This window comes from Shinella sp. SUS2, assembly GCF_001262505.1.
Classification (GTDB): domain Bacteria; phylum Pseudomonadota; class Alphaproteobacteria; order Rhizobiales; family Rhizobiaceae; genus Shinella.
On sequence record NZ_KQ410738.1, the window covers coordinates 57,059 to 112,830 of the forward strand.

Below are 55,772 nucleotides of genomic sequence, written 5' to 3' on the forward strand. Positions count from 1 at the left end.
GGTCATTGTGTTCTTGATCATGTACCAGTCTCCGCAGGAAGACGCCCTAATGCCATGATGCAGACCGGAAAGACAAGGGTTTGCAGCGGCGCGAAACCGCGCAGGGGGCTCAAGGTTTTCGCATGACCTGCCGAGAACCGTGTGTCCGCTATACCGCCGGTGGGTGGCGGGCCTCCTGCGAGGCGGAGGGAAAGATTACAATCCGGTCATGATCCGCGGACCACCTCGATGCCGCATGAAAAATCATAAGCATTTGAGCAGAAACAACTCTTTACGGAAATCCGCAACGCGCACGCCTCGATCCGGGCGATAGTTTGGCAAAATCGCCGTCCGGAACTTTATTTAATTGTAACATGACCCTCACCACCTGCCGGGCCTATAGATGATGCCGGGCTGGATGCCGCCGGCGGATGAAAAGCCGCGACGCGACGGCACCGGACAGCCTGATCGGAAAGACACCCGGACCACGAAGACGAGACCGGCCGCCCTGCACCTGCGGCCCGGTTTCGTGCGCTCCGGCGCCGGCCCTGCGGGCACCGGAGCGCTGAACAAAGGACGACAATCATGACCAGGATCATCGAAAGACACCGCGTTGCAGCGCTTCTCGGCGTTGCTCTTCTCGTGCTGCCGATCGCCGCTTCCAGCCTCGTTGGCACCCGGCCGGCCCAGGCCGCCGCCGCCCAAGGCTCTGGCACGGCCCTCGCGCAAGGCTCCTTCGCCGCGATCGTTTCAGCCGACAAGCCCGCCGTCGTCACCATCACCACGACATTGAAGGCGGAGAACGCCTCCGCCGACGGCATCTCCCCCTTCGGCGGCACTTCGCCCTTCGATCAGCAGTTCCGCGACTTCTTCGGTGAACGGCAAATGCCGATGCCGGAGCAGCGGCCGAGCGGCAAGGCCGAGGCACTCGGCTCCGGCTTCATCCTGACGGGCGACGGCTACATCGTCACCAACAATCACGTCATCGACAAGGCGAGCACGATCAGGGTGACGCTGGACGATGGCACGGAACTGCCCGCAAAACTTGTCGGCGCCGACCCGAAATCCGACCTTGCCGTGCTGAAGATCGACAGCGGCAAGTCGCTCGCCACGATCGCCTGGGGAGAATCGGACAAGCTGCGCGCCGGCGACCCGATCCTTGCCATCGGCAATCCTTTCGGCATCGGCACGACCGTGACGGCCGGCATCGTCTCGGCCCGTGGCCGCTACCTGCACAGCGGACCCTATGACGACTTCATCCAGATCGACGCGCCGATCAACCACGGCAATTCCGGCGGCCCGCTCGTCGGGGCCGACGGCACGGTCGTCGGCATCAACACGGCGATCTATTCGCCGAACGGCGGCAGCGTCGGCGTCGGCTTCGCCATTCCGTCCGATCAGGCGCAGCGGGTGGTCGCAAGACTGATGAAGGACGGTTCGATTGAGCACGGTTTCATCGGCGTGCAGATCCAGCCGGTGACTTCGGATGTCGCCGATGCGATTGGCCTTGCAAAACCCGCAGGCGCGCTGGTGGCGAAGGTCGATGAAGGCACCCCGGCTGCCGCAGCCGGCATCCGGTCCGGCGACGTCATCACCATGCTCGACGGCAAGGCGGTGAACTCGCCACGCGAACTCTCGCGCATCGTTGCCGACCTTGCACCGGGCACGAAGGAAGGCGTCACCGTCTGGCGCGACGGCAGCGACAAAAACCTGTCTATCACCATCGGCAGCAATGACGACGGCGATCGCCAGGTCCTCGCCGATGCCGGCGGCAAATCGGGCGAAACCGCCCAGCGCGTGCCGACGATCGGTGTCCAGCTCGGCGACCTCACCGCCGACATGCGCCAGTCGCTCGGCCTGCCGAAGGGCGAAAGCGGCGCGGTTGTGGAAGGCGTGAACCCCGACAAGCCTGCCGCCGAGATGGGCCTCCAGCCCGGCGACGTCATCCTCTCGGTGAACCAGAAGCCCGTCACCTCGGCACGCGAGGCGAAGGCCGCCGTCGCCGAAGCTGGCAAGGCGGGCCGCAAGGCCGTTCTACTGCTGGTGCAGCGCCAGGACGAGCAAAGCTTCGTCACCGTTCCCTTCGCTGCGGGTTGACGCGGCAAAGTCTCCGCTGGCGCCGTCCGGCTCCGTGCCGGGCGGCGCCGGCCCGTCATGCGACTTCAATGGCGGGCGCCTACCAAGGCTGCCCGCCACGATGCATGAATAGCTGGCGGGCCCGGTTCAGGCCAGCGATGCCTGGCGCGTCTCCGCATCGATCAGCAGGGCGGCGACCGCGGCGGCGACCAGAAGGCCGGCGAAAATGCCAATGGCAAGACCGAAGCTTTGTTCCACGACCAGTCCCGTCAGGGACGGCGCCAGAAGGCCGCCGAGACGGGCCACCGCACCCGCCGTGCCCATGCCTGTCGCCCGCGAGGCTGTCGGGTAGAGTTCAGGGGTAAAGGCATAGAGTGCACCCCAGGTGCCGAGCAAGGCAAAGCTCATGAGCATCAGGGAGGCGCCGATCAGCGTGCCCGTGCCGGCCACGACGAACAGCAGGCATCCCAGCGCCGAGAGCAGGCAGAAGCCCGTCAGCGTCGGCCGCCGGCCCCATTTTTCCACACCATAGGCGGCCAGCGCATAACCGGGGATCTGCGCCAGCGCGAGAAAGACGAGGAAGCCGTAACCGCGGACGAAGCCGAAGCCCTCGCCTGCAAGCCTCGGCGGCAGCCAGGTGAAGACGCCGTAGTAGGAGACGGAGACCAGGAACCAGATTATCAGGATCATCAGGCTGCGCTGGCGCAGATCCGCACCGAAGATGCCGGACCGCCCGGTGCTGGGAAGCGATACCAGCGACGCATCCGCCGCCAGTGGCGTCTTGCCGTTGGCGACGAGGATCCCGTCGAGAACGGCCTTCGCCTCCCGTATCTTCCCGAGGCGCAGGAGATAGAGCGGTGATTCCGGCACCAGAAAGCGCAGGCCGATACCCAGCAGCGCCGGGATTGCCGTCGCTGCGAAGATATAGCGCCAGCCGTCAGCCATGCCCGCAAGGCTGACGGCCCAGGCGACAAGCGCGACAAGGAGCGTGCCGATCGCCCAGAACCCCTCGAGCATGACCAGCCAGCGGCCGCGGTTTCGCGCCGGCAGGAACTCCGCCATCATCGCATAATCGACCGGCAGCGTGCCGCCCACAGCAACCCCGGTGAGGAAACGCAGAACGAGCAGGATGGTGAAATCGGGTGCGAAGACGGAGAGCGTGCCGAAGAGAGCATCGCAGGCGACCGTGACGATCAGAACCCGCCGACGGCCGATGCGGTCCGCAAGCCGGCCGAAACCGGCGGCACCGAGAAGCATGCCGAAGAAGAAAAGCGTGCCGGTCTGCAAGGCCTGCGGAACGGTGAGATCGAAGGTGGCGGCAATGGAGGCGGCCGTGAAGCCGACTGCGAGGACCTGCATCGCATCGGCAGTCCAGACCAGCCCGAAGATCGCCAGAAGCCGCCGCTGGTAGGCGCCGGCGCCGGCGCGGTCGAGTACGTCGTCCACGGTGATGGTGGTCATTCGGCCGCTCTCCGCATGTGCAGTCCCCTTGCGATGGTAGCGGCACCTTAGTCGCACGCCCGGATCTGCGAAATTGCTTGCGGGCAGAAATCCACCGGGAAGACAGACGGTAGGCAGCATAATTGAATAGCATTGACTAATTGATTAGTATTGACTATTTTATTCTCATGATCCAGGCAGAAACCATCACCACCGTCATGCGCGCCCTTGCCGACCCCACCCGCAGGGCCGTGTTCGAGCGCATCGTCCATTCCGATGAGATTACGGTCGTCGAACTGACGCGCAGCAGCACTGTCACGCAGGGCGCCATTTCCCAGCATCTCAAGGCGCTGAAAAAGGCCGGCCTCGTCAGCGAGCGCCCGGAGGGCCGAAATGTCTATTACCGCGCCGAGCCCGGTGGACTGGAGCCCTTGGCGGACTGGATGAGCCACTACGGCGTCTTCTGGCGCGAACGCTTCACCAATCTGAGAACCCTGCTGAAGGAAATCGACCCATGAACCAGACCGCCAATCCGGACATGCAGGTCATCGTGCTCGACGAAGTCTTCCCGCATGCGCCCGATGTCATCTGGAAAGCGCTGACCAGCGGCGACCTGATCGGCCGCTGGCTGATGGCCCCGCAGGGTTTTGCGCCCGTGATCGGCAACCGTTTCACCTTTCAGACGGTCGCCGCCGGTGCCTGGGACGGCACCATCCATTGCGAAATCCTGGAGGTCGTGCCGAATGAGCGGCTCTCCTATGCCTGGCGGGGCGGCGACGAGCACAACGAGGGCTATGGCTCGAAACTGGAAACCGTCGTCACCTTCAGCCTGATCGCGGCCGAGGCGGGCACACGCCTTCGCCTCACCCATTCCGGCTTCCAGCTTCCGAAAAACGACACCGCCTATCGCAACATGAGCGAAGGCTGGAAGAAGGTGGTGAGAAAACTCGACGCTGTCGTCACCGAAGTCGCCACCGCAGAGCAACAGCATTGAGAGAACGGGAGAACGCCATGCCCATGTCCTATACGGGCGGCTGCGCTTGCGGTGCGGTCCGCTATGAAATCTCGGGCGAACCGGCTGTCATGGTCGATTGCCAGTGCCGACAGTGCCAGCGCGACAGCGGCACCGGCCATCAATCGCACCTGACCTTTGTCGCGGCCGAGGTGAAGGTCACCGGCGAGACCTCCCATTGGCAGACGGTCGGGGATGGCGGAACCGTCAAGCGCCGCGGCTTCTGTCCCACCTGCGGCGCGCCCGTCTACCTGCGCTTTCCCGACATGCCCGATGTCTTCATCGTCACACCGGCGAGCCTCGACGACCCCGGCCACTACCGGCCGCAACTCGTCTCCTGGACCGCTGCAGGCCACGCCTGGGACCATCTCGACCCGGCTTTGCCCAAATTCGACCGGATGCCGCCGGCGTAAAAACCCCCACGGATACCGCAGCTAGCGGCGGGCACGGTCCGGAGCTTGAAATCGCTTGCGACAGATGGCATATTTCAAGCGACATATGACGTGGAGAAGAGGTATGGCCGTCGCGGCAAAGGCAATTCCGGCAGCAGCCGGTGGCGAATTGCAGAAAATCGAAGCCCTGCTCGGCGGCTCGCGCATCCTGTCGCGCCGCCTGACCAATGCGCTCGACGCCCATGAACTGCTGCTGCATGGCTTGCCCGCCTCGGCACTCGATCACCTTGTCGGCAGCCTCGTCTTCATCGGCAAGAACGAGTCGCTCGAAAAGGCCGTGGGCATGAGCCTGCGCACCTGGCAGCGGCGGAAGGACACGCCCTCCAAGCCACTCAGCCTGGAACAGAGCGGACGGACGTGGAAATTCGCCGAGATCTTGGCAAAGGCGACCGATATCTTCGGATCGCAGGCGGAAGCCGAGCAATGGCTGGAGCGGCCGGCCATCGGGCTTGACCAGCGTCGTCCCATCGACCTTCTCGGCACGCCTGCCGGCGTGGAGCTCGTCGAGGACCATCTCGACCGTCTGGAATACGGCGTCTACGCATGACCTTTCTGCCCATTGCGCTCGGCGGGAGCGAGCTGGTCGCCTGGCGGCTCGATCAGGCCATCCATGCGCCGAGCTGGGACAGCGGCGAAGGCGCCTACCGCGTCGGCGGCCGCTGGAACAGCAAGGGCACACGCGCTGTCTATTGCTCGCTCGATCCTGCCACGGCCATTCTCGAAGTGGCGGTCCACAAGGGGTTTCGGGCACTCGACACCGTCGCGCACCGCATGACGGCCGCCGTCATCGCCGATATCGGCGATGTCCACATCATCGACCCGGAAACGGTGCCCAACCCCAACTGGCTACGCCCCGGCATTCCCGGCGCAGGTCAACAGGCCTTCGGCGATGATCTCCTCCGACGGCACCGCTTCGTTGCCATTCCAAGCGCGGTCTCGCCGCACAGCTGGAACCTGATCTTTCTCGCCGGTGCTGCCCCCGGCACATACACCCTGAAATTCCAGGAAGGCTTTGCCCTCGACACGAGACTGCATCCATCGACAGCGTGAAGCCGATTTCAGGAGGCTGGGGAACCATGAACACACCCGCGGAAGAGCCGAAGCCGACGGCCGTCAGGGCAACGCGCCTGACGATCCTCTGCCGTGGTGCGACCGCGGCCAACCAGCAATCCCGCTTTTTCTCCGATGCTCCGCTCTTGCCCAAGGAGCGGGTTCGATTGAGCAACCGGGCCCAAAACCTCGGCCGGTTCACCTCCGTGCTGCACGCACCCGAACATTCTGCGGCCGAAACAGCCGCCGCCTTCTCTCCAGGCGCAGCAGCATGCCTCGCGCTCCGGGATGTCGATTACGGACGGTGGAACGGCCGGACGGTGGCGGAGGTAGCGGAAGAATCATCGCAGGATCTGCAGTGCTGGATGTCTGATCCATCCTCCGCTCCGCATGGCGGTGAAACCCTGCAGGCAGTGCAGGACCGGGCCGTGGCCTGGCTGAACCACCTTCCTGCAGAAGGCGGGCATATGCTCGCCGTGACCCATGCCATTGTCCTGAAACTGCTCTTCCTGCATGTGGTCGGCGCCCCGCTGACCTCGATCTGGCGCATCGACGTCGAGCCGCTCGGACTGCTGGCTCTGACCAGCGATGGAAGACGCTGGGCGCTCAGAAGCTTCGGCGCGGAGCTGCCGGACGGGTCGCCGCAGACCGGCTGACCCGCCCGGGCTGGTGTTCAGCCGTCAGGCGCGATCGGCGCGATAGGCGACGCAGTCGATCTCGACCCGGCAATCGACCATCATGCGCGACTGGACGCAGGCGCGCGCCGGCGGGTTCTTGCCGAAATATTCGGCATAGACGCCGTTGAAGCTCCAGAAATCGCGCGGATCGTCGAGCCAGACACCGATGCGCACGATATCCTCCAGGCCGTAGCCGGCCTCGTCGAGAATGGCGATCATATTCTCGATGGCCTTGCGGCTTTCTGCGACGATGCCGCCGGAGACGATCTCCCCCTTCTCCATCGGCACCTGGCCGGAGACATAGAGCCAGCCGGCAGCTTCGGTGGCGCGGGCGAAGGGCAGCGGCTGGCCGCCAGCACCGGTTTCTCCGGCACCGTAACGTTTGATCGTCATGGGATGTGTTTCCTTGTCAGTTGAAGCTGGAGGTTTTCAGGAATTCGGCGAGCCGCTCGGTCTTCGGGCGCACGAACATCTCCCTCGGGTCGCCCTCTTCGCAGATGACGCCCTGGTTCATGAAGATGACCCGCGAGGAGACCTCGAAGGCAAAGCGCATCTCATGGGTGACGAGCAGCATGGTCATGCCGTCGGCCGCAAGACCCTTGATGACCTGCAGCACCTCGCCGACCAGTTCCGGGTCGAGCGCGGAGGTCACCTCGTCGAACAGCATCAGGCGCGGCGACATGGCGATAGCGCGGGCGATGGCGACGCGCTGCTGCTGGCCGCCGGAAAGCTGCCCGGGATAGTGGTTCGTGCGGGCGGCAAGGCCGACCCGGTCGAGCCATTTCTCGGCGATGGCGCGAGCCTCGGGCTTGGCCATCTTCTTCACCTTGACGAGACCGAGCATGACGTTTTCGGCAGCAGTCATGTGGGGAAAGAGATTGAACTGCTGGAAGGCCATGCCGGTCAGCGCGCGCTGGCGGGCGATCTCCTTCTCGCTCTTGCGCCGACGCTTGGCGCCCTCGGCGTGATAGCCGATCTCCTCGCCGTCGAGGCGGATCGTACCGCCCTGGAATTCCTCCAGCATGTTGATACAGCGCAGCATGGTCGTCTTGCCGGAGCCGGACGAGCCGATGATGGAAATGACCTCGCCCTCCTCCACGGCACAGTCGACGCTCTTCAGCACTTCGTTCTGGCCGTAGGTCTTGCGCAGGCCCTTGATGTCGAGATTGGTCTTGGCCATCGGGGTCTCCTCAGGACGGCAGGGCGGTCTTGCGCTCGACATACTTGCCGAGGCGCTCGATGCCGAAATTGACGATGAAATAGAGGGCGCCGGCCAGGAAATAGAACTGGAGGCTCATGAAGTTGCGCGAGATGATCTCCTGCGTGCGCAGGAGAAGTTCCGCAACGCCGATGACGGACAGCAGCGTCGAGGCCTTCACCATCTCGGCCGCCGTGTTGACCCAGGCCGGCAGGCACTGGCGCAGGGCCTGCGGCCAGAGCACCGAGGTGAAGGTCTGGCCGAAGGTGAGGCCGATCGCCTTGGCCGCCTCGGTCTGCCCCTTCGGAATGGCCTGAAGCGCGCCGCGCACGATCTCGCCGATATGGGACGAGCAGAAGACGGCAAGGGCCAGGACGCCGGCCGAGAAGGGACCGAGATCCACGCCGGCGGCAGCGGAGACGTAGTAGCTCGCCAGAACGAGCACCAGCACCGGCGTGCCGCGGATGATATCCGTATAGGCGCGCACGATGAAGCGCAACACGCGCCCTCCATAGACGAGCGCAAGGCCGACGAGCACGCCGAACAGGGAGCCGGCAACGATGGCGAGCAGGGAAATGGAGACCGTGGTGGCAAGGCCCGTCATGATGACGTAGCGCGCGATCCAGAGCTGTTCGAGAAAGGCAAAGGAGGTCATCCGGGTCTACCTCGGCAGGGCCAGCCGGCGCTCGACCAGGCGGAGCAATGCGGCAATGAGGAAACAGGTGGCGACATAGAGGGCCGAGGTCACCATCCAGGTCTCGATAACGCGGAAGCTCTCGACATTGATCTTGCGCGCCGCGAAGGTCAGCTCCGGCACGGCGATCGCCGCGGCAAGCGAAGTATCCTTGAAGAGCGAGATGACCGTGGAGGAGAGCGAGGGCAGCACGTTGCGCAGCATCAGCGGCGCGATGATCGAGCTGCGAATCTGCATGGACGTGAGGCCGATGGCAAGCCCCGCCTCTGTCAGCCCGCGCGGAATGGACAGGAGCCCGGCACGAAAGACTTCGGCAAGATAGGCGCCGGAATAGAGCGAAAGCACCAGCACGAAGCTTTCGATCTTGCCCAGCCGGAAGCCCATCTGCGGCAGCGCGAAATAGGCGAAGAGCACCAGCACGAGGATCGGCAGGTTGCGGATGATCGTGACGTAGAGCCGCGCCGGCGCACTGACGAACCGGCTCTTCGACGTCAGCGCGAAGGCGACGGCAAGGCCGATGGCCGCACCGATGAGGATGGAGGTGACGGCAAGGCCGAGGCTCAGGGCAAGGCCGCTAAGCAGGAGATCGAAGCTGCGCCAGACGGCGGCAAAGTTCAGCGTGTAACCCATGGCAGGCTATCCCGATTCGGGGAGCGGGGCAGGCCCCGCTCCCCTGACAATCACTTGAATTCGACCGGGAAGCCGATCTGCGGAGGCGCCAGTTCCTTGCCGAACCAGGTCTTGTAGGACGTGGCGTAGAAATCGAACTCGACGCCGGTCATGGCCTCATGCAGGGCCGTGTTGACGAAGTTCAGCCAGTCCTGGTCGCCACGCTTGACGCCGCAGGCATAGGTCTGCGGGTTCCAGCCGTAGCCGGCATCCTTGTAGCGGCCGGGATTCTGCGTCATGTACCAGGCAAGCGACGACTGGTCGGTGGCGACCGCATCGGAACGTCCGGATTCCAGCGCCTGGTAGATCAGATCGACGGACTCGTACTGGTCGACCGTCGCCTCGGGCAGTGCGGCATGCACCATCGCCTCGGCATAGACGTTCTGCAGAACCGAGATGGTGACGGAGGAACCCGCCGCCTTCAGCGCCGCATAGTCGGCATGCTTGCCGTCCGCCTTCAGCATCAAGCCGACGCCTTCGCGATAATAGGGAATGGTGAAGGCGATCTGCTGGGCGCGCTCGCCCGTCACCGTCATGAACTGGCAGGTGATGTCGACCTTGTCCGTGGTGATGTTCGGGATGCGCGCGTCGGACGACTGGTTGACATACTCGATCTTGTCCGGGTCGCCGAACAGTGCCTTGGCGATGATGCGGCCCATATCGACGTCGAAGCCCTGCAGCTTGTCTTCCGCGCTCTTGAAATGCCAGGGCGCATTCGTGCTGCCGGTACCGAGGACCAGGTGGCCGCGGGCAATGACTTCATCGAGCTTGCTGCCGTCGGCGAGAACCGGCGTGGAAAACAGCGCAGCGGAAACAGCCAGCGTCAGCGCGCCGGCGCGAAAGGAAATGGTCATGGTGCTCCCCCAAAAGAAATTCACATGTCCGATATAATGTACATATGTCTGCTTTATCGGACGAATGTATGAAGCTTGATGAGCGGCCGCTTGTCAATAGGCCTCCCGCGAAAACCACGCGCACCGATACAAAACGGCGTGTTTTGCAACCACATCCGGCAGAACAGGTGGGATATGTCGATCGAGAGCCACGCCTCCAACGACGCCGGTGACGGTTGGAGAGACTGGCAGCGGCGGCGGAGCGCCCCCCCGGATTCCATGAGGCGGCGCGGGCGCGCCACCAGTCGTCGCACAAGCGCCATTCGCACTTGTGCGCCTCGTCCTGGATGACCTGGCCAAGCCTCACGGCACCAGGCCCCGCATCATCAGGATCGAGATAGACAAGATAAATCGCGGGCTATTGTTCCGCCCCTTCTTGGAGCGGCAACGGTTTTAGCTTTCCGGCCCCGGCTCCTCTCGGATACAGTCCTCCGGGAGCCCAACAAACCCATGCCCATGCAGGCAGTGCGGATCGGCGTCACCTTGTGGCCGCCGATCAGGCACCGTTCCGTGACGGCAGGATGGCAATGCCCCTTGAGGTCCTCGACCACAAGCCGTGGAGCCTTGCTTTCGACGCGCCTCCCTATGGGAGAGGCGCGCCATGACAGAGGCTGGACAACCCTATGCCGCGTCCAGCGGGTGCTGCGACCGGAAGCCGACGCAAAGACGGTTCCACACATTGATCGTGCCGATCGCGACCGTCAGCCTCGTTATGTCCGGTTCGGAGAAGAAGGCGCGCATCGGCTCGAAATCCGCATCGGGCGCGCGTGTCTGGGCCACATTGGTGAGGGCTTCGGTCCAGCCGAGGACAGCTCGCTCACGCGCATCGAAGACCGGGGATTCCTGCCAAACGCTGACCATGTTGATCCATTGCTCACTCAGTCCGTCACGACGCGCTTCCTTGACATGCATGTCGACACAGTAAGCGCAGCCGTTGATCTGCGAGGCCCGCAGCTTGATGAGATGCAGGAGGCGGTGGTCGATACCGGAATCCTCCCTCACATACTTTTCCAGCGCGGCGACGGCCTTGTAGGCGTCAGGTGCGGCCTTCGGAAAATCGAAACGTGCCTGCATGGTGTTCTCCTTTTGAGGGTTTGGAATGTCCGGATCAGGCCTTGCTGCCTGACTTTCGTTCGTGGATGTCCAAGAAGGCACAGCCTCTTGCGACGATAGTGCCATCGTCCATCGCACCGACATCGGCGAGAATGTCGGCAATGCTCACCCGGCGCAGTTCAGCGCGGTAGGCCTGCTCCGCGCGCAACATCGCCGCATTGATCCCGCAGGGCTTGGTGAGCAGATGGGCGGGCAGAGGGTTTGGCCCGCGCCGCCTGATCTCGTTGCAGCGGAATGCCGGGCCTGCCCCCTCCACAGCGAGCACGATGTCGAGCAGCGTGATCTTTTCGGGGGGCCGCGCGAGCCGGTATCCGCCCTTCGGACCCGGAAGAGTCTGGACAATGCCGGCCCCCGACAGCGCTTGCAGGTGCTTCAGAAGATAGCTCGGCGAAACCCCGTGGAATTCCGCGAGAGCAGCTGCCGACAGAACGCCATCCGCGGAAAGCCCCGAGAGCATCGTCACGCTGTGAATGGCCTGCTCCACGCCATCGCTGAGTTTCATCTTGCACCTCGCTAATCACGGATATTTTTTATCCATGATTATAAAGTTCGTCAAGACGCAACTCGGGCCACCCTGCCGGGGGATGGAAAGGGTTTTCAGCCCCACTCCCCGCTGAATCGTTTTCGCGTGAAGACGGTTGGGTCAGCCCCCACCGCCCTTATACCGTACGGCTGCACTGCCCGCGGCCTTGAGCTCATCGATTGAGGCGATGCCCATCAAAGCGAGACTGATCGAGATTTCACGGGTCAGGATCGCGATGACCTCGGCGACACCGGCCTCTCCTTGCGCGGCAAGGCCATAGGCATAGGCACGGCCGAGCATCACACCATCGGCGCCGAGCCCCACTGCCTTGAGAATATCGGTACCGCGGCGGATACCGCCGTCCAGCATGAGGCAGAAATCCGGGCCGACGGCGGCGCGGATCGCCGGAAGCGCACCAATGGTGCTCACCGCACCATCGAGCTGGCGGCCGCCGTGATTGGAGATCACCACACCATCGCAGCCGAGGTCGCGGGCGGTGACGGCATCCTGTGCCGCGAGGACCCCCTTGACGACCAATTTTCCGGTCCAGCGCTCCCGCAGCCAGGCGATGTCCTTCCAGGACAGCGTCTTGTCGATGCGGCGCGACAGATTGGCCGCCTGTTCCAGGGCGCCACGGCCAAAGTCCGGCCGATGCTCGATCGCCCGGACGGAGGGCATACCGCGGAGTGCGACATCGGCAAGCCAGCGCGGCTTCAACGCCAGCCGGGCGAGAAGCCCCGGCGTCACCCGCGTCAGCAAGCGGAAACCGTTGCGCACGTCCCGTTCGCGAATGCCGGTAATGGCCGTGTCGACCGTGACGAACAGTGTATCGACGCCGGCCCCTTCTGCTGCCTGCAAGAACTCCTCGCAAAGCGAGCGATCCTCCAGCACATAAAGCTGGAAATGCAGCGGCCCGTTCGTCACCGCGCGAAGATCGGCAAGCGAGGCGATCGAGAAGGTCGACAGGCAGAAGGGGATGCCGACGGCATGGGCGGCACGCACGGTCCTTGCCTCACCATCGCCGGAATAGAGGCCGAGGAAACCGACCGGCCCCAGCATGAACGGCAGGGGATGGCGGCGCCCGAGGTAGGCGGTCGAAAGATCCTGTGGGCGCGGCTCCACCAGCACGGTCTGGCGCAGGCCGTAGCAGGCGAAATCCGACCGGTTCGCCCGCATGGTCTCCTCCTCGAACGACCCGCCATCGATGTAATCGAAGAAGATCTTCGGCAGGCGACGCCGGGCGAGGTCGCGGAAGTCGTGGATGTTGACCGGGGCCATATCAGCCTCTGCCGGGGTCGATCGCGTCGAGGAAGCGGGTGACCGCATCCTCCCCCGCCACCGGCTCGCTGCCAGCCATCACCGCAACGGAAAGGCCGATGAGCGAGGATACGGGATTGTGGCTCGTGGCACCGGCGCGAAGGTTCATCACCAGCGTCGGGCAGAGGAAGAGCCCGAGCCTGACGACCCGGCGCCAATCGGCGGGCAGCAGGCCGCGCGCCTTCAGGGTCGCCAGCAAAGGACGCCACAGGGCTTCAGCCTTGACGTCCAGCAGCGCCAGCCGGAACGGGCTCGGCGTGAAGTCCATGGTGACGTGCAGCCGGTCACCCGCAAGGACGGCGCTGGCCTCGTACCGTGCTGCCGCTTCGGCAGGATCGTACAGCCAAAAGGGATGGGCAAGGATGTTGTGGAAGGTCGTCTTCACCTCGGCGAGCAGCGTCGGGATGTTCTCACCGGCAAAGGCCGGATCGAAGAAGGCAAGGCGCGAGGAGCCATCGTGCTCCTCGTACCAGACATTGGCATTGTGGGCATCGCCATGGGCGACGACGCCGCCGGCATCTGCGAGGCACGCCGGGGCGAGCCGTTGATGCGCGGCGTCGAAAAGTGCGCCGATCCCCTCCTCATATTCGATGCCGTTGATGACGAAACGGCAGCGCGAAAGCTGGTCCCAGCCAAGCGTAAGCCCGGGGAAGGCAAAATCCTCACCGACATAGAAGCGCGAAAGCCGCCCGCCGGGATAGCTGCCGGCCGGCGCATCGATCAGGCGCTCGTAGAACAGCCGGTGGATCGGCTCGGCGGCAACCTCGGCGGCACTCACCGGATGCAGCGTGTCGAGATAGACCTTCAGCACGGCCTCGCTCAGCCCGCGCTCGGCCTCGACGGCTTTTTCGCGTGCCGCGACATCGTCCTTCATGTCCAGCGCCCGCAAGACGTCGGAGAAGCGCGGATCGGTGCGGCGGCGATAGACGAGGATCTGCTCGCCGGGCAGCACCGACATCAAGAGCGGCTGGTCCACCGGCAGGCCGGCTTTCGCCAGAATGTCGGCGCGATAATACTCGCCGCTCATCGCCTCCTCCCCCTCTTCCTGGTGGAATTTGAAGAAGAAGGCACCCTCGTCTGTCTCGAAGAAGCCGTTCAGCGAGTTGAGGCTGTACTGGTCGTGATTGATCGCCACATTGCGCGCGTCGATTGCAAAGAGATCGCGCAACAGGTCGGCCAAAAGCCGCTCCGCCTCCCCGCTTCCGGTCTTGGCGAGCTTCCTGATTTCCGCCGTGCGGCTCGTGGGCTGGGTCATGGCATTCTTTCCGGGTGGACGGGGTTTACTTGCTGCCGTGCAGGTATCGGCTGCCAAGCGAATAGCGGCTGCCGACATAGGTCAGCGTGTTGACGGTGGCGACGACCGGCCCCGTCCAGGTCTTGCGGTGCAGGACGAGGCAGCTGTCACCGGGGCGGATTTGCAGGAGCCGCGCATTCTCCTCGCCGGCCGGCAAAGCGCTGATCAGGTGCTCGACCTCGGTCAGCGGCGTAGCGGTCTGCAGATAGTCGTAGGTCGCAGCAATGCTGAAATCCTGCTCGACATAGCCGGAAACGAGGTCCGGATTGACGTAGCGCTCCTCGAGCTGGACGGGCAGGTCGTTCTCGAAATGAATCAAGACCGAATGGTCGACGGGTCGGACGGCTTCGAACTCGAAGGCGAGCAGCAGCTCCGGATCCGGCCGCTTGATGCGTTCCAGCACGACCACCTCGGCCCGGTGGCGGCTGCCGCGCGCCTTGATCTCGGTGATGATGTTGCTGATCTCGATCAGCGTCGATTGCGGCTTGGGCGGTGCAACGAAGGTGCCGACGCCCTGGATGCGGCGCAGGTGCCCCTCCGAGGTCAGTTCCCGCAAGGCCCGGTGTACGGTCATGCGCGAGACGCCGAGCGCGGAGACGAGCTCGTTCTCCGACGGGAGCCGGCTGTTGCGGCTCCATTTGCCGCTGCCGATATTGCCGAGGACGAAATCCTTGACCTTCTCGTAGAGCGGCGATGCCGAATCCGAAAGCGTGTTCATGGTTCACTGTCTCCGCCGGCATGAAGGGCCGGCAACCGGAATGACGCAGCGGTTAGTCGGCCACCGCGACGATTGTCTTCAGCGCCCGGCTTTCTCCCCGCAAAAGCCGCTCATAGGCCGCCGGTACCGCATCGAGCCCCGGCAGGACCTCGATCAAGCACTCAAGCGCCGGGGAAAGCTCGGCAAGCAGGCCGACAGCCTCAGAAAGTTCGTCCGCGAACGCGTGACAGCCGACGAGCGCAATTTCCCGCTCAACGAGGGTGTTGGGGTCGAGATCAAGCTTGCCGTGGCCGATGCCCACGAGGGCCAGCGCCCCGCCGCCGGAGAGAAGGTCCAGCACACCGGCAATGGCCCGGACACTGCCCGTCGCATCAAGCGCATGGCGCAGCCGCCGGCCGGAAAGCGCCGTGTCGAGGGCATCCCGCTCCAGGGCAACCACCGTACCGCCCGCCACCGCCTTTACCAACGCCGCCTTTTCAGGATTGAGGTCTGCGAGAAGAAGCGGGCCGTCGTGCAGACGCGAGAGCAGCAGCGCACTCAGCCCGCCGATCGTGCCGCAGCCGACGACGAGCACCGGCTCCCCCGCCGGAGCGGCCAGCCGGCGTACGGCATGGAGCGCCACCGCCAGCGGTTCGGCCATCGCGGCGACACGCGGCGAAAGCGCCGCATCATGGCGCAGGACGAGATGGGCAGGCAGTTGCACCGCCTCGGCAAAGCCTCCATCGCAGGCTTCGCCGACAAAGCCGAGGCTTTCGCAGACATTGACGCGCCCGCTGCGGCAGGCCGGGCAGGTGCCGCATCCAACGCGGGAATCCGCACAGACCATATCGCCGACGGCGACGTGGCCGACGCCCTCGCCGACCGCCGTCACGCGGCCACAGAACTCATGCCCCGCCGTCGAAGGCCGGCGTGTGATCCACTGGCCGGTGCGGTAGTTGTGCAGGTCGGAGCCGCAGATGCCGGCGGCCCGGACCGCGAGATTGACGAAGCCGGCAGACGGTGCGGAAAGCGGGGCCACCGCCTCCACCCGCAGGTCCTTCGCATCGTGGAGCCGCACCACCTTCATGGTCTCAGCCGCCCTTCTTCAGATAGGTCTGGCGCAACGGCGACACGGCCAGCGCATGGGACGAAAAGCCCTCATAGACCGCCAGATTGTGCGAATGCCGGGCGAATTCCGGGTAAGCCGGCGCCGTGACATAACCGATCGAGCTGCGCTTGACGAAGTCGGTCACGGAGAGCGGACCGAAGGTGCGGGCCCAGCGGCTCGTCGGCAGGACGGCGTTCGGACCGAGCGAGAAATTGGCGATGCTGACGGGGGTGTGCGTGCCCATCAGGATCTCCGACGCCTCGGTGATATGGCCGAGATGGATGAAGGGTTCTTCCGAGAGGAGTTCGAGATGCTCCGGCGCATAGGCATTGACGAAGGCGTAGCTTTCCTCGATCGAGCTCGTAAGCACGATGCCGCCCGTCTTGCCGGTGAGCACAGCCTTGGAGAAGGCGACGCGCTGCTCCGACATGCGCGCCCAGTGGTCCGGCAGGGCGGCAAGCGCCTCCTCCGCGACCCGGCGGCTGTGGGTGACGAGGTAGGCAGACGAATCCGGGCCGTGTTCGGCCTCGATCAAGAGATCGAGCGCGGCAAGCCCGCCATGCACCGTTTCATCCGCAAGGATCATCACCTCCGAAGGGCCGGCCGGAAGACCGGTATCGATGACACCGGACAGCGAGCGCTTGGCGGCGACCACCCAGGGGCTGCCCGGTCCGACGATCTTCAGCGCCGGTTTGACGGTTTCGGTACCGTAGGCGACCGCGGCCACGGCCTGGGCCCCGCCGACCTTATAGACCGTCTCCACGCTGGCAAGGCGCGCGGCGACCAGCGTCGCGGCATCGACAGAGCCGTCCGGCGCCGGCGGCGTGACGATGGCAAGGTTCGGCACGCCGGCCACAACAGCGGGAACCGAGGTCATCATCGTCACCGAGGGGAAGGAGCCCTTACCGCGCGGCACATAGAGGGCGACCGACTGGATGGGCGTAAAACGGTCACCGGCAAAGGCGCCGGGCCGGATCTCCTTCAGCCACATGGCCTCCGGCTTCTGCTCCTCATGGAAGGTGCGGATGTTGTCGATACCGAACTGGATGGATTCCACGACGCTCGCATCGACCAGCTTGAAGGCCGCGTCGAACTCCGCCTCGGTGACCTTGAGGTTGGCTTCGGTCACGGCGGCCTTGTCGAGCTCGCGCCCGAAACGCGCCAGCGCCTTGTCGCCTTCGGTGCGCACGGCCTCCAGGATCGGCGCGGCCTTCTCGATGAAGCTCGAAATATCGCTCTCCGACCGGCGCAGGAGGGCCGCCTTCTCCTCGGCGTTGAGCCTGGAATACTCGTAGAAAGACACTGATGTCATCGTCTTGTCCTTATGGCTGGCCCCTAAGGGCCGAAGGGTCACTTCGATTTGAGGAAGATGTCGAGACCGACCAGGCGATCGAGCAGGGCGATCGCCACGGCGGCACAGGCGATGAAGACCACCGAGATGGCGGCCAGATCCGGCGTGATGATCGACCGGATGGAATTGTAGATCTGCACCGGCAGCGTAACGCTTCGGGCATCCACCAGGAGCAGGCTGACCAGGAACTCGTTGAGCGCGAGGATGAACATCAGGAGCGAGCCGGTGATGACGCCCGGCAGCACCGCCGGAAGCGTGATGTAGAGGAAACGCTGCACGGGCGGCGCCCCGCAATTGGCCGCCGCCAGCTCCAGGTCGGGCGAGAGGTTGCTGGCACTCGCAGTTACGGCCCAGATCATGAAGGGCAGGTTGATGACGCAGCAGGCAATGCCGACGGGCCACAGCTTGCCGAGCACGCCGGCATTGCCGAAGACCAGCATCAGGCCGATACCGGAGCCGATCAACGGGATGGTGAAGGGCAGCAGCAGATAGATCTGGATGGAGCGGGCGAAGCGCACGCGGTACTTGGCAAGGGCGATGCCGGCAAGCGTGCCGACGGGGATGGCGACGATGGTGCAGATGGTGGCGACGATCAGCGAGCGCAGGAATGCCTGCCGGAGATCGCTTGCCTGCAAAATCGCGCCATACCATTTGAGAGAAAGGCCGTCCGGCGGGAAGGTGATGATGTTGCCGGCCGTGAACGAGGCGCCAAGCACCACGATGGTTGGCGCGGAGAGCATGAGAAGCGCGGCGACGACGAAGGTCCACAGGACGACGGATTTGCTGTGGCTGCCGGTCATTTTCGCGTCTCCCCCATGGCAAGCGTGCCGGCGCCGAAGAGCATGAAGACGACCCCGACGAGGATGGATCCGACGGCGACGAGCATCAGCGACAGCGTCGCGCCGAGCCCCTGATCGGAGGTGCGGAAGAACTGGTCGTAGATCGCATTGGCGATGAAATCCTGGGTGCCGCCACCAAGGATGGCGGGGATGGCGAAGTCCGTCAGCGACAGCGTGACGACGACGAGACCGGCGCCGACAAGGCCCGGACGGGACAAAGGCAGCACGACATGGCGGAAGGTGCGCACCCAGCCGGCGCCAAGCGAGGCGGCAGCAGCCTCCAGCTCGTTCGGGATGGCCGTCAGCGCCGGAGCCAGCATCAGCACCGCGAAGGGCAGCATGTATTGTACGAGGCCGAACAGCACGGCCGGATAATTGTAGAGCAGCCGCATCGGCGGTACACCGACGAGCCCCAGCGCCTCGTTGACCATGCCCTGGTTGCCGAGGATGATGAGCCAACCATAGGCGCGCACGACCTGGCCGATGAAGAACGGCAGGAAGAGAGCGACCAGCAGGAACTTGCGCAGCGCCGAGGAGGGCGTGCGCACCATCAGGTAGGCATAGGGGAAGGCAAAGAGCAGCGTAACCGCGGTGACGATCAGCGAGCCCATCAGGCTGCGGCCGGCCACCGTCGCAAAGAAACTCTCCGTCAGCGCACGCTGGTAGTTGGCGAGCGTGTAGGTCTCCGACATCAGAAACGTGCTGGTATCGAGCGTCCTGAGGCTCGTATCGCCGATCTGCAGGAGGCCGAGCACCAGCAGCCCCACCAGAACGATCGCCGGCATGAGCATGAGATAGGGCAAGCCCCGCTGGAAACTCGATGGCCAGACGGCGGCCGCAAGGCGTTCGAGCATATCCATGACACGCCATGTCACGGGATATGCGGCACGGGGAGTGCGCATGAACCGATCCTCTTAACGAAAGGAGAGTGCCCGCCGCCGATGGTGTGCGGCGGGCAGACAGGGCATCAGCCCTGCATGATTTCCTTGAACTTGGCGAACCACTGGCTCTCGTTCTCGACCTGCACCTTGGACGAGATGCGGATGAGGTGCTTGAAGGCCTCTTCCGTGGTCGGGTAGGACGGGTCGTTGACGAGGTCGGCCGGCGGGGTAAGGCCGGGCACGACGCCGGGCAGGCCGAGACCGTCAAGCCAGACCTGCTGGGCTTCCTTGGTCAGCGCATGGTTGATGTACTGCTTGGCCCAGTAGAGTTCGTTTTCCGGCAGGCCCTTCGGGATCCACAGGCCGTCCGTATCGAACTTCGCGCCCTCTTCCGGCACCACCCAGGCAAGCTCGATGCCGTTCTTCTTGGCTTCGCGCACATTGGTCGAAATGGTGCAGGCGGCGTCGATCTCACCCTTCTGGAACCAGGTGGTGAAGTCCGGATCCTCGCCGAGCAGCGGCTGCTGCTCCTTGATCTTCGAGATGAAGTCCCAGGCCGGCTGCATGTTGCCGGGAATGTCCTCCAACTTGCCGCCGCCGGCGACCTGCGCCGGGAAGTGGAAGCCGATGCCGTCGTTGTAGAGCGCGATGCGGCCCTTCAGCTTCGGATCAAGAAGATCCTTCCAGGACTTCGGTGCACCGTTCGGGAAGGCCGACGGGCGGTAGGCCAGCACGTAGACATAACCATAGGTGTTGACGATCGGATAGCCATCGAGCCCGACGGGCTTGGCAAGATCGGTGGTGTTCTTGAGGTTCGGCAGGTCCGACAGGTCTTCCGTCACACCGCGCAGCGCCGACTTGGTGGCGTTGGTGGTCGTGTCCCAGTTGATGTGGATCGGCGGCACGCGCTTCTGGGCGACGGCAGCCCAGACCTTCGGCTGGATCTCGTTGTCTTCCGTCAGGTCATGACGGACGGCAATCCCCGTCGCCTTGGTGAAGCTGTCGGAAACACCGGCCTTCAGCGCCTCGACCCAGCTTCCGCCCCAGGCGCGGACGATGATCTCGGCCGGCTTTTCAGGCTCCTGGGCAAAGGCGCGGCTGACGCCGAGCGTCGAAAGACCTGCGGACGCACCGGCCGCGGCCATCGACGCCAGCAGCGTGCGGCGACGGATCTGCATGGAAGAAAATTTATCATGCGACATTACGCGTTCTCCTCTGGCTCAGCCTTCGTTGGTTATCTTGCAAAGACATGCATGTCCCTCGCATTCCAGCCGAGGCGTACCGCGTCGCCCGGGCCGAACTGCAAATGGGATTCGGGGTCGTGATCGAAGACGCGCATCATGACGTCGCCGAGCTGTGGAACCCGGATTTCATAGACGACGCGCTCGCCCTCGAAGATGCAGTCGTCCACGAGGCCATCGACAACGGTTTCGAGGCCATCCAGCCGACCGTTCCTGGGCGCGACGCGGATCTGCTCGGCCCGCACCGCGCCGGTGCCGGCCTTTCCGGTCGCAAGCGTTGCGTCCGCCGCAAGGCCGGCAAGGCGAAGACCGCTGGCTTCGATCGTCGCGCGCGCTCCGGCAAGCTCGACCACCCTGCCCTCGATGAAGTTGGTGACGCCGATGAAGTTGGCGACGAAAGCGTTCGAGGGCGCACGATAGGCATCCACCGGGCGCGCCTTCTGCTGGATCGAGCCACCGTCCATGACGACGATCTCATCGGAAACGACAAGTGCCTCGCGCTGGTCGTGTGTGACGTTGATCGTCGTGACGCCGAGCTCCTTCTGGATACGGCGGAACTCCAGCTGCATTTCCTCACGCAGCTTGCGGTCGAGCGCGGCAAGCGGCTCGTCGAGCAGCAGGAGATCCGGCTCGAACACCAGGGCACGGGCAATGGCCACGCGTTGCTGCTGGCCGCCGGAAAGCTCGTTGATACGCCGGTTTCCGTAGCCGCCAAGGCGGACGAGATCGAGATAGCGCTCCACCTTCTCCGGTATGCGGCGGGCATCGTGGCGGCGCATCTTCAACGGGAAGGCGACATTCTCCCCCGCTGTCATGTGCGGGAAAAGCGCCAGTTTCTGGAACACCATGCCGATAGCCCGGCCATGCGGCGGCACGGCGCTGACAGGCTGGCCATTGATGAAGATCTCGCCGCCGGTCGGGCGATCGAAGCCGGCGATCATGCGCAGCAAGGTCGTCTTGCCGGATCCCGAAGGCCCGAGGATGGTGAGAAACCGGCCTTTCGGCAGATCGAAGGATGCGCTCTTTACGGCATGGACATTGCCGAAGACCATGCTGACATCTTTGACGGAGACCGCAACCCGGTCGAGCGGCTCGGCCGCACGCTGTTCGACATCGACAACGCCCATGACATTCCCCTGTGCTGCCCTACCGGCGACGCAGGGGCGCTGGAAGGCTTCCTCTTGCCACTACGGCCGCGGGCGGGCGACCGAGCATCTTGTAAGGTTGTCTATACATATGCATACAAGCTCCGTCAACCAAATATGCGCATTTTTTGCACTGCAAAACCATCCGCCTAAATTTTGTGCAATAGCGAAAAATCGCCTCTCACGCCTGCCTCTAAAGACGGCGCGAGCGATACAAGGCGCTGGCGCTGTCAGATCGAGGCAAGGTAGCCGCCATCGACCGGAATGCAATGGCCGGTGACATAGGCGGCCGCATCACTGCACAGGAAAACCGCCACACCGCCGATATCGCCTTCACCACCAAAGCGGCGTTGCGGGATCTTGTCCAGCATCCGCGTCTGCCACTCTTCGTTCTCGTAGAACGCCTCCGTCATGGCCGTGCGGAAGTAGCCGGGGGCAATGGCGTTGACGCGAATATTGTGCGGCGCCCACTCCGTGGCAAGCGCCCGCGTCACGCCGAGAAGACCCGATTTTGACGCTCCATAGGGCACAGCCGTCGGAATGCCGACATAGGAGGTCAGCGAGCAGAGATTGACGATCGCGCCGCCACCGGACCTGGCCATGATGCGGCCCGCCGCCTGCGCACAGAAGAAGGCGCCCTTCAGATTCGTCGAGAGGATCGATTCCCACAGGGCCTCATCGACATCGAAGGAGGGGCGGACATTTTCGAAGCCGGCATTGTTGATGAGGATGTCGAGGCCGCCCAGCGCATCGGCCGCCACGGCCGTCACGGCCGCACTGGCCTCCACGTCGCGGACATCCTGCACGAGCGCCACGCAGCGCCGTCCGGCTTTTTCCACCAGCGCCCGGGTCTCCGCCAGCCCCTCAAGCGCACGCGCCGTGACGGCGACATCGGCCCCGGCTTCGGCAAGCGCCACCGCAATGGCCTGGCCGATCCCGCGGCTGGCCCCGGTGACAAGCGCGCGGCGGCTGGAGAGATCGAAGATCGGACGGTTCATGGCGGCACCTCGATTGACTTCCTGCCAGAGGACAGCACTTCCGCAAGAAAATGTCTATACATATATACAGATCAAAATTCCGGGCGTATGAATGCGGCATGGCAAACTGATCGCATGGAGCCGCAAAATGGCAGACCCTTCAAGCCTGATCCGCGGAGAAATCCGCTCTATCCCGCCCTACAATGCCGGTCTGACGCTCGAAGAAGTGCGGGCCACGTATCAGGTGGACACCATCGCCAAGCTCGGCTCCAACGAGAACCCCCTTGGCCCCTCGCCGGCCTTGCGACGGCTGTTTTCCGACATCGGCGAACTCGCCCGCCTCTATCCCGATCCGCAGGGCCGCGCCCTCTGCACCCGGCTCGCCGCCAGCTTCGGCGTCGATAGCCGGCAGGTCATCCTCGGCAACGGCTCGGAAGACCTGATCGGCGTCATCTGCCGCTCGGTCGTGCGCCCCGGCGACACAGTCGCGACGCTCTACCCCTCCTTCCCGTTGCATGAAGACTATACGGCGCTGATGGGTGGCCGGATCGAGCGCGTGCCGGTGACCGAGAACCTGACCATCGACATGGCGGCGCTCCTTGCCGCCGCAGCCCGCAAGCCGCGCATGCTGATGTTCTCCAACCCGATGAACCCGGTCGGCTGCTGGCTGACACCGGACGAGCTGGCGGCAGTCATCGCCGCGCTCGACGCAGAGACGCTGCTGGTCATCGACGAGGCCTATGCGGAATATGCCGCCGGCGACGACTATCCGTCGGCGATCGACATGCTCAAGGGCAAGGATATCCCCTGGGTGGTGCTGCGCACCTTCTCCAAGGCCTACGGCCTCGCGGGCCTGCGTATCGGCTACGGCGTCGTCAGCGACACCGGTCTCTGCGATTTTTTCAACCGCGCCCGCACCCCGTTCAACACCAACGCAATTGCCCAAGCCTCGGCGGTCGTCGCCCTCGAAGACCTGGATCACCTCGCGCAATCGGTCAAGAGCGCCCTTGCGGAACGGGAACGGCTGAAGACGGCCCTCGCTGCCGCCGGCTACCGGATCGCGCCGTCGAAAGGGAACTTCCTGTTCGTCGATGCCGGAAAGAACGCTTCGGATCTGGCCGTAGCGCTGCTGAAGCGTGGCGTCATCGTCAAACCTTGGAAGCAACCCGGCTTCGAGACATTCATCCGTGTCAGCATCGGCTCGCGGGAGGAGAACGACCATTTCCTTCGCGCACTTGCGGATGCGGAGGGCGTGGACGCGGCGAAATCTGCCGGGTAGCCAAAGACGAGAACATCGTCGGGAGGCTTTCCCAACTCGCTTCGACGTGAGGACGGCGATCCACCCCGGACAAACGCATGCCGCCTGCCCGAGGAGGTCAGTCTCGAGCAGGCGGCAGTGGAAACGGTATGGGCAGGTCTCCTCCGTATCCGCGCCAATGATAGTGCGCGGACTTTGTGGCAGTTCGGCGGGAAGCTTACAAAAATTCAAACTGGCGAAGCGTGGACCGTCCGGATCAGCCGGCAGATGGCAGGCGCACGGTGCAGACAAGCCCGGGCGCATTGTCGGACAGGGCCACTGTGCCGCCGTGCAATTCACCGATCGCCTTGACGAGGCTCAACCCGAGGCCGGTTCCCGGCGAATTCCGGCTCTTGTCCAGCCTGTAGAAGCGGTCGAAGACCTTCCCGCGCTCGCGATCGGGAATGCCCGGACCGTTGTCGGATATGACAAGATGCACATGGCCGGGCGTGAGACGCGATGCGATTTCGATCGTCGTGCCTGGCGGCGTGTGGCGCAGCGCGTTGGTGAGAAGGTTCACACACAATTGGCGGATGAGATCGGCATCGCCAAAGACAATGGCCGCGCCGTCGCATTCAAGATGCAGGATGTAGCCGTCATCCTCCGCAATCGGCCGAAACGCATCGTGGATATCGGCAAGAAGGGTTTGCAGATCGAAGAACCGGAAATTCGTGCGGCGGTCGCGCGCCTCAATCTGGGCGATCCGCAGGAGAGCATCGAAGGTGGTCGAAATGCCGGCGAGCTCCGAGAGCGCGGCACTTGTGAAGGCGCGGCCGCTTTCTGCATCCTGCGCTTGCAGGGACTCGTCCAGCATCAGAAAGACCCGGCCGAGCGGCGTCTTCAGGTCGTGCGCGATGTCGGTCGTCACCTGCTTCAGCGCGGTGACGCTCGATTCCAGCTGCCCGATGGCCCCGTTCAGTTCCTTGGCCAAATGATCGACTTCATCATCCTGCCGGGAGACTGGAAGCCTGAGGTCAAGTTCGCCATTGCCAATCGCATGGGCGACCCTGACCAGCCTTCGGACGCGCCGACGCAGCCGCCCGGCAACGAGGATGGCGCCCCCGGTCCCAAGGCCGAAGGAGATCGCCGTCGCCCAGCCGAAGCTGGTCGTCACGATCCGCGTCAGCCTGTCGGTGTCTTTGTAGCTCACCCCCACCGTCAGGGCATAGTCACCAAGGTCGCCGCGATAGAGCTTGTAGGCGAGTGCGCCGTCGTCCGAACGCGCCGGATTGAGGCTCGAGAACCCCTTGCCCGCCTGCGGCAGTTCGGCATTTCCAGCGAGAAGCCGGCCGCCTGGATCCCGCAGATTGTAGACGGATTCCTCCCCCCGGATCGCCGGCCCATGGCTCTTGATCATCGTGACCGCCGCGGCAACGCCCCCCACGTCAAAGGCGGAGGAGATTTCGCGAAACCGCTCCAGGACACTGGCATTGAGGCGATCGTCGAGGAAATTCAGCACCATGCGATGGGCGATAAGATTGGCACTGAGATTGGCAACCGCGAACAGCATCATGTAGGCGGCGGCATGCTTCAGCGCCGTACTGCGCAGGAAGCTACTGCCGCGCATGCAGGGAATATCCGTTGCCGCGCACCGTATGCAGAAGGGAGCGGCCATAGGGCTTGTCGATCTTAGCCCGCAGCCGGCTGATATGGGTCTCGACAACGGTGCTCTGCGGATCGAAGTTGAAGTTCCAGATCCGCTCGAGCAGCATCGTCTTCGTCAGAACCCGGCCTTCATTGCGCATCAGGAGCTCCAGCAGAGCGAATTCGCGCGGCAACAGCTCGATCGGTGTACCGGCGCGCTCGGCGGTCCGGCGCATCAGATCGACCTCCAGGTCTCCGACCTTGAGGCGCGTCTTTTCCTGGGAGAGCGGTGGCCGGCGTGTCAGGGCGCCGATCCGCGCCATCAGTTCGGAAAACACGAAGGGTTTGGCGAGGTAGTCGTCAGCGCCGGCCTGCAGACCTTCGACCTTGTCGTCGATACCGCTCATCGCGGTCAGGAACAGGACGGGTGTCTGGACATGGGCCGAGCGCAGCGCCTTGACGAGGCTCAGGCCATCGAGGCCGAGGACCATGCGATCGACGATCATCACCTCGTAGGTGCAATCGAGACCAAGTGCCAGCGCATCCCGCCCATCCGTAACATGATCCACGACATGCCCCTCCGAGGAGAGGCCCTTGACCAGATACGAGGCCGTCTTGCTGTCGTCCTCGAGTAAAAGAATCTTCATTCAGGCCCTCATGCTTCCACCGGGCGAAGCGCAGATGGAAGCAGCGCCGCCCGCCAGATCGATTGCGGGTTGTTTGGACGAAACTGAGACAAGCTTGTTTACAAATTTGTGATATATGCGAAAGGCTTCGGGACCGGGCACCAAGGGCGCCCGGTCTTCATGGTCAGAACTTGCGCTGGAAGCGGAGCATGCCACCCCAGGCGTCGGCGTCCTTGCGGTCGAAATTGTCCATGTAGAGAACCTCCGGCGTGACGGTGAAGCCGTCCACGACTTTGAAGTCCACATTGGCGACCGCAGCGAAATTGTCGGCTTCGTCATAGGAAAGCTGGGTGTTCAGCACGAATTTTTCAGCCAGGGGGGCGGAAACGCCAGCCCAGAGCGCGTAGTCGCCGGACCAGGCAGCGAAACGATTCGGCCCGCGGTCGCCATCAGTGTTCCAGCCGGCCATGAAAAAGGCAGAAAAACCGCCGAAGGATCCGTCAACACGGGCCTTGATCCCGCCTTCCTTCATCGATTCGTCGTAACCCGCGACGAGCTTGACGCCATAGGCGCCTGCCGAATAACCGATACCGACCACGAAATCGGGCATGTAGCCCTTGCCCTCGCCGCGGTCGTCTTCGAGGCTGAGCACGCCGGTGAGACCGTTACCATTGTCATAGTTGTAGGCGATGAAGTTGGTCTCGAACGGTCCGTACTTCGTCACCCAGTCCTGAATGACATTGCCGGCATAGTTCGTGTATGTCGTGAATGCGGACTCGCCCTTACCGACACGGAAGCCATAGAAATCGATAAAGGCCTGGTAGAGGAAGATGTCTGTACCGGCATCATAACCCGACGAGGCGTAGTTCGGGCCTGCATAGCCGCCGTGATAATTGAATCGAATCTCGGTATGCGTTTTCAGCGGGCCATACTCCGTATCGGACGCAGTATCGATGCGGAGCAACGAACGGGAACGGGCATCGAAGGCATCGCCATCGCCGTCAAGATCGGTGTCACGGCCGAGCGCCTCGCCGCCCTGAACGTCGAAGCGGACATAGCCGCTGAACTTCAGGCAGGTTTCCGTTCCGGGAATGTAGAAATAGCCGTTGCCGAAGGCATCACAGACGCGGACATATTCCATGGGTTCCGGGTCGGCGGCGACCACGGCATCGGCCGAGTAGGCAAAGGAAGAGGTTGACGCAGCAGCGGCGGCCAACAGGACGGTGCGAATGGATTTCATCTTTCACCTCAAGAAGAGCAACTACCCCAATGTCGGGGCCGCTCCACTTGGCGCGCCCAAGTTTTCGGCAGATTTACCTGAAGTTTACAGCACTGTAAGCCGGGCGCTCGGCGAGAGATTGTTGTATTTTTGATACACTTCCTCTGTCATCTTGAAAGAGAATGGATCACTCAAGACAACCGGCGGGGTTCGCCTTGCGCCTGGACAGAAAGAAGCATCCATGAGCACATATCCAGACAAAACAAGTCCCGCTTTCCCGCACTATGCTTTGACAAATTTGTAAGCTTCACGCGATGGGGGCGTGAAATCCGCTTCGTACTGTCCTCCTGCTGCAACGAAGCAGCGCTATGACGAGGACAACACCATGACCATCAAGATCGCCACCATCACCCTCCTCCTCTTCGCCGCCGCCTCGGCTTCGGCATCGGCCAACAGCGGGATGAACGCGACAAGCAGCGTGCTGGGCAGCATCGTCCAGGGACACGGCAAGCCGGGCGATACCGCCCGCTCGCTTTCCGACCCCGACGTCACGTTCCGCGTACTCGACAATGGTAAGGTCGAACGGACGAACGAGCGGCTCGGCACGGTCTCGATCACGAATCCGAAGACCGAGTGGACCCGGACCTCGCGCAGCAGGTAGGATGACGGCCAAAGGCACCGCACGCGTAATCCCGCGCCTGCAAGACTGCCAGCAGACACTGACTTTGCTATCCTCCCGAGCATAGTCAATAATTTATGGCGCCTCCCTCACATGCAGGATCATCTCCGCATGCGAGAGAAGCGCCATAACTTGCCGCAACCGGATCCTTACATATCGCCTAGGCTCAGGACCTATTAATTTGGATTGAGATGTGATTCAGGATCTCTGTTGAAGGAGGCTGTGATGGGTGATCTTTTGCGCTGAGCGAGCGCCAGATGGCGCTGATATCGCCGTTCCTCCCGCTGTCGCACGGTGTTCCGAGGGTTGACGACCGGCGAGTGATCAGCGGCATCGTCTATGTCATCAGGAACGGCTTGCAGTGGAAGGACGCGCCGATAGGGTATGGCCCGCACAAGACGCTCTTCAACCGCTTCGTCCGCTGGAGCCTAATGGGCGTGTTCGACCGCATCTTCGCTGGCCTTGCGGGTGAAGGGCCAAAACCCGAACGCATCATGATCGACGCAACTGAAGGCTCATCGCACCGCGGCGAGCCTGCTAAAAAAGGGGATATTTCCCGTCGTATCGGGCGAACCAAGGGCGGGCTGAACTCCAAGCTCCACACCGTCTGCGACGGTGACGGCCGGCCGATCATCTTGCTCCTGTCGCAAGGCCAGATGAGCGACCACAAAGGCGCGCGCCTCATGCTTGATGCCCTGCCGCCGGCCGAACACCTCATCGCCGATCGCGGTTTTGACAGCGCCTGGTTCCGCCAGGAGCTCGAAGCCAGAGGCATCGAGCCCTGCATCCCATCCAGTCGCAGCCGCAAAGTCCCATTCGCCTACAACAAGACGCTCTACCGTCAGCGCCACAAGGTCGAGAACCTGTTCGCCAAACTCAAGGATTGGCGGCGCATCGCAACACTCTACGACCGGTGCGCACACACATTCTTATCCGCCATCTGCATCACAGCCGCCGTCATATTCTGGATCTGATCAACGAGCCCTGAGCCTAGATCATGCCGAGATCTGCGTAGCTGTCGTGCAGGGCCTGGTCGCCAGCACTGAAGCGCGCGGCGGCGAAGTTGTGCTGGTGCCAGTAAGGGTAGATGTAAGGTGGGCGGCTGACCTTGTTCAGCGCGTCCAGCTCCTCCTCGCTCAGCTTCAGATCGACAGCGGCGATGTTGTCACGGAACTGATCCTCGCTGAGGCCGCCGACCACGAGACTTGTAACGGCAGGGCGCGAGAGGGTCCAGGCCAGTGAGACCTGTGCCACCGAGACACCACGGGTTTTGGCGATGACCTCAAGCGCGTCGACGATCGACCACAGGCGCTCCCGGTCCCGGATCGGTGGTTCGCTCCAACCGACGGCCTGACGGGAATCGGCAGGCGCCCTGTCGCGTCCGAAGGCACCGGAAAGCAGACCGGCGGCGAGCGGGCTCCAAACCATGACGCCGAGGCCCTGATCGACAGAAATCGGCAGAAGCTCGTATTCGGCTTCGCGTGCCTCAAGCGTGTAGTGGATCTGCTGGGTCACGAAGCGCGGCAGGTTCTTCGCCTCCGCCAAGCCGAGCGCCTTCATGATGTGCCAGCCGGAATAGTTGGAGCAGCCGACATAGCGGATCTTGCCCTGCTGGCACAGTGTATCGAGTGCCGACAGCATTTCTTCGACCGGTGTCACACCGTCCCATTCATGCATGAAGTAGATGTCGATGTGGTCGGTCTTCAGCCGCTTGAGGCTGCGCTCGCATTCGCGGATGAGATGGTAGCGCGACGTGCCTTCATCGTTCGGCCCATCGCCGATACGCATGCGGGCCTTGGACGAGATCAGCACCTTTTCGCGCTTGTCACCGAGCGCTTCGCCGAGAATTTCCTCCGAGCGACCGAGCGAATACATGTTGGCCGTGTCGAAGAGGTTCACACCGCCGTCGATGCAGCAGTCGATGAGACGGCGCGCTTCGGTGACACCCTGGTTGGCGACCCGGGCAAAGGCGCCGACCCCGCCGAAGGAGAAGGTGCCCATGGCGATCGCCGAAACCTTGAGGCCCGTGCGGCCGAGCGTCCTGTATTCCATGATGCTTCTCCCAGGTTCTATTGCGCCGGCTGCCGGGTTTTGCGCTTCGGGCGCTCCGGCACCGTCTTCGAGACACCGTGCTCGTGGCTGGCGCGCAGAACGAGCTCCGCGCCAACGAGGATCTTGACCGGCGGCTGAGGCTCGGCGGCGGCGATGAGGTCATCGAGCACGGTGACGGCGAGATAGCCGATCTTGCGCTTCGACACGTCGATCGTCGTCAACCCCGGTTCCATCGTCGCGCTCTGCGGCAGGTTGTCGAAGCCGATGATCGAGACGTCTTGCGGAATCGAAATGCCATGTTCGCGAAGTGCGCGGATGAAGCCGTAGGCGATGATGTCGTTCGTGCAGAAATAACATTCCGCAAGATCGAGCCCGGCCGACAGCAGCGCGCGCGTATCGAGATAGGCGCCGTCATAGGTCGATTCCACCGAGAGGATGTCAGCCCCGTTCACCGGCAGGCCCAGCCGCTCCATGTTCTTGAAGAACGCTTCGCGGCGCAGGCGGAAGTTGGTCGTGTCGACATGAGAAGCGACAAAGCCGATACGCTGGAACCCCTGCATGCGGAAACGCGAGAGCACCTTGTAGACCGCATCCTCGTTGTTCATATCGACGAAATTCGCTTCGAGCACGTCATAGAACGTATCGATGAAGACGGTCGGGAAACCCAGGCCCTGGATAAGCCTGATATCGGCTTCCGTCAGCTCCGTACCGAGCGCGATGACGCCTGATATCGGCGCGCCGGCCAGCGATTCCGCCACCGTGCTGATCGGCTGGCCCTCGAAGCTCACGACCTCCAGCGTGTAGTTGCGCCGTGTCGCCTCGGCGGACATGCCGTCGATATAGTCGGAGATGAAGACGCTATGGTCGCGGTTGACGGTATGGCCATGCTTGGCGATCTTCAGGAAACGCAGTGTTTCGCCGGGCTCCGCACTGCTTCGCGTTGCCCGGGGTACGTAGTTGAGGTTTGCCACCGCCTCCAGCACCCGCGCCCGCGTCACGCCGGAAATCTCTCCCTTGCCGTTCAATACGAGCGAAACCGTCGCGGGCGATACGCCTGCCGTCTCGGCAATATCCCTGATGGTCGGTTTTCCCGGTTTCTTCATGCGGAGATGCGGGCCTTTTCATGCTGCGACTGCGAACAAGTTTACTAAACGATTTAGATGAACTTTGCGAGACCTAGGGCAAATCGACCCCGTTCGCAACCAATTTTCCGCTCCGACGGGGCTTGTCAGGCCAAAAGTCCTTTGCTAGCGTTTTAGTGAAGCTAGACTTTGTTTAGTAAACAAATGGGAGGAAATCATGCAAAAAACCGGCAGACAGCTGGCGATGCTTGCTGTCATAAACGGCCTTTTGCTGGTGGCGGGCGCCCTGATTTCCGGCGGCTCGTTCCTTTCCCTCTTCAATCTTCAGTCCATGGCAAGCCAGGTTCCGGAAATCGGTCTCCTGGCCATCGGCGTGATGCTCGCCATGTGCGCCGGCAATGGCGGTATCGATCTTTCGGGCATTGCGCTCGCTAACCTTTCCGGCGTCCTGTCGGCTGTCATCGTCTCGTCGTTTATCTCGGCGGCGGAAAGCGGCACGGCCTTCAGTCTCGCCTTCATCCTGGGCGCCCTCCTCGTCGGCCTTGCCGGCGGCATCATCAACGGTGTCCTCATCTCTCGGCTGAACATCACGCCCATCCTCTGCACACTCGGGACGCAGATGGCCTTCATGGGGCTCGCCGTGGTCGTCTCCGGCGGCAAGGCCGTGACGGTCGGCAGCCCCGCGCTGCTGTCGGGTATCGGCAACGACATGATCGCCGGGGTTCCGATCGGCTTCCTCGTCTTCGTTCTGGTCGCAGCCGCTGTCGCCGCATTGCTGAAGTTCACGCCCTATGGCCTGTGGCTGATGCTGATGGGCACCAATCCCAAGGCCGCCGTCTATGCAGGCTTTCCTAGGAACGGCGTGATCGTCGCCACCTACGCGATATCCGGCCTGCTGTCGGGCCTTGTCGGCATCATCATCGCGGCACGCAACGTCAATGTGAAGTTCGACTACGGCAGCTCGTACCTGCTCATCGCCATCCTCATTGCCGTGATGGCCGGGGTGAAGCCGGAGGGCGGCTATGGGCGCGTCGTCTGCGTCGTCCTCAGCGCCATCGCCCTGCAGCTCATGTCGAGCCTGCTCAATTTCAGCGGCCTTTCCAATTTCGTGCGTGATTTCGCCTGGGGGCTGCTGTTGCTCACCTTCCTGGCCGTCGGCCGCTACGACATCGCTGGCTTCCTGTCCCCGGGACGCCGCTCGCCAACCCCTTCGGTGCCTGTCCCTCAAACGCCGAAGTGAAACAGGAGGGAAAATTCGTGGAGGAAAACATGAAATCGTTTTCGAAGAAGGTACTGGCTGGAACCACAGTTGCGGCCGTTGCGCTTGCCGGCTCGATCGGCACGCTGGTCGCACAGGAAAAGCCGGTCATCGCCACCGTGGTCAAGATCAGCGGCATTCCGTGGTTCGACCGCATGAACACCGGCGTCGTGGCTTATCAGGAAGCCAATCCGGACGTCGTTGCAAGCCAGAGTGGCCCGGCAACAGCGGACTCGGCCCAGCAGCTGCAGATCGTCAACGACCTCGTTGCCAAGGGCGTCAACGCCCTTGCCGTCGTGCCGATGGACCCGGCCGTTCTGGAAGGCACCTTCCAGCGCGCCATGGAGCGCGGCATCGTCGTCGTCACCCATGAAGCCGATAACCAGGTGAACACCCATGCCGACGTCGAGGCCTTCGACAATGCAGACTATGGCGCGGCCCTGAACGAACGCCTCGCCGAATGCATGGGCAAGGAAGGCAAGTGGACGACCTTCGTCGGCTCGCTCGGCAGCCGCACGCACATGCAGTGGGTCGGCGCCGGTGAGGAGAACGCCAAGAAACATGCCGGCATGGAACTCGTCGATCCGAACAACGAATCCTTCGACGATGCCAACGGCACCTATGAGAAAGCCAAGGAACTCCTGCGCAAGCACCCCGACATCAAGGGCTTCCAGACCTCGGCGGGCAACGACGTGCTCGGTGTCGGTCGCGCTATCGACGAAGCGGGTCTGAGCGGCAAGGTCTGCCTCGTCGGCACCGGCCTGCCGAACCCCTCGGCCGACCTGCTGGAATCCGGTGCCATCACGGCGATTGGCTTCTGGGACCCGCAGAAGGCCGGCATGGCGATGAACGCCGTCGCACGCCTGCTGCTGGAGAAGAAGGAAGTCACCGACGGCATGGACCTCGGCGTCGAAGGTTACAACAAGGTCTCGGTCAAGCAGGGCCCGGGCAAGGGCCTGCTGATCCTCGGCAACGGCATGGTCCTCGCCGACAAGGCGACCTACAAGGAACACCTGTTCTAATCGACAAACCGTCAGCCGGCCGGAAGGTTCCCCTTCCGGCCGGGATCGTCCGGCGTGGCAAAACGCCGGTCAGCATGAGGACAATTTCCGTGGCGGCACAAGCACAAACAGCGCAGCAACCGGCAGCGCTCCTTGAACTCAGGAACATCCAGAAGTGGTTCGGCGGCGTCCATGCCCTGCGCGGCATCGATCTGACGCTCCATCCGGGCGAGGCCTACCACCTTCTCGGCGAGAACGGGTGCGGCAAGAGCACCGTCATCAAGATCATGTCGGGTGCGCATGCCCCGACGTCAGGCGAGATCGTGCTGGGTGGCGAGACCTTTGCGTCGCTGACACCGATCCAGTCGCTCGCCGCTGGCATCGAGACCGTCTACCAGGATCTGTCGCTGCTGCCTAATCTGACGGTCGCCGAGAACGTCGCGATGAACGAGCAGCTGGTGGACGCCAGCGGCCGTCTCGCACGTCTCTTCGATCGCAAGCGGTTGAAGGAAACCGCGGAGCGGGCGCTGGCCGCCGCAGGCCTGCCGAGCGACCGGACCTTCCTCAACACCATCGTTTCCGACCTGCCGCTCGCCTCCCGCCAGCTTGTCGCAATCGCCCGGGCCATAGCGACCCGCGCCAAACTCGTCATCATGGACGAGCCGACCACGTCACTGACACGCAAGGAAGTGGACAACCTCATCCAGGTCGTCGAGCGCCTGCGCACTGAAAACGTCGCCGTACTCTTCGTCACGCACAAGCTGGACGAATGCTATCGCATCGGCGGCCACGCCGTCGTTTTCCGGGACGGCCAGTGCGTCGCTCAGGGGCCTATCGAAACCTACAGCAAGAAGGAACTCGCCGAACTGATGACCGGTCGTTCCATCGATGCCCAGCGCTACCGCACGGGCAAACTGTCAGACAAGGAGCTGCTCAAAGTGGAGCGGCTCGTTGTCGATGGCGTGCGGGAGATGAGCTTCTCCCTGAAAAAGGGCGAAATTCTCGGCATTACGGGTCTTGCCGATTCCGGCCGCAACGAGCTTGCCCTGGCCCTGACCGGCGTTGCCCCTGCCACAGGCGGCACAGTGACACTCGATGGCAAGGTCGTTTCCGTCCGCTCGCCTGCGGAAGCCATCGCGCATGGTATCGGCTATGTCCCGGAGGACCGGCTTGCCGAAGGTCTCTTCCTGGACAAGTCGATCTTCGAGAACGAAATCGCCCTCATCGTTTCGCGCCTTGCCAATTCGCTTGGCGTTGTCGACCGGGAAGAAGGACGCGGGATCGCCGCCCGTCTTTCCGAGGAGATGCGGCTCAACACGAAGAACCTCGATCTGCCTGTCGGGGCGCTCTCGGGCGGCAACCAGCAGCGCGTGCTGATCGGCCGGTGGCTGAGCATCGCACCGAAACTGCTGGTGCTGCACGGGCCCACCGTCGGCGTCGATGTCGGCTCCAAGGACACGATCTATCGCGTCATCCAGGCCCTTGCCGAAGCGGGCATGGGGCTCGTCATCGTCAGCGACGACCTGCCCGAACTCCTTCAGAACGCCGACCGCATCCTCGTCATGAACGGCGGCCGGGTGGTCGCGGAAATGGGCGCCGGAGAGGCAACCGAAGACCAGCTCTACAAAGCAATGCTGGCGACCACGACGGAGACCATGCAATGAGTGCCTCACGAACCGATGAACTCCACGGCACCGCCGGCCCGTCGCGTTCCTTCAGCTTCAGCGAACTCGTGCGCCGCCGACCGGAAACCATCACGTTCCTGCTCCTGGTCGCAATCTGTGTCGGCGTCACCATCGCCAACCCGGCCTTCCTGCAACCCTCGACGCTTATCGACATCGGCCGCGCCAGCGTGGTCATGGGGCTTTTCGCGCTCGGCGTCTTCATCATCCTGGCGGCAGGCGGCATCGACGTGTCCTTCACGGCGATCGCGGCCTTCACCATGTATTCGATGACCGTGCTGGTGCAGACCTATCTGCCGAACCTGCCCATCGCCCTCATCATTCTCATGGCGACGGTCGGCGGCGCGGCGCTCGGCATTGTCAACGGCCTGCTCGTTCATCACCTGAAGGTGCCATCGCTGATCGTCACCATCGGCACGCAGTATCTCTTCCGCGGCTTCCTGCTCTCCTTCATCGGTACGGTCTGGATCATGTCGCTGCCGCCGCAGATGGGCAGCTTCGGGCGCATGCCGCTCCTGCAGCTCGAATCCGCCAATGGCGCATTGATCACGCTGCCGTTCTACTTCCTCGTCCTGCCCATTGCCGCCTTCGTGACCTGGTGGATCCTCAACCGTACCCTGATGGGCCGCGCCATCTTCGCCGTCGGCGGCAATGCCGACATCGCAAGCCGTCTCGGGTACAACCTGCGCACCGTGCATGTTTTCCTGTTCGGCTATGCGGGCGCGCTCGCGGGCCTTGCCGGCATCATCCATGTCTGCGCCAACCGGCAGGCAAATCCCTTCGATCTCGTTGGCACCGAGATCAACGTCATCGCGGCCGTCGTACTCGGCGGCGCGCGCATCACCGGCGGCACCGGCACGGTCCTCGGCACCCTACTCGGCGTGCTCCTGATCGTTGTCATCAACAGCGTGCTCGTCATGGTCGGCATTCCCAGCACCTGGCAGCGGCTCGTCGTCGGCAGCTTCATCCTGCTGGCTGCCGCCTTCTTCGTCACGCGCCAGCGCAAGAAATAATCCCCAATTCCCGGAGCAAGAGCATGAAGAAGTTTCTGAACGACCCCGTCAATTTCGTCGACGAGATGCTGGAAGGCATCTACAAGGCGCATCCCGCCGTCACCTATACGGCCAACGACCTGCGCTGCCTGGTCAGCGCAAGAACCAAACCCGGCAAGGTCGGCATCGCGACAGGCGGTGGCTCGGGCCACCTGCCGACCTTCCTCGGCTTCGTTGGCGAGGGCATGCTCGACGGAGCGGCGGTTGGCGGCGTCTTCCAGTCGCCCAGCGCCGAGCAGATGTACCAGGTAACGAAGCATATCGATCAAGGTGCCGGCGTCCTCTATATCTACGGCAACTACACCGGTGACATCATCAATTTCGACATGGCTGCCGAACTTGCCGATCTTGACGGTATCGTGGTCAAGCAGGTCGTCGGCAATGACGACGTCGCCTCCTCGGTGGTCGGGGAGGAACACAAGCGCCGTGGCGTCGCCGGCATCTTCTTCATCTACAAGACCGCCGGTGCAGCGGCCGCTGAAGGCCTCCCGCTCGATGAGGTCGCGCGCCTTGCCGACAAGGCACGGCTGCATACCCGCACCATGGGCGTCGCACTCTCCAGCTGCGTCGTTCCGGAAATCGGCCACGCCACGTTCTCCATCGGTGAAGACGAGATGGAAATCGGCATGGGCATCCATGGCGAACCCGGCATCAGCCGCAAGACGCTGGCGCCGGCCGATGCGGTCGTCGACGAGATGATGGAGCGCATCTTCGCGGAAACGGACTACAAGTCCGGCGACAACGTCGCCGTGCTTGTTAACGGCCTCGGCGGCACGCCGCTGGAGGAGCTCTACATCCTCTTCCGCCGCGTCGCGCAGCTTCTGGAAGCGCGCGGCGTTACCGCGAAACATGTCTGGATCGGCGAATTCGCCACTTCGATGGAGATGGCCGGCGCGTCGATCTCGATCCTGCATCTCGACGACGAGCTCGACCGCCTTGTCGCCGCTCCGGCCAACACGCCGTTCTTCCAGCATATTGCAGGGTGAAACGATGACGATCGAGACATTGAATGCCGCAGGCCTGATCGACCTTTTCAAGAGCTGGAAGGATCTCTTTTCCGAACAGCGTGAATTTCTCATCGCGCTCGACGGCAAGGTAGGCGACAGCGACCTCGGCATCACCATGAGCAAGTCCTTCGCCGCCGCTGCCGATGCATTGGAGGCAGAGGGCGAAGCGGCAGGTATCGCCAAGCTCCTGCGTACAGCCGGGGCAACAATGGCCCGCACCGCTCCCTCCACCATGGGTACGTTGACGGCGACCGGATTCCTGCGGGCCAGCAAGGCCGTTGAGGGCAAGGATGTGCTGGAAACGGCGGACATGGCCGCCTTCTGGCGCGCCTATCGCGATGGCGTTGCCGAACGCGGCAAGGCGAAGGTCGGCGACAAGACCTTGCTTGACGTGCTCGACCCGATTGCGGTGACACTGGAAGCACAGGCCGTTGCCGGCGCTTCGCTTGCCGATGCGCTCAACGCCGCGGCAGACGCCGCCGAGCAGGCGCTCGAAGCCACCAAGTCCCTGCTTGCCCAGCATGGCAAGGCCGCGGCCTTCCAGGAAAAGACCATCGGCCTGCAGGATGCGGGCGCGACAGTGGGGGCTTCCCTCATCCGCCGCATGGCGGACTTCGTGGCAAGCCGGTAGAGACTGCTTCCGGCGAGCCGCAGCGCATGTGCCTCGCCGGCTCGTCGCTCCGACCGGATGTCGGGGCCCCAACGCCAAACGCACCACCGGCGGGACAAGCCGCCGGCGGCGCATCCGGGGGAGGGATCAGTTGAGGGGGATGGCGTTGCCGTCCTTGCTTGTCTGGTAGACGACCGAGAGATCGTCATATTTCAGCCGGATGGCCTCGGCGCGTTCCTTGAACTGCGACCGCTGCGGCTCGGGAAGACGGTCGATCAGTGCGTGGATCGACTGTCCCTTCCAGAAGGCATTCGTCCTGTTGTAGCCGCCGGCGTCGAGCGTGAAGACCTCCTTCAGGATCTTCAGGTCGTGCGGGATGGAGAACGCGTCGCGGGAATCCTCGTGACTGAAGAAATAGAAGAAATTGTCGAACCCCGCCCAGGTGATCGCCGACAGACACATCGAGCAAGGCTCGTGCGTCGACAGGAAGATGAGGTCCTTGGAATCCGGCCGATCGCATTGCGGCATCTCGTAGAACCGCTTCAGGGTGTGGACCTCCCCGTGCCACAGCGGGTTTTCCGTCTCGTTGTTGGTCTCGACGAGCACCGTGGACAGGTCCGACTTGCGCAGCAGCGCCGCGCCGAAGACCTTGTTGCCGGCAGCAACGCCGACCTCCGTGGTGGGGATGATGCCGTCCTCCATCGTGCCGAACAGGGCATCGAGCAGGCTTCGGGTTTCGGTTTCTTCTGACATTGTGTCTCCGTTGGTGTCGTGGGGAAAGGTGGTCCGGATCAGGGACAGGGCACGATCCGGAGCCAGGGGAGTGTCGGGCGCCCTCAGTGCGCAGCCTCCGGGATCATCGGGATCTCGACGCCCTTGGCGTCATAGAGCTTGCCATTGAGGAAGTAGTCGCCGTCATGAAGCCGGGCGATATCGGTGTAGCGGATCGTTCGCTCGGTGGCCGCCACGAAGACGGACTGCTGGTCCGAATTGCCGGCCTTGACATGGTTGAACAGTAGGTTGAGGACGATCGCCATCAGGGCAGCAGAACTGATGCCGGAATGGAAGATCGTCGCGACCCAGGCGGGAAAGTGCTCGTAGAAGCCGGGCGAGGCGATGGGGATCATGCCGAAACCGATCGAGGTCGCGACAATCACCAGGTTCATGTTATTCTGGTAGTCGACCTTTGAGAGGGTTCGGATGCCGCTGGCCGCGACCGTGCCGAACAACACGATGCCGGCGCCACCGAGAACCGAACTCGGCACTGCCGCCACGACACGCCCCATGACCGGCAGCAAGCCGAGGATCACGAGGAAAAGGCCTCCGGTCGCCACCACATAGCGGCTCTTGACGCCGGTGACGGCGACAAGCCCGACATTCTGCGCAAAGGCGCTTTGCGTGAACGAGCCGAAGATCGGTGCGAGAATGCTCGACAGCATATCGGCGCGCAGGCCATCGCCCAGGCGGCGCGAATCCACCTTCGTCTCAACGATCTCGCCTACGGCGAGAATATCGGCCGATGTCTCCACCAGCGTGACGATGATGACGATAAGCATGGAGATGATGGCGGCGATCTCGAAGGTCGGGTAGCCGAAGTGGAAGATGGTCGGCAGCGCGAAGAAGGGACCGTTCGACACCTGCGAGAAATCGGTCATGCCGACGGCATAGGCAATGCCTGTCCCGATCACCAGCGCGAGCAGGATGGACAGCCGCGAGATCGAAGCGCTGCCGACCTTGCTGAGCAGGAGAACGATGGCCAGTGTCACAGCGGCGAGCTGGATGTTGGCCGGGCTACCGAAATCAGGCGAGCTGCTGTTACCGCCCATGGCCCAGAAGGCGGCGACCGGCATCAGCGTCAACCCGATCGTGGTGATGACGATGCCCGTGACGAGCGGCGGGAAAAAGCGGGTGATGCGCGAGAAGACCGGGGTGATCAGCAACCCGATCAGCGAAGCGGCGATAACGGCGCCCAGGATGGACGGAATGCCGCCATTGCCCGATATCGCCACCATCGTCGCAACGCCGGAGAACGAAACACCCTGCACCAGCGGCAGGCGGCTGCCGAAGAATGGCAGTCCGAGGGTCTGCAGGATGGTGGCAAGGCCGCCGGCAAACAGCGATGCCGTGACCAGCAGGCCGACATCGCTCGGGCTCAGTCCCGCGGCCTGGCCGACGATCAGCGGTACGGCGACGATACCGCCATACATCGTCAGGACATGTTGAAGCCCATAGGCGATGTTGGCGCCGACGCTGAGTTTTTCGTCTTCCGGGCGTGCGACGGTTGCACTTTCTTCGTCTGCATGTGCCAAGGTAAACTCCTCCCTACCTTTGCTTGCGTTGAATTCTGCGATTTGCCCCGTTTCAGTCGATTGCTTCGGCATGGCGCCGGGGCGCTGGCGCATGCCGGAACCTCACCTCTCGCCGGCGCTCCCTGCCGGTTGCAGTACTGGCGCGCGCGAAAAACCCGATGGCACATTGCCAAGCAGGCGCTGAGCGGACGGCAACAAAGGCGCCGAAGCGCGGCCCCAGGCGCGGCCCAAACAACAGTCATCTGGAAAGAGAGTATTTCTCTGCATGCCCCACCAGTTTCCACAGTTGGACCGGTCGGTTGACCGGTTTCGCTAGGACCCTGTTCCAGGAGGTGCGAGCTCCGGATCGTCATCAACTTGCGTTGAGCGGGGCATTTCATGTGAGGCCTAAACCTGCACTGTTACAAATCCTGCATTCTTTTAGCCGAGCCTGTCAAGCGCCAGCGCTGATCACCGAGGACGCAAACGAGCGCCCCCCCATTGGCAGGACGCAGCGGCGTGCCCGGCAATGTGTAGCCAAATCAAGGTGTCCCAGCCTCGAGGCCGCGCTCCATCCGATCGCATCTTTGCAGAAATGGCAAAAGACCTTCAGGAAAACGGACCGGCAACGCGCGGTCGACATTGCCAGAGAGGGGCGTCGCGGAGCGCTGATGCAGGTCGCGGATTTCGGATCTGATTGCGATGCCAGGACTATCTTGGCCGGCAGCCCGTTGCGCACATGAATGGGGCTACCCGCAGGAGTCCCGTTGCTCTAGAACGCCATCACGACGAGGATTGCACCGGAGGTTTGCCGTGAGCCAGAACAACAAGACCATCACCACGTGGTATGTCGATCCGGACGCTGAGGACCGGATGTCGGATGGTCATGCGCCCATCTGGCGGCACCTGATCGATCTCATCTCCGAGCGCGACCTCAGCCAGAAAAGCGTGCTCGATTTCGGCTGCAACCAGGGCGGCCTGTTGCGGCATCTCTATGCCATCAGGCCCTTCCGCAAGGCGCTCGGCATCGATATCGCCGAGCAGTCGATCGCCAAGGCCGAGGCATTCAAGGGCAATATTCCCGTCCAGCACGCTGTCGGCGGAACGCTGGGCGGCTGGATCGAGGAGTTCGATCTCGCGCTCAGCCATGAGGTGATCTATCTCGTTTCCGACATCGACGCCCATGCCGCCGATATTTTCAAGGCCCTGAAGCCGGGTGGCGTCTACTACGCCGTCACGGGCTGCCATACCGACAATCCACTCTGGCCGAAGTGGCGCGATCTCGTCGCCCAACGTACCAACACGGTTGTGCAGGACCGGTCGATCACCGACTATGCCAGGGCGTTTTCCAAAGCCGGTTTCACGGTCTCGGGCCGCAAGCTGGAATACGATGGCTTCATCCCGTTCTTCGAAGACGGCTGGACACCCGACTTCGCCGACGCGCTCGACTACTACACGCAGACCAAGATCGTCTTCCGGCTGGTCAAGACCCCAGCCGGTGCAGCGTCGTAAGCTCGACGTCGAAATGGGGCGGCTTGTCGGGCGCGACCTCGACGAACCGCCCTTTCACCCGGAAGGTCCGTTCAATCAGGCCGCTTTCGGCGAGCGCCCGCGGCGCGCCGTCGAAACGAAGCTCGCCCTTTTCAAGAAGGGAGATGCGGTCGCTGACGGCGATCGCCTGATTGATGTCGTGGATCGCCATCAGGATCGTCACGCCGCGCTCGCGGCTGAGGCGGTGCACGAGGTCGAGCACCTCCACCTGGTAGCCGATGTCGAGGAAGGATGTCGGTTCGTCGAGAAGCAGGATGCCCGCCTCCTGCGCCAGCGCCGCCGAAATCCAGGCGCGCTGGCGCTCGCCGCCGGAAAGCTCCTGTAGCGTCCGGTCGGCGAAGCGCGTGAGGCCCGTGCTTTCAAGCGCCCATTCGATCGCCGCCTCGTCCTTCCGGTCATAGGAGCGGAACAGGCCGACATGGGGAAAACGGCCTTGCCGGACAAGCTGGGCGATCGTCATCTCGTCGGGCGCTGCCGGCTGCTGCGGCAGGAAGGCGAGTTTTTTCGCGATCGCGCGCCGCGACATCGCGGCGACGGCGGTGCCTTCGATCTGGGCTTTGCCGCCTGATGGTGTGATGAGACCGGCCAGCACTTGGAGCGCCGTGCTCTTACCCGAACCGTTCGGGCCGATGAGGGCGCGGATTTCGCCCTTTTCCATCGACAGCGAGAAATCGGTCAACGCCTTGCGGCGACCGTAGAGGACCGACAGGTGTGAAGCGGTGAGCGGCATGGGCGATCTCACGGAACCTTGCGCAGAAGCGCAAGCAGGACAGGAACGCCCATGAGGGCGGTGACGACGCCGATCGGCACTTCCTCCGGCCCGCCGGCCAGCCGGCCGATCAGGTCGCCCAGCGTGACGATGACGGCGCCGAGCACGACGGTGAGCGGAAGGACCAGCGGAAAATGCCGCCCGGCGAGGAAGCGCGCCAGATGCGGGACGATGAGGCCGACGAAGACGACCGGCCCGACGGCGCCGACGGCGCTGGACGCCAGCGCGCAGGAGACAAGCAGGACCAGCGAGAACTGTGCCTTGTAGGAGAGGCCGAAGGAGCGGGCGACAGTCGCATCGAACCGCAGCAGGATCAGCGGGCGGTAGATCAGCGGCAGCATTGCAAGGCCTGCAATCGTGAACGGCAGCAGGAAGAGCGCATGGTCCCAGGTCCGGGCATAAAGGCTGCCGGAGAGCCATTCGAGAATGATCTCGATGCGGGCCGAGCCCCAGCCCGCGATGAGCCCGATGGCAATGGCGTGCAGCACTGCGCCGATGGCGATGCCGCAGAGCGTGATCCGGAGCGGGCTGAGATCGAGGCGGAAGGCAAGCAGATAGATGATGCCGCCGGCGATCATACCGCCCATCATACCGGCGGGCGGGAGCCAGGCGATCGGTAGCTCGTTGACCGAGTAGGAATCGGGATTGCCGAGATAGACCGTGAAGAGAAGGAAGAGCGTCACGGTCAGCGTCGCGCCCTGCGAGACGCCCATCAGCGAGGGATCGGCGAGCGGATTGCGGGTGATGGTCTGGAGAAGCAGGCCGGCGAGCGCAAACTGCATGCCGGCCAAAATGCCGGTCACGATGCGCGGCAGCCGGATATCGAGGATGATCGAGCGTGCCTCCGGCGAACCGCTTCCAGTCAGCGCCGACAGGACATCACGGACGGGCAGGTCGACGATGCCGAGGAAGATGGCGGCGACGAACGACAGGAGGACGAGCGCGAGCGCAATCGGCAGGATCCAGCGGCTCGGCCGGCCAATCGTCGGGGCGCCCAGGCTCATGCGCCCTCTCCCTTGAAATCGAGCCGGCCGCGCTGGATGAGATAAACGAAGAGTGGACCGCCGATGAGCGCGGTGACGATGCCGACCGGCAGTTCCTTGGGAATGGCGGCGGTGCGCGCGACAAGGTCCGCCGCGGTCACGATCAGCGCGCCGATGGCAGCGGTCAGGCCGATCTCCCAGGCGGTGCCGCGCGGTCGCAGGAGCTTTGCCATATGCGGCGCGGCAAGGCCGACGAAGGCGACGGGGCCGGCAACAGGCGCGACGCCCGCGACGGGGCAGATGCCGAGCAGCAGCAAGACCGGTTTCCAGAGCGTGAGTTGAACCCCCATCGCCGCGGCGGAATGGTCGCTGAGCGCGAACATGGCGATCACCCGATGAAGGAAGAAGGCGCCCGACACCCCGACCAGCACCCAGGGCAGCATCTGGACGAGATGCCCCCAGGTCCGCCCGGCAAAGCCCCCGGCCAGCCAGAACAGCAGCGCCGTCGATTGCGGCCCGGCGAAAAGCAGCACGTAGATGGTGATCGCACCGAGGAAGAGCGAGACGCTGACGCCGCCGAGGGCCAGATGCAGCGGATGGCTGTTGCCGCCGCGCGCCACCCAGAACGTCACCGATGCGGCGGCAAGTCCGCCGGCGAGTCCGACGAGCGGATAGTAGTGCCCGGAAACCCAGGGCAGGAAGACGAAGCATGTGACGATCGGTGCGATCGCCCCGGCGGTGACGCCGGTTATGCCGGGATCGGCGAGCGGGTTTCGGGTCAGCGCTTGGAGGAGATAGCCCGACACGGCAAGCCCCGCACCGGCCGTCGCGGCGGCGAGGCTGCGCGGCAGCCGGAGCGTCCAGACGAGGATCGACTCGATCTTGCCGTCGGGGCTGAAAAGCGCCTGCAGGACCGCGCCGGCGGAAAGCGTGCGCGCGCCGGGCATCAAGCCGACAGCGATGACGAGAAGGGTCGCGACGACGATGCAACCGATGGCTATCGAGAATTTGCGTGCGTCCATCGTCGTCGCGGTCAGTCGCTTACTTCTGGAGTTCGGCCGGGATGATCTTGGCCGCTTCCGCCTTCACGTCAACCTTGGGAAAGACATCCGGATAGAGGTAGTGCGCGGCTTCGCGCAGCACGATCTCCCTGGCGATCGGACCGTTGGTCTCGACCCATTGATCGCCGACATAGTAGACGCGGTTGTTCTTGACCGCCGTGAGCTCCTGCCAGATCGGGTTGCCCTCATGCGGGCGATCCGGACCGTAATCATAGATGAAGAGGACTTCCGGGTCCTTTTCCAGCATGGTCTCCAGGCTGAGGTCCACGCCGAATTCGCCGCCCGGCACCATGGCGCCGGCAATGTTCTCGCCGCCGATGGCATTCAGGATCGAGGCGGACGTGTTCTCATCATGGAAAGCGAACGGCACTTCCCCGCCCCACATGATGGCGTAGCGGGGATGAGCATCCTTCGGCGCCTTGGCCGAGACGTCAGCGAGATGCGCGCGAAACGCCTTGTTCAACGCGACGCCGCGCTCAGGCTTGCCGAGGATTTTCGCCAGCGCCTCGATTTCCTTGTCGCTGCCGTCGAGCAGTTCCATGTTCCAGGCGACATAGGGCGCGATCTTCTCGAGCTGCGGCGCATTGCCGACGGTGTAGCGGCGGATCGCGACGATGAGATCCGGCTTTGCTTCCGAGAGAAGTTCGAGGTTCGGCTTGGCACGCTGACCGACCTGCACCATGTCCTTGGTGAGGCCGAGCAGGAACTCCGGCGGGCGGTCCGCGACCATATAGGTGCTCGCCACCGGCTTGATGCCGAGCGCCAGCGCCACGTCATCAGCGAAGAACGAGATGGAGGCGACGCGTTTCGGATGGGCAGGAACCGTCACCTCGACGCCGCGGTCATCAGTGACTTTCTGCGTGGCGTCTTCGGCAAGTGCAGGGTTCATGCCCGCAACGACGCAGGCGGCAAACACGCCGGACAGAAGGGCACGCCTGCTCAGCAAGGCAAAACTGGAAAACATTGTTCTCTCCCTCAAGGTGATCCGTGATGACAGTGGCGGACGGCTGACAGCATGAACGGTTGCACAGAATGCATGCTGCGCTCTTGAGGAAAGCCCTGTTCGCATCGATCGTACGGATGGCGGACGTCGGTCTTCAAGGCAGGCTTCCCCGATCATTCTTGTCGTTCTGGCAGAATGTGGATAGATATAGTCAAGTTATTTGCAAGCGAAAGATTCTCACGCCAGCATGAGAAATCCTCAAACCAACCGCGCCAAACTGCCGCCACTGGCAACACTGCCGGCCTTTTCCATCGCCGCGCGCACCGGCAGCCTGACGCTGGCAGCGCGCGAGCTGCATCTGACACCCGGCGCGATCAGCCGGCAGATCAAGTCGCTGGAGGAGGCCCTCGGCGTCCAGCTCTTCCATCGCGGGCACAATGCGATTTCGCTCACCGATGCCGGCCGACAATACCTGATCCACGTGAATGCAGCGCTCGCCACGCTGGAGAACGGCACGCGCGCCGTTCTGCCGGATCGCATACGCCTGGTGATCCAGGCACCGATCACCCTGGCACGGCGCTGGCTCATTCCAAGGCTCGGCGCCTATCTTCAGGAAAATCCCAGCGTCGACCTCAACATCCAGTCACTCGCGCTTGGCGCCAGCGACGTTCCCGATGTCACGGTCAGCTACAAGCGCGGCTCAGACGAGTCGCGCTTTCCCAGCGCCTTCCTGCTCGATCGAACGGTCGCCGTCTGCTCGCCCCTGCTGATCGGCAGCCTGGCGAAGACGGTGACGCCGGGCGCGTTGCTGGGCCTGCCGATCCTGCTCGACACCGCCGATGCCTGGTCATGGCAGCGTTGGTGCGAGGCGGCGGGCATTGCGTTCCAACCGCGCAGCGGCAGTCTCACCTTTGATACAGACGAGGCCTCCATCGATGCCTGCATCACCGGCCTCGGCGTCGGCCAGGCGAGCCCGTCGCTCATCGAGCGGGAATTGCGCGACGGCCAGCTCATCCAGCTCTGCCCCGCAATCAACCCGATCGTCGGTGCCTACGAGATCGCGGGACAGGCCCCGACCGAGCGGGCAGCGGGATTTGACCGGTGGCTCCAGACCTGGCGGACCGACGCGGCACGCTCCGACAGTGCAACCGTGCGATCGTCAGAAAGGGGCATCTCGCAGTTCGGGTGACGCCGCCTCTTGTCCACGCAGCAAAAGGAGCAGGCCGTCACGTGCCCTGATCAAAATCCGCAAAACGGCGGCCGCGTTCCTTCATGCTGCCGGCATCCGGTTGCGGCCAGTGCCCGACCGAGCGAAAACGGGCCGCGATGCTGGCGGATTGGCCGTCTGCATGATCCAGGCGCTGCATGCCGATGGAGTAGAGGGCCGACAGCCGCTCGGGGGCACACATGTCGGCTACCGCCCCTTCTTCACAGCGGCCGGCCCCGTAGAGCAAAACGGCACGATCGCCGATTTCGAGCGCATGGGTCGGTTCGTGCGTGGTCATGACGATGGTCAGGCCGCGCTCGGCGGCAAGCCGTCCAAGCATGGCCAGCATGATCGCCTGGTTGTGGAAATCGAGCGCCGCGGCAGGCTCGTCGAGCAACAGGATGTCAGCGTTAGATGCGAGCGCGCGGGCGATCAGCACCAGCTGCCGCTCACCGCCCGAAAGCGTCCCGATGGCCCTATGCGCAAAGCTGGAGAGACCAAGCAGGGCCAAAGCCTCGCGCGCGTGCTCGCGGTCGAGCGCAGTGGGGCTGGAGAATAGCCCGACATGCCGGGCGCGGCCCATCAGCACGACGTCGAAAACGGAATAGGAGAAGGGTGCGGCAAACTGCTGCGGCACATATCCGAGCATGCCAGCACAGCTGACATGACCTGTACTTGGCTGCATCAGGCCGGCAAGGCACTTGAGCAGCGTGGTCTTGCCGCGGCCGTTTCGACCGAGAAGCACGAGCGTCTGGCCCTTGCGCAGCGTGAAATCCAGTTTTTCGAACAGCCACGGATTGGCATTATCATAGCGGAAGCCGACGCCGCGGGCTTCTATGGCGACTACCATGCGTCCCCCCGGTTGCGATGCAACAAGATCAAAAAGACCGGCGCCCCGACGATCGCCGTCAGCACGCCGAGGGGTATTTCGGCGGCGATCATCGTGCGCGCCAGCGTGTCGACCAGCAGCATGAAGATCGCGCCGAGCAGCGCCGCTGCCGGCAGCAACCGGCCGTGATCCGGGCCTACCAGCGTGCGAGCGAAATGGGGAATGACCAGCCCCACCCAACCGATGATGCCCGAATTGGCAACGCTGGCGGCGGTAATGCCGGTAACGCAACAGAGCGCCAACCACCGCGTCGGCTCGACCTTGAGGCCGAGCGCGCGGGCATCCTCGTCACCGAGCGAAAGCACGTTGATCCGGAACCGCATCAACAGCAGCGGCACGGCGAAGAGCATGACGAGCGGCACCATGTAGAGCGCCCGTTCGGGGGTTGCGCTGGCAAACGAACCCATGAGCCAGAACACGATAGCCGGCAGCGTGTCATTGGGATCGGCGAAATAGGTGCCAAGCGATACGAGTGCGGAAAACAGCGCCGAGACGACAATCCCCGCAAGCACCAGCATAAGCAATGACGATCGACCGGACTTGCGGCTCATCACAACGACGAGGAGCAGGGCGCCAATCCCGAAACCGAACGCCATTACCCAGAGCACGGCTGCCCCAAGCCCCAGCAGGATGGCAAGCACGCCCCCGAAGGCGGCACCGGAGGAAACGCCGATGACATGCGGATCAACCAGGGGATTGCGGAACACGCCCTGCAGCACCGCACCTGACAGGGCCAGCCCTGCTCCGACCGTGGCGCCGATCAGCAGGCGCGGCACGCGCACCAGCTCGACGACCCGCCAGACCGGTTCGGCAACGCCATCGCGACCGGGACCGATGCGCAACCAACCGCCGACCAATGTCGCGAGATCGCCGAGACCCACGCCATAGCGGCCGACCGAAAGCGAGAGGATCATGGCAAGAACCAGCAGCCCGACCAGACCCGTCATGACCATGCGCACGTCGAGCGGCGGGTCTCCGGCAGCCGGCGCGGCGACGCCATCCGTCACGGCCGCCCCTCCGCGGGAGCCGCCGGCGGTTCGTCGGAGAAGACCAGCGCGTTCAGAATGTCATGGAAAAGGTTGGGCTGCTGGCGGGGATCGGAGCAGAACTGCTCGATATGGTCGCCATTGTGCATGAAGACCTTGCCACCGCCGGGCATGCGCCAGACCCAGTCGACCGGGCCTTCAAGCACGGTGCCGTCCGGCCCCGGCCCCCCGATGAGGCAAAGCCATTGCGCGCCGGCGGGCGCGTCGGAAAACCCGCGTGCATACTGGCCGAGGATCCCTTCGTGCCGATGAAAGTTTTCAAAGTCCATCCGGCCGAAATAGGCGCCGGGCTGCGCAGGCCGGATCATCCAGTTGGTGAACGGCTTTGGCGGAACGGCGCGGAACGGGCTGAGGCAGGGCAGGAACGGCAGCAGGATATGGCCATTGAGCAGGAAGTGGCCGCCGCCAGCGAGATAGTCGACCAGCTTCGCCTCGATGGACTTCAGGAAGATCTGGTCGGCCATGCCCGAGAGCATGACCACATCGACCTCGGCAAGATCGATCGTCTCGAGGTCATAAACATCGGCAGCGCTGTAACGCCAGTCCTGCGGCACAAGCCCGCCGATACGATCGCGGTTGTAGCTGCGGGTGGAGCGCAGATAGAGCAGATGCGGCCTGCGGCCGTCATGGCGGAGAACACGGTCAGCCATGGTTCTGCACCTCGCGCTTCAGCCAGGGATAGAAGCCGTTGAGGAACCGCGTCGTTGCGGGCATGAAACGGCGCCCGTGATGGGTATGCGGGTCGATGGTGGAGGCAATCAGCCGTCCGCCGCCGGCGACAGCCTGATCATAGAGCAGGCAACCTTCGTCGTTGTCGAGATTGAGGATCGGCGTTGCCGTCGGCGGCAGCCGGAAGGCACCGAAAAAATGCCAGCACATATCCGCAAGGGGAATAGCCCGGGCCATGGAATGCTCGGGCCGCGGCTGATACGCCTCCATGCGCCCTCCCGGCCGCATCCACCATTTCCAGTCCTCTGTCTCACGCGAGAACCACTGGACCTCCACGACATCGAGCCATTCGTCCATGCGATTGGGCTCGAAGACGATGAGGAAGCCACCGCCGGCAAGATAGTCGTTGAGCTGACGGGCATGCCGCCGCAACAGGTCCTGGTTGGAGAAATCGGGAACGACGATGGCGCGGAACCCCGTAAGATCGACCTTGTCGAGGGTACGCAGATAGAGTTCCGCATCGAGATAGGCCTGATAATCGCGGTAGCATTGCAGCTGCGCGCCGTCACCCGACGTGATGAAGCCGATATCCTTCAAGGCACCCTCCCCGATCCTGGCTCGATCCCGAAAACTATCGAGTCCGCCCGAAGGCGTCGGCGTAGCCTGCGCTGCCGCCGTTCCATTCCATCTGCATGAGCTTGTCGACCTGTTCGTCGTTCAAGGTTTTGCCGTAGAGGAACTGAAAGCCATCGACGACAGCGGTGCGCATGTTGGTGTCGAACAGATCGGGATAACCGATTTCGGCAAACCACTGGTAGGCGAGTTCGCCGCCAGCCGCCGTCGCCGGGTCGATTGCCGGGGTCTTGTAGACCCGCGCCGCCTTGACCGCGGCCAGCGCGCCCAGCACGGGATGCTTGAGGATATCGTCAGGCTTGATGGTGTCGTTGTAGTAGTTGACGAGGACGATGTCCGGGTTCCATTCGAGCAGCGATTCCGCGCCGACGGTGACGGATCCTTCGGTGAAGCCCGCTTCGGTCGCGGCATTGATCAGGCCCGATGCTGCGAAATAGGCTTCCTCACGGCCGAACACCACGAACTCGTTGTCGCTCATGCTGTCGATGAAGACGATACGCGGCCGGGGCTTGCCTGCGGCCTTCAGCACCGCGGCGATGTCGGCCACGGTCTTGTCCTCCCAGTCGAGGAAGGCCTTGGCCCGATCCTCCTTGCCGAGGATCTGGCCGAGCATGGCGATGTAGCCACGCCGGGTTTCGCGCGATTCCGTGCTAACCGTGGCCACCTTGATGCCCGCATTCTCCATCGGGGCAACACGCTCGTCGGCCTTGGCCTGCCATTGCAGCACCACATCGGGGCCTGCAGCGAGTATCTCTTCGACATTGGGGATGAAGTTGCCGGCGACCAGATCGGTGCGGATATCGGTAATCTCGGGGAAAAGCTGACCGATCACCCCGTTCATCAACGCCGCCTGCGCCCGCGGATTGATGGCGGTGAGGCGCTGGGTTCCCCCGTCAAGCGCGATCATGGCTTCGGGGATGGGCAGCGGAAAGATCGCCACGCTGTCCACCGGCCGCTCAATCGTGACCTGTTGCCCGCGGGAATCGGTGATCGACACTTGCTGCGCAAAACCGGCAGCGGGCACCGCCACGGCGATCAGCATTGCAAGACGCAGAGAAGAAAACAAGGAAGACACCACGACAGGCTCCGGATGAGGTGAAGGTGATGTCTCCTATTTTATCATGAGGCTAATGGTCAAGTTTTATCTGCCGCGCTCCAAGGCATCGCCGCCGCGCTTGCTGTCCAGCAGCGATGCCGAAGCGCCGGCATCACGCTCCGACCGACTTCAATGCCGGAATGCGCTCGGCGTCACGGCGCTTGACGGCCTCGATATCCCGATAGCCATCGGCCGGATGGGTTTTCGGCAAGTACGGCCCCTCACCGAACAGTTTTTCGCGTAGCGTTCCGGGGCGGTAGCCCGTGGGATAGGCACCGCGTTTCTGCAGTTCCGGCACGATATGGGCAACGACATCCTCAAAACTGTCCGGCGTGACAGCATAGGCAAGGTTGAAGCCGTCGACGTCCGTATCCGTAACCCATTCCTGCAGAATATCGGCGATGCGCTCCGGCGAGCCGACGAAGACCGGTCCCATGCCGCCGATGCCGCCAAACTGGGCGAGCTCGTCGATCGTCCAGGACTTGTCTCCGCCGGCGATGTGCTCGACAAAGGAGTGGATGGCATTGGTCTCTATCTTCTCGACCACGTCCGCCGGTGCATACTGGCCGAAGTCGATGCCGCTCCAGCCGGACATGAAGGTGAGCGAGCCGTCATAGGAGACATAGCTCTTGTAGTCCTCGAACTTCTTCTCTGCCTTCGCCTCGCTCTCATCGGTGATGATGGTGACGAGCGTGTAGATATAGACCTTCTTCGGATCGCGGCCGGCAGCGGCAATGCGCTGGCGGATATCGGCAACATAGGCCTTGAGCACCGATTTGGTCGGCGCGGCGACGAAGATGCATTCGGCATGGGCGGCGGCAAAGGCCTTGCCCGGGCCGGACGCGCCGGCCTGGTAGAGAATCGGCGTGCGCTGCGGCGAAGGCTCCGTCAGGCCATAACCGGGAACCTCGAAGTACTTGCCCTTGTGGGCGATCTCGTGGACCTTTTCCGGGTGCGTGAAGATGCGCTTGCCGCCGTCGCGCACCACCGCACCCTCCTCCCACGAGCCTTCGAGCAGCTTATAGAGCACCTCGACATATTCGGCGGCGACTTCGTAGCGGTTGTCGTGCCGGCGCAAACCACCCTGCCCGACATTCTTCGCGCCGCTTTCCAGGTAGGAGGTAACGATATTCCAGCCGACGCGACCCTTCGAATGATGGTCCGCCGTCGCGAGGCGCCGGGCGAAGGTGTAGGGATACTCGAAGGAAGTGGAGGCGGTGATGCCGATACCAAGATGCTCCGTGGCAAGCGCGATGGGGGCGGCAAGCTGGAGCGGGTCGTTCACCGGAATCTGTGCCGCCTGATGGATCGCGTGGTAGTTCGAACCCTTGTAGACATCATAGTAACCGATGACATCGGCGATGAAGATGCCGTCGAAGACGCCGCGTTCCAGCGTGCGGGCAAGATCCTGCCAGTAATCCAGGTCTTTGTATTTCCAGGATTTGTCATTCGGATGCGCCCACAGCCCCGGCGACTGATGACCGACACAGTTCATGTCGAAGGCGTTGAAACGGATATGGCGGGCCATGGGAATCTCTCCAGGGATGCGGGAATGCCTGACGGCACGGACATGTGGCGAGAATAACGCCTCCGTATCCTAAATACAGAAATTCTATCTTTTATATATACTAATTTCGGAAATGGCTTTTCTGGTCGCAGCCCGAGGGCTTTGGGAAGATGCGGCAGAGCGACGAACACCCGTACGCACCGATCCCCCAAACCCGACCGTGGCGCCCTGCTGCGTATCGGCCAGACCGCTGGAGACCGACCATGACTGCCCTGCATCTTGTCAAGGAACCTGAACTTCAAGACGACCGGGCTCGCCTGTTTGCGCGCGCCGAAGCGATTTCCGCCGATCTTGCCCGTCGCGGCGCGCAGCTCGATGCCGAAGGCAAGCCGCCACAGGCGGAAATCGCCCGGTTAAAGAGCGAGGGCCTGCTGACGGCGCTACACCCGGTCGAGATCGGCGGCGGCGGGCTCGACTGGGTGGACGGGCTGAAGCTGGTGCGCATTCTCGCGCGCGGTGAAAGCTCGATCGGCCAGCTTCTCGGCTATCACTATGTCAACAGTCAGTACATCTACTGGGCGGCGGACGATCCGGACAAGGCCTGGAACCTCGGCGTCGAGACGGTTGCGAAGCGGCTCTATTGGGGCGCCGCGGTCAACCCGCGCGATCCCGGCCTCGTGCTGACACGCAGCGGCGACCACTACCTGCTAAACGGCAAGAAGACCTTCTCGACCGGCGCGCATGTTTCCGACCGTATCAACGCCAATGCTGCCTTCGGCGACCAGATCGCCAACCTCGTCCTGCCGACCGAGCGGCCCGGCTACATCGCCAACGACGACTGGGACAATATCGGCCAGCGGCTTTCCGACAGCGGCAGCGTCGAGTTCCGTGATTTTCCGGTCGACGAAACCGATTTTCTTCTGCCCCTAGCCGGGAAGGACAGCGCTCCGCCCGTGCAGGCAACGTTCAACACGCCGCTGATCCAGCTCGTCTTCGTCAATTTCTATCTCGGCACCGCGGAAGGCGCGCTTATCGCTGCTGGTGACTATGTGCGGACCACGACGCGGCCCTGGATCACGTCGGGCGTCGAGAAGGCGAGCGACGATCCCTATATCCTGGAGCGCATCGGCGAGTTCCGTGCAGCGTTGAAGGCTTCCGCCGCCCTTGCCGATGCTGCCGCAACCGCCGTTCAGTCGGCGCTTGCGCGTGGCCGGGGCGTTAGTGCCCGCGAACGCGGCGAGGCTGCAATCGAGGCCTATGCGGCCAAGGTCAGCGCCACGCATGTGGCGCTCGACGTCACCGCCCGCATCTTCGAGCTTACCGGCGCCCGCTCGACAGCCGCGCACCATCGCTTCGACCGCTACTGGCGCAACGTGCGCACCCACACGCTGCATGATCCGGTGTTCTACAAGGCGCGCGAGGTCGGCGATTTTACCCTGAACGACCGGGTGCCGGAACCAAGCCTCTATAGCTGAGGGCATTCAAACGACCTGCGAGGGGGCGGCAAGGAGGGCCGCCCTTTTTTGTTGGTCAAAAAAAGGGCCGCAATCCCAGAGGATTGCGGCCAGGGGACCACCCCCACCACGAGGGTTGGATTTCAGAGCGCGCCGTTCTTCGGCGGCGTGATGCCGTTCAGGTGATAGTTGCCGACGACGTGGTACTTCCACGCACCGGATCGTGCAGCGTGTGGGTGCGGGCGTTGCGCCAGTGGCGTTCGAGGTTGAGGCCGCGCTTCGTCGCCGAGGTGCCGGCCAGCTCGAAGAGCACGTTGGCCGCGTCGATCGCGAGTTCCGTCGTCAGCACCTTGGCGGCAGCCACCGCCAATGTTGCGGCGACCGCATTCTCCGAATTGAGGTTCACCTGCGCCTGATCGACCTTGCGCCCGGCCCGCTCCAATGTCGCCTCGGCCGCCTCGGCGCGGATGGCGAGTTCACCGATACGCGCGACGGTGAGCGGATCGTCGGCCGCGCGCTCGACGCCGCTGCCCGTCCACGGCCGCGCCTTGTCGCGCACATAACCGATCGTCTCCTTCAGCGCCGCGCGGGCGATGCCGAGATCGACGCCGGCATGAATGATCTGGCCGACCGAGCCGATCGTGCCGGGGCGCTCGAAGCCTTTGTGGTGCTGCACCACAGCGTCGGCGGGCACATAGACGTCGCGCAGGATTGTCGTGCCGCTGCCCGTGGTGCGCTGGCCGAAACCGTCCCAGTCGTCAACGATCTCGATGCCGTCAGTCTCGCGCGGGGCGAAGGACATGGTGAGGCGGTCCTCCCCGTCCAGCGCAAAGATCGTCACCCAATGGGCGAAGAGCACGCCCGTCGAATAGAATTTTCGACCGTTGATGCGGAACCCCGCGCCATCGGGCGCAATGCGCGTATTGTAATCGCCGACGGTTTTCGTGCCGACTTCGGAAAGGGCATTGCCAAACCGGTCGCCGGCAAGCGCCCGGCCGAAATAGAAGCGCTTCTGCGTTTCGTTGCCGTCGTGGCGCAGCGCTTCGAGAATATAGAAGTGGTTCTGCGGGATCTGGCCGATCGAGCTGTCGGCTTCCGACAGGATCGCCGTCACCTCCGCGAGCACGGCGTTGGAGACGTCGATGCCGCCATATTCGGCGGGAACGGTAATGGCGAGCAGGCCGGAGGCGGAAAGACGGTCCAATTCCTCAAACGGCAGGGCCCGCTCGTAGTCCCGCCGGCTTGCACCGCCTTCGAATTCGGCAGCCAGCGTGCGCGCAATGGCAAGTGCCTCATCCTCGCTGGCAATGCGGTGGGCGGTTTCCTGTCGGTCGGCAAGCCGGGTGACGCTGCTCATGAAAAATCCTTTCGAAAAGTCAGGGATCACGCCCGGCCGGCGGCCTTGCGGTTGGCAAAGCCGATGGCGAGGACGGAGAAGATGAGAAGGCCGGTGCCGACTTGCTGCCAGTAGAAATTGAGGCCCGACAGCAGGAGCCCGTTGGCGACGACGCCGAGCAGCAGCACACCGAGTACGGTGCCCGGCACGTTCGGCCGGCCATGCGGATCGAAGGTGGTGCCGATGAAGGTCGCACCAATGGCGTTGAGCAGGAAGGCGTTACCGGACGAGGGGATGTAGACCGTCACCGTGGAGGTGAGGATAAGACCGACCACAGCGGCGATGGTCGAGACCAGGATATAGGTGAGCGCGGTGATGCGCGAGAGGCGCAGGCCCGAATAGCGCACGACGCTCGCCTGGATGCCGGTGGCGAGCGCCACCCGGCCGAAGCGGCTGCGCGCCAGCACGACCCAGGCGCCGGCGACGACCAGCGCCGTGACGATCAGGGGCACGGGAATGCCCGCCATCGCGCCATGGCCGAGGAAGCGAAACGCCTCCGGCACGC

General features: G+C 63.5%; 57 protein-coding genes and 1 pseudogene (2 of these 58 running past the window's edge). 20 read left to right on the forward strand and 38 right to left on the reverse strand.

The genetic code is table 11. The annotated features are described in order from the left end of the window. On the reverse strand, positions 1-21 hold the beginning of the coding sequence (locus tag AKG11_RS23400) for a D-alanyl-D-alanine carboxypeptidase family protein (protein ID WP_050745642.1). 1,032 nt of this gene lie to the left of the window's left edge; the window shows 21 of its 1,053 coding nt (coding positions 1-21); its start codon is at positions 19-21; the stop codon falls past the left edge of the window. Positions 22-564: 543 nt separating this feature from the next. Here AKG11_RS23400 and AKG11_RS23405 point away from each other — a divergent pair. Continuing rightward, positions 565-2,076: a DegQ family serine endoprotease gene (locus AKG11_RS23405; RefSeq protein ID WP_050745643.1), complete on the forward strand. Its 1,512-nt coding sequence runs from the start codon at positions 565-567 to the stop codon at positions 2,074-2,076. Positions 2,077-2,202: 126 nt separating this feature from the next. Here the strand turns inward: AKG11_RS23405 and AKG11_RS23410 are convergent, their stop codons facing one another. Next, complete coding sequence (locus tag AKG11_RS23410) at positions 2,203-3,516, reverse strand: MFS transporter (RefSeq protein WP_050745644.1); 1,314 nt, start codon at positions 3,514-3,516, stop codon at positions 2,203-2,205. 167 nt (positions 3,517-3,683) lie between these two features. Here AKG11_RS23410 and AKG11_RS23415 point away from each other — a divergent pair, with 167 nt between their 5' ends. The 6 genes from AKG11_RS23415 (at position 3,684) to AKG11_RS23440 (ending at position 6,665) form a co-directional block, all read left to right on the forward strand. Further along, a complete protein-coding gene (locus tag AKG11_RS23415; RefSeq protein ID WP_050745645.1) occupies positions 3,684-4,013 on the forward strand; it encodes an ArsR/SmtB family transcription factor in 330 nt (109 codons plus the stop codon). Beyond that, the gene (locus tag AKG11_RS23420) at positions 4,010-4,489 is read left to right on the forward strand and encodes an SRPBCC family protein (RefSeq protein WP_050745646.1); all 480 of its coding nucleotides are present in this window, start codon (positions 4,010-4,012) and stop codon (positions 4,487-4,489) included. The genes AKG11_RS23415 and AKG11_RS23420 overlap by 4 nt, the downstream gene beginning before the upstream one ends. Positions 4,490-4,506: 17 nt before the next feature. Further along, positions 4,507-4,920 (forward strand): GFA family protein, encoded by a 414-nt coding sequence (locus tag AKG11_RS23425; RefSeq protein WP_050745647.1) that lies wholly within the window; start codon positions 4,507-4,509, stop codon positions 4,918-4,920. A gap of 103 nt (positions 4,921-5,023) precedes the next feature. Beyond that, on the forward strand, positions 5,024-5,506 hold the full coding sequence (locus AKG11_RS23430; RefSeq protein WP_023512886.1) for a type II RES/Xre toxin-antitoxin system antitoxin: 483 nt from the start codon (positions 5,024-5,026) through the stop codon (positions 5,504-5,506). Continuing rightward, a complete protein-coding gene (locus tag AKG11_RS23435; protein ID WP_050745648.1) occupies positions 5,503-6,009 on the forward strand; it encodes an RES family NAD+ phosphorylase in 507 nt (168 codons plus the stop codon). The genes AKG11_RS23430 and AKG11_RS23435 overlap by 4 nt, the downstream gene beginning before the upstream one ends. Before the next feature lie 26 nt (positions 6,010-6,035). Beyond that, positions 6,036-6,665 carry a histidine phosphatase family protein gene (locus tag AKG11_RS23440; RefSeq protein ID WP_050745649.1) on the forward strand — a complete coding sequence of 210 codons (630 nt, stop codon included), beginning with the start codon at positions 6,036-6,038 and terminating at the stop codon, positions 6,663-6,665. 24 nt (positions 6,666-6,689) lie between these two features. Here AKG11_RS23440 and AKG11_RS23445 read toward each other — a convergent pair whose 3' ends face one another. From AKG11_RS23445 to AKG11_RS23525, 17 genes are all read right to left on the reverse strand, one after another. Beyond that, positions 6,690-7,079, reverse strand: coding sequence for a RidA family protein (locus AKG11_RS23445; RefSeq protein WP_023512889.1), 390 nt, complete (start codon positions 7,077-7,079; stop codon positions 6,690-6,692). 16 nt (positions 7,080-7,095) lie between these two features. Beyond that, positions 7,096-7,866: an amino acid ABC transporter ATP-binding protein gene (locus tag AKG11_RS23450; protein ID WP_050745650.1), complete on the reverse strand. Its 771-nt coding sequence runs from the start codon at positions 7,864-7,866 to the stop codon at positions 7,096-7,098. Between the two features lie 10 nt (positions 7,867-7,876). Further along, a complete protein-coding gene (locus AKG11_RS23455) occupies positions 7,877-8,539 on the reverse strand; it encodes an amino acid ABC transporter permease (RefSeq protein WP_050745651.1) in 663 nt (220 codons plus the stop codon). Between the two features lie 6 nt (positions 8,540-8,545). Then, positions 8,546-9,208 carry an amino acid ABC transporter permease gene (locus AKG11_RS23460; RefSeq protein WP_050745652.1) on the reverse strand — a complete coding sequence of 221 codons (663 nt, stop codon included), beginning with the start codon at positions 9,206-9,208 and terminating at the stop codon, positions 8,546-8,548. Between the two features lie 50 nt (positions 9,209-9,258). Next, positions 9,259-10,101, reverse strand: a complete 843-nt coding sequence (locus AKG11_RS23465; RefSeq protein WP_050745653.1) for a transporter substrate-binding domain-containing protein — start codon at positions 10,099-10,101, stop codon at positions 9,259-9,261. A 660-nt stretch (positions 10,102-10,761) separates the two neighbouring features. Continuing rightward, a complete protein-coding gene (locus AKG11_RS23470) occupies positions 10,762-11,214 on the reverse strand; it encodes a carboxymuconolactone decarboxylase family protein (protein ID WP_050745654.1) in 453 nt (150 codons plus the stop codon). Positions 11,215-11,248: 34 nt separating this feature from the next. Then, positions 11,249-11,755 carry an RrF2 family transcriptional regulator gene (locus tag AKG11_RS23475; protein WP_050745655.1) on the reverse strand — a complete coding sequence of 169 codons (507 nt, stop codon included), beginning with the start codon at positions 11,753-11,755 and terminating at the stop codon, positions 11,249-11,251. Between the two features lie 141 nt (positions 11,756-11,896). Further along, positions 11,897-13,054, reverse strand: a complete 1,158-nt coding sequence (locus AKG11_RS23480; RefSeq protein ID WP_050745656.1) for an alpha-hydroxy acid oxidase — start codon at positions 13,052-13,054, stop codon at positions 11,897-11,899. Between the two features lies 1 nt (position 13,055). Then, positions 13,056-14,348 (reverse strand): hypothetical protein, encoded by a 1,293-nt coding sequence (locus tag AKG11_RS23485; RefSeq protein WP_050745657.1) that lies wholly within the window; start codon positions 14,346-14,348, stop codon positions 13,056-13,058. A gap of 25 nt (positions 14,349-14,373) precedes the next feature. Further along, positions 14,374-15,105: a histidine utilization repressor gene (gene hutC / locus AKG11_RS23490; RefSeq protein ID WP_023513485.1), complete on the reverse strand. Its 732-nt coding sequence runs from the start codon at positions 15,103-15,105 to the stop codon at positions 14,374-14,376. A 52-nt stretch (positions 15,106-15,157) separates the two neighbouring features. Continuing rightward, on the reverse strand, positions 15,158-16,171 hold the full coding sequence (locus tag AKG11_RS23495) for a zinc-dependent alcohol dehydrogenase (protein ID WP_050745658.1): 1,014 nt from the start codon (positions 16,169-16,171) through the stop codon (positions 15,158-15,160). A 4-nt stretch (positions 16,172-16,175) separates the two neighbouring features. Then, positions 16,176-17,504, reverse strand: coding sequence for a histidinol dehydrogenase (hisD, locus tag AKG11_RS23500; RefSeq protein WP_050745659.1), 1,329 nt, complete (start codon positions 17,502-17,504; stop codon positions 16,176-16,178). A 38-nt stretch (positions 17,505-17,542) separates the two neighbouring features. Then, on the reverse strand, positions 17,543-18,343 hold the full coding sequence (locus AKG11_RS23505) for an ABC transporter permease (RefSeq protein WP_050745660.1): 801 nt from the start codon (positions 18,341-18,343) through the stop codon (positions 17,543-17,545). Next, positions 18,340-19,284 (reverse strand): ABC transporter permease, encoded by a 945-nt coding sequence (locus AKG11_RS23510; RefSeq protein WP_023513489.1) that lies wholly within the window; start codon positions 19,282-19,284, stop codon positions 18,340-18,342. Before AKG11_RS23510 ends, AKG11_RS23505 begins: the two co-directional genes overlap by 4 nt. Positions 19,285-19,349: 65 nt before the next feature. Beyond that, a complete protein-coding gene (locus tag AKG11_RS23515) occupies positions 19,350-20,465 on the reverse strand; it encodes an ABC transporter substrate-binding protein (RefSeq protein ID WP_023513490.1) in 1,116 nt (371 codons plus the stop codon). Positions 20,466-20,497: 32 nt separating this feature from the next. After that, positions 20,498-21,631: an ABC transporter ATP-binding protein gene (locus tag AKG11_RS23520; protein ID WP_050745661.1), complete on the reverse strand. Its 1,134-nt coding sequence runs from the start codon at positions 21,629-21,631 to the stop codon at positions 20,498-20,500. A gap of 248 nt (positions 21,632-21,879) precedes the next feature. After that, positions 21,880-22,647 carry an SDR family NAD(P)-dependent oxidoreductase gene (locus AKG11_RS23525; protein WP_023517073.1) on the reverse strand — a complete coding sequence of 256 codons (768 nt, stop codon included), beginning with the start codon at positions 22,645-22,647 and terminating at the stop codon, positions 21,880-21,882. Positions 22,648-22,774: 127 nt separating this feature from the next. On the opposite strand from AKG11_RS23525, the gene AKG11_RS23530 reads away from it, so the two are divergent. Next, entirely contained in the window at positions 22,775-23,905 is a 1,131-nt protein-coding gene (locus AKG11_RS23530; protein WP_050745722.1) for a histidinol-phosphate transaminase, read from the forward strand. 235 nt (positions 23,906-24,140) lie between these two features. On the opposite strand, the gene AKG11_RS23535 is transcribed toward AKG11_RS23530, so the two are convergent. The 3 genes from AKG11_RS23535 to AKG11_RS23545 all read right to left on the reverse strand — a co-directional run bounded on the left by AKG11_RS23535 (position 24,141) and on the right by AKG11_RS23545 (position 27,373). After that, positions 24,141-25,490, reverse strand: a complete 1,350-nt coding sequence (locus AKG11_RS23535) for a sensor histidine kinase (protein ID WP_050745662.1) — start codon at positions 25,488-25,490, stop codon at positions 24,141-24,143. Then, complete coding sequence (locus AKG11_RS23540) at positions 25,477-26,154, reverse strand: winged helix-turn-helix domain-containing protein (RefSeq protein ID WP_050745663.1); 678 nt, start codon at positions 26,152-26,154, stop codon at positions 25,477-25,479. The genes AKG11_RS23535 and AKG11_RS23540 overlap by 14 nt, the downstream gene beginning before the upstream one ends. 163 nt (positions 26,155-26,317) lie before the next feature. Beyond that, complete coding sequence (locus AKG11_RS23545) at positions 26,318-27,373, reverse strand: porin (protein ID WP_050745664.1); 1,056 nt, start codon at positions 27,371-27,373, stop codon at positions 26,318-26,320. On the opposite strand from AKG11_RS23545, the gene AKG11_RS34655 reads away from it, so the two are divergent. From AKG11_RS34655 to AKG11_RS33785, 3 genes are all read left to right on the forward strand, one after another. Further along, positions 27,363-27,506 carry a hypothetical protein gene (locus AKG11_RS34655; RefSeq protein ID WP_156334124.1) on the forward strand — a complete coding sequence of 48 codons (144 nt, stop codon included), beginning with the start codon at positions 27,363-27,365 and terminating at the stop codon, positions 27,504-27,506. The two genes, AKG11_RS23545 and AKG11_RS34655, sit on opposite strands and share 11 nt — an antisense overlap. A gap of 231 nt (positions 27,507-27,737) precedes the next feature. Next, on the forward strand, positions 27,738-28,013 hold the full coding sequence (locus AKG11_RS23550) for a hypothetical protein (RefSeq protein ID WP_024270403.1): 276 nt from the start codon (positions 27,738-27,740) through the stop codon (positions 28,011-28,013). 260 nt (positions 28,014-28,273) lie between these two features. Further along, positions 28,274-29,005: an IS5 family transposase gene (locus tag AKG11_RS33785; protein WP_130517721.1), complete on the forward strand. Its 732-nt coding sequence runs from the start codon at positions 28,274-28,276 to the stop codon at positions 29,003-29,005. Positions 29,006-29,021: 16 nt separating this feature from the next. Here AKG11_RS33785 and AKG11_RS23560 read toward each other — a convergent pair whose 3' ends face one another. After that, positions 29,022-30,083 (reverse strand): aldo/keto reductase, encoded by a 1,062-nt coding sequence (locus tag AKG11_RS23560; protein ID WP_050745665.1) that lies wholly within the window; start codon positions 30,081-30,083, stop codon positions 29,022-29,024. Between the two features lie 17 nt (positions 30,084-30,100). Continuing rightward, a complete protein-coding gene (locus AKG11_RS23565) occupies positions 30,101-31,186 on the reverse strand; it encodes a LacI family DNA-binding transcriptional regulator (protein WP_024270401.1) in 1,086 nt (361 codons plus the stop codon). A gap of 196 nt (positions 31,187-31,382) precedes the next feature. Between AKG11_RS23565 and AKG11_RS23570 the strand changes: the two genes are divergently transcribed. The 6 genes from AKG11_RS23570 (at position 31,383) to AKG11_RS23595 (ending at position 37,796) form a co-directional block, all read left to right on the forward strand. Beyond that, positions 31,383-32,405, forward strand: coding sequence for an ABC transporter permease (locus tag AKG11_RS23570; RefSeq protein ID WP_050745666.1), 1,023 nt, complete (start codon positions 31,383-31,385; stop codon positions 32,403-32,405). A gap of 29 nt (positions 32,406-32,434) precedes the next feature. Further along, complete coding sequence (locus AKG11_RS23575; protein WP_050745724.1) at positions 32,435-33,445, forward strand: substrate-binding domain-containing protein; 1,011 nt, start codon at positions 32,435-32,437, stop codon at positions 33,443-33,445. A 74-nt stretch (positions 33,446-33,519) separates the two neighbouring features. After that, positions 33,520-35,088 carry a sugar ABC transporter ATP-binding protein gene (locus AKG11_RS23580; protein ID WP_050745667.1) on the forward strand — a complete coding sequence of 523 codons (1,569 nt, stop codon included), beginning with the start codon at positions 33,520-33,522 and terminating at the stop codon, positions 35,086-35,088. After that, positions 35,085-36,119: an ABC transporter permease gene (locus tag AKG11_RS23585; protein ID WP_050745668.1), complete on the forward strand. Its 1,035-nt coding sequence runs from the start codon at positions 35,085-35,087 to the stop codon at positions 36,117-36,119. The genes AKG11_RS23580 and AKG11_RS23585 overlap by 4 nt, the downstream gene beginning before the upstream one ends. 23 nt (positions 36,120-36,142) lie before the next feature. Continuing rightward, the gene (locus AKG11_RS23590; protein ID WP_050745669.1) at positions 36,143-37,144 is read left to right on the forward strand and encodes a dihydroxyacetone kinase subunit DhaK; all 1,002 of its coding nucleotides are present in this window, start codon (positions 36,143-36,145) and stop codon (positions 37,142-37,144) included. A 4-nt stretch (positions 37,145-37,148) separates the two neighbouring features. After that, positions 37,149-37,796, forward strand: a complete 648-nt coding sequence (locus AKG11_RS23595) for a dihydroxyacetone kinase family protein (protein ID WP_050745670.1) — start codon at positions 37,149-37,151, stop codon at positions 37,794-37,796. 126 nt (positions 37,797-37,922) lie between these two features. On the opposite strand, the gene AKG11_RS23600 is transcribed toward AKG11_RS23595, so the two are convergent. Both AKG11_RS23600 and AKG11_RS23605 read right to left on the reverse strand, forming a co-directional pair. Further along, entirely contained in the window at positions 37,923-38,528 is a 606-nt protein-coding gene (locus tag AKG11_RS23600) for a nucleoside deaminase (RefSeq protein WP_024270398.1), read from the reverse strand. A gap of 83 nt (positions 38,529-38,611) precedes the next feature. Continuing rightward, positions 38,612-40,156, reverse strand: a complete 1,545-nt coding sequence (locus tag AKG11_RS23605; protein WP_371260141.1) for a nucleobase:cation symporter-2 family protein — start codon at positions 40,154-40,156, stop codon at positions 38,612-38,614. Positions 40,157-40,936: 780 nt separating this feature from the next. Here AKG11_RS23605 and AKG11_RS23610 point away from each other — a divergent pair. After that, positions 40,937-41,575: a class I SAM-dependent methyltransferase gene (locus AKG11_RS23610; RefSeq protein WP_245290191.1), complete on the forward strand. Its 639-nt coding sequence runs from the start codon at positions 40,937-40,939 to the stop codon at positions 41,573-41,575. Here the strand turns inward: AKG11_RS23610 and AKG11_RS23615 are convergent. The 4 genes from AKG11_RS23615 to AKG11_RS23630 are packed head-to-tail and all read right to left on the reverse strand — an operon-like array spanning position 41,547 to position 45,316. Beyond that, the gene (locus AKG11_RS23615) at positions 41,547-42,344 is read right to left on the reverse strand and encodes an ABC transporter ATP-binding protein (RefSeq protein WP_050745672.1); all 798 of its coding nucleotides are present in this window, start codon (positions 42,342-42,344) and stop codon (positions 41,547-41,549) included. The genes AKG11_RS23610 and AKG11_RS23615 overlap by 29 nt on opposite strands. A gap of 8 nt (positions 42,345-42,352) precedes the next feature. Next, the gene (locus tag AKG11_RS23620) at positions 42,353-43,387 is read right to left on the reverse strand and encodes a FecCD family ABC transporter permease (RefSeq protein WP_050745673.1); all 1,035 of its coding nucleotides are present in this window, start codon (positions 43,385-43,387) and stop codon (positions 42,353-42,355) included. Beyond that, the gene (locus AKG11_RS23625; RefSeq protein WP_050745674.1) at positions 43,384-44,388 is read right to left on the reverse strand and encodes a FecCD family ABC transporter permease; all 1,005 of its coding nucleotides are present in this window, start codon (positions 44,386-44,388) and stop codon (positions 43,384-43,386) included. The genes AKG11_RS23620 and AKG11_RS23625 overlap by 4 nt, the downstream gene beginning before the upstream one ends. A gap of 19 nt (positions 44,389-44,407) precedes the next feature. Further along, entirely contained in the window at positions 44,408-45,316 is a 909-nt protein-coding gene (locus AKG11_RS23630; RefSeq protein ID WP_371260142.1) for an ABC transporter substrate-binding protein, read from the reverse strand. Between the two features lie 301 nt (positions 45,317-45,617). Here AKG11_RS23630 and AKG11_RS23635 point away from each other — a divergent pair, with 301 nt between their 5' ends. Beyond that, on the forward strand, positions 45,618-46,559 hold the full coding sequence (locus tag AKG11_RS23635; RefSeq protein ID WP_082342613.1) for a LysR family transcriptional regulator: 942 nt from the start codon (positions 45,618-45,620) through the stop codon (positions 46,557-46,559). Between the two features lie 37 nt (positions 46,560-46,596). Here AKG11_RS23635 and AKG11_RS23640 read toward each other — a convergent pair whose 3' ends face one another. From AKG11_RS23640 to AKG11_RS23665, 6 genes are all read right to left on the reverse strand, one after another. Further along, positions 46,597-47,427, reverse strand: a complete 831-nt coding sequence (locus AKG11_RS23640) for an ABC transporter ATP-binding protein (protein ID WP_050745676.1) — start codon at positions 47,425-47,427, stop codon at positions 46,597-46,599. Next, the gene (locus AKG11_RS23645) at positions 47,421-48,419 is read right to left on the reverse strand and encodes a FecCD family ABC transporter permease (protein WP_037406620.1); all 999 of its coding nucleotides are present in this window, start codon (positions 48,417-48,419) and stop codon (positions 47,421-47,423) included. The genes AKG11_RS23640 and AKG11_RS23645 overlap by 7 nt, the downstream gene beginning before the upstream one ends. Positions 48,420-48,469: 50 nt before the next feature. Beyond that, on the reverse strand, positions 48,470-49,162 hold the full coding sequence (locus AKG11_RS23650; RefSeq protein ID WP_023512707.1) for a hypothetical protein: 693 nt from the start codon (positions 49,160-49,162) through the stop codon (positions 48,470-48,472). Further along, a complete protein-coding gene (locus tag AKG11_RS23655) occupies positions 49,155-49,778 on the reverse strand; it encodes a hypothetical protein (protein WP_023512708.1) in 624 nt (207 codons plus the stop codon). Before AKG11_RS23655 ends, AKG11_RS23650 begins: the two co-directional genes overlap by 8 nt. A 34-nt stretch (positions 49,779-49,812) precedes the next feature. Then, a complete protein-coding gene (locus AKG11_RS23660; RefSeq protein ID WP_053190809.1) occupies positions 49,813-50,880 on the reverse strand; it encodes an ABC transporter substrate-binding protein in 1,068 nt (355 codons plus the stop codon). A gap of 142 nt (positions 50,881-51,022) precedes the next feature. Beyond that, positions 51,023-52,438 (reverse strand): LLM class flavin-dependent oxidoreductase, encoded by a 1,416-nt coding sequence (locus tag AKG11_RS23665; protein WP_050745678.1) that lies wholly within the window; start codon positions 52,436-52,438, stop codon positions 51,023-51,025. A 242-nt stretch (positions 52,439-52,680) separates the two neighbouring features. On the opposite strand from AKG11_RS23665, the gene AKG11_RS23670 reads away from it, so the two are divergent. Further along, positions 52,681-53,892, forward strand: coding sequence for an acyl-CoA dehydrogenase family protein (locus tag AKG11_RS23670; RefSeq protein WP_050745679.1), 1,212 nt, complete (start codon positions 52,681-52,683; stop codon positions 53,890-53,892). 122 nt (positions 53,893-54,014) lie between these two features. Here the strand turns inward: AKG11_RS23670 and AKG11_RS23675 are convergent. Beyond that, a pseudogene (locus tag AKG11_RS23675) lies at positions 54,015-55,228 on the reverse strand (SfnB family sulfur acquisition oxidoreductase). Between the two features lie 26 nt (positions 55,229-55,254). Continuing rightward, on the reverse strand, positions 55,255-55,772 hold the 3' portion of the coding sequence (locus AKG11_RS23680; RefSeq protein ID WP_050745680.1) for an ABC transporter permease. It continues 460 nt past the right edge of the window; only the last 518 of its 978 coding nucleotides appear in the window; its start codon lies beyond the right edge, outside the window; its stop codon occupies positions 55,255-55,257.

Coding starts and splice junctions, on each gene's coding strand:
- AKG11_RS23530 (WP_050745722.1), top strand. CDS start 22,775: ATGGCAGACCCTTCAAGCCTGATCCGCGGAGAAATCCGCTCTATCCCG.
- AKG11_RS23465 (WP_050745653.1), bottom strand. CDS start 10,101: ATGACCATTTCCTTTCGCGCCGGCGCGCTGACGCTGGCTGTTTCCGCT.
- AKG11_RS23575 (WP_050745724.1), top strand. CDS start 32,435: ATGAAATCGTTTTCGAAGAAGGTACTGGCTGGAACCACAGTTGCGGCC.
- AKG11_RS23605 (WP_371260141.1), bottom strand. CDS start 40,156: ATGCCGAAGCAATCGACTGAAACGGGGCAAATCGCAGAATTCAACGCA.
- AKG11_RS23565 (WP_024270401.1), bottom strand. CDS start 31,186: ATGAAGAAACCGGGAAAACCGACCATCAGGGATATTGCCGAGACGGCA.
- AKG11_RS23550 (WP_024270403.1), top strand. CDS start 27,738: ATGACCATCAAGATCGCCACCATCACCCTCCTCCTCTTCGCCGCCGCC.
- AKG11_RS23445 (WP_023512889.1), bottom strand. CDS start 7,079: ATGACGATCAAACGTTACGGTGCCGGAGAAACCGGTGCTGGCGGCCAG.
- AKG11_RS34655 (WP_156334124.1), top strand. CDS start 27,363: ATGGATTTCATCTTTCACCTCAAGAAGAGCAACTACCCCAATGTCGGG.
- AKG11_RS23595 (WP_050745670.1), top strand. CDS start 37,149: ATGACGATCGAGACATTGAATGCCGCAGGCCTGATCGACCTTTTCAAG.
- AKG11_RS23480 (WP_050745656.1), bottom strand. CDS start 13,054: ATGGCCCCGGTCAACATCCACGACTTCCGCGACCTCGCCCGGCGTCGC.
- AKG11_RS23485 (WP_050745657.1), bottom strand. CDS start 14,348: ATGACCCAGCCCACGAGCCGCACGGCGGAAATCAGGAAGCTCGCCAAG.
- AKG11_RS23545 (WP_050745664.1), bottom strand. CDS start 27,373: ATGAAATCCATTCGCACCGTCCTGTTGGCCGCCGCTGCTGCGTCAACC.
- AKG11_RS23470 (WP_050745654.1), bottom strand. CDS start 11,214: ATGCAGGCACGTTTCGATTTTCCGAAGGCCGCACCTGACGCCTACAAG.
- AKG11_RS23585 (WP_050745668.1), top strand. CDS start 35,085: ATGAGTGCCTCACGAACCGATGAACTCCACGGCACCGCCGGCCCGTCG.
- hisD (WP_050745659.1), bottom strand. CDS start 17,504: ATGACATCAGTGTCTTTCTACGAGTATTCCAGGCTCAACGCCGAGGAG.
- AKG11_RS23525 (WP_023517073.1), bottom strand. CDS start 22,647: ATGAACCGTCCGATCTTCGATCTCTCCAGCCGCCGCGCGCTTGTCACC.
- AKG11_RS23620 (WP_050745673.1), bottom strand. CDS start 43,387: ATGAGCCTGGGCGCCCCGACGATTGGCCGGCCGAGCCGCTGGATCCTG.
- AKG11_RS23425 (WP_050745647.1), top strand. CDS start 4,507: ATGCCCATGTCCTATACGGGCGGCTGCGCTTGCGGTGCGGTCCGCTAT.
- AKG11_RS23630 (WP_371260142.1), bottom strand. CDS start 45,316: ATGAACCCTGCACTTGCCGAAGACGCCACGCAGAAAGTCACTGATGAC.
- AKG11_RS23640 (WP_050745676.1), bottom strand. CDS start 47,427: ATGGTAGTCGCCATAGAAGCCCGCGGCGTCGGCTTCCGCTATGATAAT.
- AKG11_RS23440 (WP_050745649.1), top strand. CDS start 6,036: ATGAACACACCCGCGGAAGAGCCGAAGCCGACGGCCGTCAGGGCAACG.
- AKG11_RS23535 (WP_050745662.1), bottom strand. CDS start 25,490: ATGCGCGGCAGTAGCTTCCTGCGCAGTACGGCGCTGAAGCATGCCGCC.
- AKG11_RS23435 (WP_050745648.1), top strand. CDS start 5,503: ATGACCTTTCTGCCCATTGCGCTCGGCGGGAGCGAGCTGGTCGCCTGG.
- AKG11_RS23520 (WP_050745661.1), bottom strand. CDS start 21,631: ATGGGCGTTGTCGATGTCGAACAGCGTGCGGCCGAGCCGCTCGACCGG.
- AKG11_RS23450 (WP_050745650.1), bottom strand. CDS start 7,866: ATGGCCAAGACCAATCTCGACATCAAGGGCCTGCGCAAGACCTACGGC.
- AKG11_RS23570 (WP_050745666.1), top strand. CDS start 31,383: ATGCAAAAAACCGGCAGACAGCTGGCGATGCTTGCTGTCATAAACGGC.
- AKG11_RS23560 (WP_050745665.1), bottom strand. CDS start 30,083: ATGGAATACAGGACGCTCGGCCGCACGGGCCTCAAGGTTTCGGCGATC.
- AKG11_RS23410 (WP_050745644.1), bottom strand. CDS start 3,516: ATGACCACCATCACCGTGGACGACGTACTCGACCGCGCCGGCGCCGGC.
- AKG11_RS23455 (WP_050745651.1), bottom strand. CDS start 8,539: ATGACCTCCTTTGCCTTTCTCGAACAGCTCTGGATCGCGCGCTACGTC.
- AKG11_RS23625 (WP_050745674.1), bottom strand. CDS start 44,388: ATGGACGCACGCAAATTCTCGATAGCCATCGGTTGCATCGTCGTCGCG.
- AKG11_RS23580 (WP_050745667.1), top strand. CDS start 33,520: ATGAGGACAATTTCCGTGGCGGCACAAGCACAAACAGCGCAGCAACCG.
- AKG11_RS23610 (WP_245290191.1), top strand. CDS start 40,937: ATGTCGGATGGTCATGCGCCCATCTGGCGGCACCTGATCGATCTCATC.
- AKG11_RS23405 (WP_050745643.1), top strand. CDS start 565: ATGACCAGGATCATCGAAAGACACCGCGTTGCAGCGCTTCTCGGCGTT.
- AKG11_RS23645 (WP_037406620.1), bottom strand. CDS start 48,419: ATGGTCATGACGGGTCTGGTCGGGCTGCTGGTTCTTGCCATGATCCTC.
- AKG11_RS23475 (WP_050745655.1), bottom strand. CDS start 11,755: ATGAAACTCAGCGATGGCGTGGAGCAGGCCATTCACAGCGTGACGATG.
- AKG11_RS23460 (WP_050745652.1), bottom strand. CDS start 9,208: ATGGGTTACACGCTGAACTTTGCCGCCGTCTGGCGCAGCTTCGATCTC.
- AKG11_RS23635 (WP_082342613.1), top strand. CDS start 45,618: ATGAGAAATCCTCAAACCAACCGCGCCAAACTGCCGCCACTGGCAACA.
- AKG11_RS23515 (WP_023513490.1), bottom strand. CDS start 20,465: ATGTCGCATGATAAATTTTCTTCCATGCAGATCCGTCGCCGCACGCTG.
- AKG11_RS23495 (WP_050745658.1), bottom strand. CDS start 16,171: ATGAAGGTGGTGCGGCTCCACGATGCGAAGGACCTGCGGGTGGAGGCG.
- AKG11_RS23600 (WP_024270398.1), bottom strand. CDS start 38,528: ATGTCAGAAGAAACCGAAACCCGAAGCCTGCTCGATGCCCTGTTCGGC.
- AKG11_RS23430 (WP_023512886.1), top strand. CDS start 5,024: ATGGCCGTCGCGGCAAAGGCAATTCCGGCAGCAGCCGGTGGCGAATTG.
- AKG11_RS23505 (WP_050745660.1), bottom strand. CDS start 18,343: ATGACCGGCAGCCACAGCAAATCCGTCGTCCTGTGGACCTTCGTCGTC.
- AKG11_RS23615 (WP_050745672.1), bottom strand. CDS start 42,344: ATGCCGCTCACCGCTTCACACCTGTCGGTCCTCTACGGTCGCCGCAAG.
- hutC (WP_023513485.1), bottom strand. CDS start 15,105: ATGAACACGCTTTCGGATTCGGCATCGCCGCTCTACGAGAAGGTCAAG.
- AKG11_RS23415 (WP_050745645.1), top strand. CDS start 3,684: ATGATCCAGGCAGAAACCATCACCACCGTCATGCGCGCCCTTGCCGAC.
- AKG11_RS23650 (WP_023512707.1), bottom strand. CDS start 49,162: ATGGCTGACCGTGTTCTCCGCCATGACGGCCGCAGGCCGCATCTGCTC.
- AKG11_RS23420 (WP_050745646.1), top strand. CDS start 4,010: ATGAACCAGACCGCCAATCCGGACATGCAGGTCATCGTGCTCGACGAA.
- AKG11_RS23540 (WP_050745663.1), bottom strand. CDS start 26,154: ATGAAGATTCTTTTACTCGAGGACGACAGCAAGACGGCCTCGTATCTG.
- AKG11_RS23665 (WP_050745678.1), bottom strand. CDS start 52,438: ATGGCCCGCCATATCCGTTTCAACGCCTTCGACATGAACTGTGTCGGT.
- AKG11_RS23590 (WP_050745669.1), top strand. CDS start 36,143: ATGAAGAAGTTTCTGAACGACCCCGTCAATTTCGTCGACGAGATGCTG.
- AKG11_RS23670 (WP_050745679.1), top strand. CDS start 52,681: ATGACTGCCCTGCATCTTGTCAAGGAACCTGAACTTCAAGACGACCGG.
- AKG11_RS23510 (WP_023513489.1), bottom strand. CDS start 19,284: ATGCGCACTCCCCGTGCCGCATATCCCGTGACATGGCGTGTCATGGAT.